Here is a 57,671-nt window from a genome sequence, read left to right as displayed (position 1 = left end):
AGTATGGACAGGTGAGATTCGGAATCGAGCAAAAGATGGTACATATTATTGGGTCAAAACAACAATTGTTCCATTTTTAAATGAAAAAGGAGAGCCATACCAATTTATCGCAATTCGAAATGATATTAGTAGTAGAAAAGAAGCGGAACATAGATTGCGGCTAAGTGAAAGTCGTTATAGGGAACTTGCCTATCATGATGCTTTAACGAGTTTGCCTAACCGTTTACAATTAATAACGACCGTTAACGAATTGATTGCAGATAAAAAAGAATTTGGTATGATTTACTTTGATTTGGACCGTTTTAAATTAGTAAATGATACATTAGGTCATATGATAGGGGATTTACTTTTAAGTGAAGTTGCTTCAAGGTTGCATTATGTACTAGGAGAGAAAGATGTTCTGGCTAGGCTAGGTGGCGACGAATTTGTGCTGTTAACAAAAAATCATAGACAAGATGATATGAGTCAGTTAGCGACATCTGTATTGTCATGTTTTCAGGCACCATTTATGCTGGAAGGCCATGAAGTATACATTTCAGCTAGTCTAGGACTTTGTTCTTATCCACAAGACGGACAAGATGTGGAAACGTTATTGAAAAACTCTGACTTAGCTATGTATAGTGCAAAAGAACAGGGGAGAAACGCTGCGTGTTTCTTTACAGATGAGCTACGCGCGAAAATAAATCGTAGAATGAAAGTTGAGTTTGCTTTGCAAAAGGCAATTCGTGATGAAGAGTTAGATGTAGCATTGCAGCCTATTATTGATTTGAAAACGAAGAGATATTCTGGTATAGAAGCTCTAGTACGTTGTATGACAGAAGACGGACCTATTTCACCAAGCGAATTTATCCCTGTAGCTGAAGAGTCTGGACTTATTATAAAACTAGGAGACTGGGTATTAGAAAAATCATGTCGCTTGTTTAAAACATTGCCGAATTATCAAGAAGGACTAAAGTTATCTGTGAATTTATCTATACAACAATTAATGCAGAAACGTTTTATTTTATCAGTACGTAGCATTTTAAAGAGAACTGGTTTTCCTCCGAACCGTTTAATATTAGAAATAACGGAAAGTATTGCAGTCCGCCATTTTGATTATATTATTGCTACATTACAAGAATTAAGAAATATGGGTGTTTTAATTGCTTTGGATGATTTCGGAACTGGCTATTCTTCCTTATATTATTTAAAACAACTACCACTGGATATTGTAAAAATTGATCGTAATTTTATTCGTGAATTTCATTATGATCACGCACAACCAGAACGAACGATTGTAAAATCCGTTATTGAAATTGCTCATAGTTTAAATTTAGCAGTAGTTGCTGAAGGAGTAGAAACAGTAGAGCAAGAGAGTTTGTTACAATCAATGAGCTGTGATTATGTACAGGGATTTTATTATGCGAAACCTTTATCTGTAGGAGAGCTAAAAGAAAAGTTAATTACAGATTTTTAATAAAAAAGAGAAGCCAGCAGCTTCTCTTTATTTAATCCGTTTTTTGTGAGTCTTTCATTAGTACTGGATAAAGAATAAGACCTAATACGAACAATCCAATTCCTAAGAAGAACGTTTTTAAATCAGCAGTTCCCGTTTTGATAACCCAAATGGAGTATACCAACGCCAATGTAGTAATGATTCCATCTTTTACTCGAGATCCTGGCAGTATATCATACGTTTCTCCTGTAATAACTAATTTTAATTGGTACAAGGTAGAAACAAGGTATGGAATTAAATAGGCTAATGTTGCTACGACGATAGCGAAACTATACGCTTCTGAAACAGTACCAGAAATCGTTGAAAATAAGAAAATTTGCGTCATTACATTTGTAATCAATAATGATTTTGCAGGACTACCTTTTTTATTTGTTTTCCCGAAAAACTTAGGGAAAAGTCCATTTTTTGCTGCCTGGTAAGGTACCTCTGAACTAACAACAATCCAGCCAACTGTAGATCCAAATAAAGATATAAGAGCGAGTAAAGCCATTATATATGCACCTTTATTTCCAATTGCTAAATTTAATGCGTCTACTAATGGTTTTTGAGACTCTTTTAAAGCATCTTGCGGAAGAGCTCCCATTGTAAGTAAAGTAATTGACATGTAAATAAGAAGAGCGATAATTAATCCGAAAATCGTAGCTTTTTTTACATCGCGCTGTGATTTTGCACGATTAGAAAGCATAACTGCTGATTCAATACCGATAAATGCCCAGAGTGTTGCAATAGCAGCTGAATTGATTTGTCCACCTAATGAGATTGATTGTCCAGCTTCATTCATAAAGGTTTGACCGTCTCCGAAATTAGAGGCGTTGAAAATGAATAATGTAATTACAATAAACATTGTAAATCCAATAATTTTTGCAATGGTAGCAAGTAGATTCATGTTTCCAGCGCGATCAATATTTTGAGAAAGAATATATTGAATTCCCCACAGCATAAGGCTACATACGAGGAAAGTTAATCCTTTTCCGAGTTCCAGTGAAAATCCATTTATTGAAAAAAGAATTTGCTTACTTTGTAAAACTGGAAAGAATGTTGATAAATATCCAGCAAAGGAAATAATAACAGATGCTGTTGCAGCCCAGTTAGCAGCCCAATATCCCCATGCCATACTATATCCTGCAACTTTACCAGCTTTTTTTGAAGGAAACATCGCTTGAGCATAGCTTTGTGGTCCAGCTTTTAATTCTGGTTTCCGAATCGCTAAATTTCCAAATACAAGTGCAATCATAAATACGCCAAGGCCTGTAATACTCCATGCGAGTGTAGAACCCATTGGCCCTGATACTTGTGCTAAATTTGCCGGAAGCATAAATACGCCACCGCCAACCATATTCCCGATAACAAATGCTGTTAAAACCCATAATCCCCATTTTTTCGTTTCCATTTTTGTTAACTCCTTTGTAGTAAGTTTTGCTTAAACATCATTTTTTACTAGCTTTTTGACAATAAAAAAAGAGCCATGTAGATAAAAAAATACCTACATGGCTCTTTCGCCAAAGCGTAGGTACAACGGGAATAACCCTTGTACCTACGCGTAATTTTTCCGCTAGGTTTCAAGGGTTACGTATGATGATGATGTTTTTGTGCAAATGTAACTACAGTTGTTGTATAAGTAAGCATAGTTCTTTGCTCCCTTTCTCCTCTGATTTTGAAGTTAGTATACTACATGTTTTTTTGAATGAAAAGAAAAATATAAAAATTTTTATAAAAATACGTTTTAAAGATTAAATATTTACCTATATTTTTCTTGTACTGGAAAATAAGTGAGAGATTGGCAGAAGAGTGAAGCATGTTATAATACATATAGAATTAGAAGGTGACAAGGGGCTATTGTAGATGATGAGTAAGTATGAACAAATTTATACAGAAATCAGTAAATCTATTGATAATAAACAATTAAAAGAGGGATGCAAAATCCCATCAGAAACAGAATTAATGAAGCAGTATGAGGCAAGCCGAGGCACGGTAAGAAAAGCTGTAGATTTACTGCAAGAGCGTGGATATGTGCAAAAAATTCATGGAAAAGGTGTTTTTGTTTTAAAGCGAAAAAATATTGAATTTAATTTTGGCGGTATTGTAAGTTTCCAAGAAGAAAATGAACGTTTAGGACGTCATTGTATTACGGAAGTTGTGGAAATGGACAAAGAAAAAGCCACAAAAGACATTGCGAAATTATTAAATGTAAAAGAAAAAACAGAGATTGACCATATTAAACGTGTACGAAATATTGATGGAGAAAAAGTAATTTTAGATATAAATCATTTTGTATCTGAGTTTATTCCAGGATTAACGAAAGAAATTGCAACTGCATCGATTTATAAATACATCGAGAAAGAGCTTGGGCTACATATTAGTTATTCGCAGAGGGTAATAGAAGTACAGCCATGTACAGAGGATGACAGAAAGTATTTAGATTTAAATGGAACAGACTATGTTGTCGTTGTGAAAAACTTTACACATTTGTATGATGGAAGTCAGTTTGAATATACAGAATCACGCCACCGTTTAGATATTTTTCACTTTTCGGATGTGGCACGCAGGAAGTAAAGAGGTGGAACAAAATATTGTTTCATCTCTTTTTTTTATAAAAAAAACACAAACTCGTATATACGAGTGTTGACTAACTTATATATACGAGTTAATATGTAATTGTAAACGGTATCAAAAAAAGAAAAGAGGGACGGGAATATGGGGAAAGACTATCGTAAAACAGCAGAGGAAGTGTTGCAGTATATTGGTGGGAAAGACAATATTGAACAAGCTGCACATTGTGTGACGAGGCTCCGTATCGCTTTAAAAGATGAAAGTAAAATAGATAATGATAAATTACAGTCTGTTTCATTAGTGAAAGGAGCGTTTCATAACGCTGGTATATTTCAAGTTGTAATTGGTCCAGGGGATGTAGATCGTGTTTACGCTGAATTGATAACGCTTGCAGGTATGAAAGAATCGACTGTAGCGGACGTAAAAGACTCTGGAAATCAGAAGTTAAATCCAGCTCAAAAGTTTGTAAAAATATTTTCGGATGTATTTATGCCGATATTACCAGCGATCGTAACAGCTGGTTTACTAATGGGTATTAACAATCTATTAGGCGCAAAGGACTTATTTTTTGATGGGAAAAATTTATTAGATGTTTATCCGAACTTAGGCGGGCTTTGGGATTTAATTAATATGATGGCCAATACAGCATTCGTATTCTTACCAGCACTTGTCGGTTGGTCAGCAACGAAGCGTTTTGGTGGTAGTCCAATACTAGGGATTGTTATGGGATTAATGCTTGTGCACCCGGCCTTATTAAACGCTTGGGACTATGGAAAAGCAGCGACTGGTTTAGAGGGTCAAAAGATTGAGTACTTCAATATTTTAGGACTATTCCAAATTGAGAAGGTAGGATATCAAGGACAAATTTTACCTGTTTTAGTAGCAGCATTTGTATTAAGTAAAGTGGAAATTTTCTTAAAGAAACATGTACCAAATGCAATTCAATTATTAGTTGTACCAATTACAACAATCGTTGTGACAGGTGTGTTAGCACTAGGAATTATCGGTCCGGTTACACGTCATATTGGAGATTTATTAACAGTAGGATTAGTAGGTGTATATGAAACAGTACCAGTAGTTGGAGCAGTATTATTTGGAGCGTTATATGCACCGCTTGTAATTACAGGTATGCATCATATGTTTATTGCAATTGATTTACAATTGATTGCACAACATGGCGGGACATTTATTTGGCCGATGATCGCTCTTTCTAACATTGCGCAAGGTAGTGCGGCACTTGCGATGTTCTGGATTTCTAAAAATCAAAATGATAAAAGTATGGCATCAACATCAGCCATTTCAGCATACTTCGGTATTACAGAACCAGCGATGTTTGGGGTGAATTTACGAAATAAGTTCCCGTTCTATGCAGCGATTATAGGATCTGCTGTGGCAGCGATATTCATTACATTAAATGGTGTATTAGCGCCTGCTATCGGAATTGGCGGATTGCCAGCATTTATTTCTATCATTCCGAAATCGATTCCAATGTTTATTGTAGGAATGATTATTGCAGTTGTAATCCCGTTTACTTTAACATGGTTATTTGCAAAAAGAGTCAAACAGAAGTAGGAGGAAGTTAAACATGAAGGATTGGCATAAAAGTGTAGTCTATCAAATTTATCCGAAGAGCTTTAATAGTTATTACAATAGAGAAACCGGGGATATAAAAGGTGTTACAGAGAAACTAGATTATTTAAAAGAACTCGGAGTGGATTATATATGGTTAACACCGATATACCAATCACCACAAAATGATAATGGATATGATGTAAGTGATTACTACAGCATTGATCCATCTTACGGAACGATGGAAGAGTTTGAAGAACTTTTAGCAGAAGCGAAAGTACGTAACATTGAGATTATGCTTGATATTGTTGTAAATCATAGTTCGACTGAACATAAGTGGTTTAAAGAAGCGAAGGAAGATAAAAATAGTCCATATCGTAATTACTATATTTGGCGTGATGAAAAAAATAATTGGCAGTCTAAGTTTGGTGGATCTGCTTGGAAATATGATGAGAAGACGGAGCAATATTATTTACATTTATTTGATGAAACACAAGCTGATTTAAATTGGGAAAATGAAAAACTTCGTGAAGAAGTATATGATATGATGCGTTTTTGGCTGGATAAAGGAGTAACAGGATTCCGATTAGATGTCATTAACTTAATTTCAAAAGACCAATGTTTCTTAAACGATGAAGGTAGTACTGCGACAAGTGATGGACGCAAGTATTATACAGATGGTCCGCGTGTTCATGAATATTTACAAGAGATGAACCGAAATGTTTTTGCAGGAAAAGATGTAATTACAGTTGGAGAAATGTCATCTACGACAATTGATAATTGTATTAAATATTCAAACCCTGAGCGTAATGAATTAAGTATGACGTTTAGTTTCCATCATTTAAAAGTAGATTATCCGAATGGTGATAAGTGGACGAAGGCTGATTTTGATTTTATTAAATTAAAAGAGATTATGTCTAGCTGGCAAATTGAAATGCAAAAGGGCGGAGGATGGAATGCGTTATTTTGGTGTAATCATGACCAGCCTCGCATCGTGTCACGCTTTGGTGATGATGGAAAGTACCGAAACGAATCTGCAAAAATGTTAGCGACAGCCATGCACATGCTGCAAGGAACGCCTTATATTTATCAAGGGGAAGAAATCGGTATGACGAATCCTAAATTTGAGTCCATCGAGCAATATCGTGATGTGGAATCGTTAAATATATACGATATAAAGCTAAAAGAAGGGCTATCAAAAGAAGAGATTATCGGGATTTTAAAGCAAAAATCTCGTGACAACTCTCGCACTCCGATGCAGTGGAATGAAGAGATGAACAGTGGTTTTACAACAAGTACACCTTGGATTTCAGCGGCTGAAAACTTTAAAGAAATAAACGTAGAGAAGGCATTAGAAGATAAAGAGTCCGTATTTTATCATTATAAAAAGTTAATAGAACTTAGGAAAACGTATGATGTAATTACAGAAGGAGAATATGCTATTTTGGATAAAAATGATCCTAAGATTTGGGCATATACTCGTACTACAGAAAGTGAAGTGCTGCTTGTTATAAATAACTTCTATGGAGAAGAAATAACGTACTCTGTACCAGCGCACGTTCAATTAGATGGAATGAAACAAGAAATACTACTGTCGAATTATAAAGATGCTAGCAAGGATATTACAAAACTTAGCTTAAGACCATATGAATCAATTGTGTATCGATATACGAAATAAAAAGGTTGTATGCCCATGCGGCATACAACCTTTTATTTTAGGACACCACTGTACAAAATGTTTACCTCTACCTCAGGTTTGAATTTTACTTTTGCATAATCTTTATTCCAATTTTTCTTCTTCCATAAGTCAGGGTGGTAGGCGATAAGGTGTCTGCCGATACCGAAAGCATCACAGTTTGCTTTTTGTAACTTTTTCGTTATCTTTTTAGCTTCTTTCGTAAGTTGTTTAGACAATTCTTTATTTAGTTTTTTTCTTTCATCCATTTTGTAAAGATTATCTCTCGGAGCTTCAAGCGCTATAACTTTTAGTTGGAGCTTAATGTGAGCATAAACATTTCCTTTTTTATCTGTTGTTATTTTTAAGTCTCGTTTTAACTTTCGGTTGCTAATTTCCATTGTTAAATAATCAGATGTTTTCTCTGATTCATCGCTAGTAAGCTTCTGGGTTATACGGGCACTTGTTCCCATTTTTCCGGTTAATAATACGAATAAAACAGATTGTTTCAAAGGTAAATGCCCAGTTAATTTATCATTGTTAAATAAAGCTAGACCGTTTGTAATTACTTCTTTTCCTTTTATTTTTATAGAAGGGAGGGTAAAGTCTTTACCGGGATCTAACATTTTTGTAGCAGCTGTCTCTAAAGTTTCTTTTGGAAATACACTCATATCTTCTAAGCTTTTCACTTTTTTCTTTAGAAAATCTCCAATTAGTAAATTTCCTACTTTCTTTTTTTCTAGTATCTCGGATGTTTCACCATCTACTGCAATAAGTTTTACTAAAGCAGTTGGGTTTGTTGGGTCCCGAAAGCTGACATCTAAAAAAGGTAATATACCTTTTTTTAGGATTTTGGTTCCTAGTAATTGAACACCATATTTAAAATAACGAATATTCCCAGTAACATTTTTTTTTAGGGCATCGCTTGTATCCCTTATGTTATGCCCCGTTGCTGAATGTATTTCATTTTCGAATGAAGATTGCTCTCCGCTTGAACTTTTTACGAGCTCGATTGTTTGCTGGAGTTGATTCTCTTCCGTAATATCAGATCCAATACTATAAGCTAACCTTGCCTCCCTTAATGGTTCTTGATCCCAGCATCCAGAAAGGAGGGAACTACTACATAATACAAAAAGTAATTTAACTCTTTTTTTGAACATACTGTTCTCCTTTCTTATTTCGTATCACAGAATAAAGTAGAAATAAAAGAGGAAGGACAACTATGAAAATATAGGTGAACTTATCAGTGAAAGTTGAGATTACTTTTAATTCTTCAGGTGTATCTATAAATAAGGCTACACTAAAAGCAATAATACCAATGATTGGAACAGCTTTTTTATGATTAGCAAGATTGAATATATGTCCTATTCCGATTGAAGCAGCGCAATAATAACTAGCGATAGAAGCTGCAACAGTTATCATCCAAATTGGTATAAATAGTAAATCAGTTCGGTCTATAATTCCGATATGTAAGGAGCGTAATAAGTAAGCAACTGGTTCTGGAATAAGCTCAATTTGTTTTGGACTAAATACGATAAAGCAAATCCAAACAGTAAAAGTATAAAAAAGTGTTACAAATCCATTAGCGATAGAAATGGCCTTCAGTTTTGCGACAGAACTGCCATTTACTTTTGGAAAAGCGATAAGAATGATTTCAAAACCATACATGGCTGTAATTGTTTCCTTGGATGCTTGAATTATATTCCACCAGCCGGCTTCTGTAATGGGAAAAATATAAGAGAAATCAGCTCGGGAAAGCCCTAGGGCAATTAAAAGGGCCATTGGAATAATGAGGATAGAGGCCATGACATAAAATCGTACGATGACTTTAAATGTATTATAGGCTATATAGCAGCAAGCTATCGTAAATAGCATGAGAATGGCAGACCAAGGAGTAGCTTGTAATATCCATACTTTAATGACATTACAAGCATTCAACATAACCGTCATACCAATAAGCGTAAAATAAAAAACATAAGCAAAACCTAATAGTTTTCCAAACTTATTACCAAATAGCATACAAACGCTTTCATACATATCTGCATCAGGAAATCGCTTTAAGAAAAGCCACATAAGTAAAATAATAAGTTGAATTGCAAGCCCAGCGACGAGAGCGGAAATCCATCCACCTCCTTTTGCTATTGGGTGAAGACGGTTAGGTAGAGAAAGGATACCAACTCCGATTTGGCATTGAATAACGAAAAAGGTAAATTGAACGAGCGAAATTTTACTTTGCGTGTTTGTCACCGTCCTCATCCTCTCTCGTTACATGTTGTCGTTGCATTTTTTTCGGTTTTGGATCATGTGGTCGTTCCCAAAACGACCAAATTGGAAGTCTTACGAAAGAATCTTTCATATCTTTTATCCGCATCGGGGCAACAGGAGAAAGATATGGCGTATGAAATGAATGTAATTGACATAAATGAACGAAAGTTATAATTAGACCGAATGATATTCCGACGTATCCGAATATAGCAGCAAGAATCATTAATGGAAAACGAAGAATTCGAACTGCTGAACTCATATCGTTTGATGGAACGAGAAAAGATGAGATGGCAGTTAAAGCTACAACAATAATCATCGTATAAGAAACAAGTCCAGCTTTTACAATTGCATCACCAATTACTAAACCACCTACAATACCGATTGTTTGTCCAACTCGGCTTGGTAAGCGAATACCAGCTTCCCGTAATAATTCAAAGATTAATTCCATTAAGAGAGCTTCAAAAATAGGAGGAAGTGGTACTTTCTCTAATGAAGCTTTAATTGTATACACAAGTTCGAGCGGCAATACATCAGGATGAAAGGCTACGGTTGCGATATATATAGCTGGTAAGAGAAAAGCAATCAAGAAACTCACTAAGCGAATCATTCGGACGAAAGAACCGACAATCCAGCGGTTATTATAATCGTCTGGTGATTGATAGAAAGCAAATAACGTAACAGGAACGATAAGCGCTGTGGGATCTCCATCAGATAAAATAGCAACTCGTCCTTCCATTAAATTTGCAGCGGTCCTATCTGGACGCTCTGTATTTAATTGCTGCGGAAATGGTGAGAAAGACGTATCCTCTATAAATTCTTGTATATATCCTGGAGGCATAAGTGCATCTGTCTTAATCGTTTCTAACCTTCTTTTTACTTCTGTAACTAAATCGTCATTCGCTATGTTTTGCATATAAGCAATTGCCACTTTCGTATGCATTTCTTCACCAAGTGTGAAATATTTAACGACGATATTTGGACTTTTTATGAGCTTACGAATCGAAGCTAAATTAGTTGCTAGATCCTCTACAAAACCAGTATGTGGACCGCGCACAATCCCTTCATTATCAGGCTCTGCTATATCTCGCTTTAAAGATAAAGCTGTTTCGAAAATAAAAAAACTGTCGACGTGTTCATGAAAATATAAGGATTTACCTTGTAATAAAAGCTGCACACCATAATTTAAATTCGTTTCTTTTTTCATATTTAATGTGGCAAAAGCTTTATCTAAAGCCAAATCCGACCGAGTTAATAAAGGCTCAAGAGCTAATTGGTGAATCAAATTTGGGTCTGCTAAAGATTCGATATATAAGATTGTTCCTTTTCCGTTTTGAAATGGGACATCTAATTTTTTTATATCATCTGAGTGACATAGCTTATTTTCAATGTAATTAATATTTTCCGGAAGTGATGGAAACATATGCTTTTGGCCCGTACTCTCTTGTTGTTCTTTTTTCTCTGTCATAATTTCCACCTCTTTTAGATAAAGTTACTTCTGTTAATTTTTGCTTTTTGTGAGAAATTTATGCTTGGATTATTTTTGACAAAGTAGCTTGAAAGTTACGTTACGTCATCTTTTATACTATAGAAAATAGGGTATAGGGGATGATATAAATGACTTTGAGGGATATGTGGGGATGGAAAGAAATTTTATATTTATTTATGTTTGTATTTGTTATTGTTCCAGTAACTGTTGAATCTCTTTTTTATAAATATATTTTAGAAATAATAGGTAACTCACTATATGCTGGAGTATTAATGGGCTTTATAATGGCAGTGATATTTACTACTGTAGTTTATCTTTTTTGTATCAAAAGATATAAACTCTCGTGGAAAGATATTGGAATTCGGAAGCTTTCATGGAAAGATCTTTTATGGACAGTTGGAGCGGTTATTTTCTTAATTGTAGCTAGTATTGCTGTATTAGTGATAATGGAGAAAATGGGTATTTCCTTTGAAAATAGTAAGACGGAGACGGTCCAAAATGATAAATCAATCTATTCATTCTGTATCGTGGTAATTGGAGCAGCAATTATATCACCAATCTATGAAGAGATTTTATATCGAGGTGTTTTTTATACATTTTTTCGTGATAGATATGGCATGTGGGGCGGTATGTTTATTAGTTCCATAATATTTACCGTTGTCCATATCCCTACATATAACACATTACTGGTGAATTTTTTGAGTGGGGTAGTATTTGCATGGTTATATGAGAAAACAAATTCTATTTTATCAGCTATGATTGCCCACGCATTATTCAATTTCATAGCAGTACTTCTAACATTTGTGTCGAATTAAGAAGATATATAGGAGGGATATATATGGAAATAGCTGTAGAACGTGTTTTTACGAAAGAGATTTTAAAAAGAGCAGCGAATTTGTTTCATGTAACAGTAGAAGAAAAGCCACTTGGAGATTTTGAGAATTATATTTTTAAGGCGAAGGGTGATAATGATGAAGATTATGTATTACGTTTAACACATTCTTCTCATCGTTCTAAACAAGAGGTAGAGGCTGAACTAGATTTTTTACGATATGTTGCGGAGAATGGGGCAAAGGTAGCAGGACCTCTTTATTCAACGTCTCGAAATCTCGTAGAAGAAATCGTAGCAGAGGATGGGACTTTCTTTTTCGCTTCTTTATTTATATATGCAAAAGGTGAGCAAGTAAAAGGAGCAGAATCGCCTTATTGGGGAGATGCTTATTTTGAAGCGTGGGGAAAAGCGATTGGGCAACTGCATCGCCTTACAATGGATTATCCTAAAACAGACTACCGTGATACGTGGGAAGAAGACGAAAGTGGAATTGTTAATGAATTAGAAGATGGTCAAGTGAAAGAGATTGCAGCGGTATTAATGGATGAAATTAAGGCTCTTCCAGTTGAAAGAGAAACGTTCGGTCTTATGCACGGTGATATTCATCAAGGCAATTTTCATTATGATGGTAAAGAGCTAACAATCTTTGATTTTGATGATGCTGCTTATAATTACTTTATACATGATTTAGCGATGGTTTTATACTACTCTGTTCTATTTACACCGTGGACAGCAGAAGAGAAGACAGATTTTGCTCGTAAACAGTTACAAGTGTTACGAAAAGGATATGAGTATGAGCACAGGCTGGCGGATAGTTGGTATGAATCGTTACCACTATTTTTACGTTTACGTGATATAGGTTTATATGGAACGCTTCAAAAGAAGTTTAAAGGGAAAGATATGCCTGATAACTTCTTGAAATTATCAGAAGAGCTATACGAAAGAATTATTAAAAGAGAAGCAATTGTGAATATATAATACATTTAGTTCAAAACAAAGTATATAAAACAAATATATACTTTGTTTTTTTATACAAAAATATGTTTACTTTATTAAAATAATATTGTCCTAGATTCGGTATACACTTATAATTTTATATATATTCTGAATATTCTTTATAAAAAGGAGGGGGAATGTTGGAAGCTTTCGTAAATTGGTTAAATAATATTGTTTGGAGTCCAGCACTTGTTTATTTATGTTTAGGAGTAGGTTTATATTTTTCTATTCGAACGAAGTTTTTACAAGTAAGACATGTAGGAGAAATGGTGAAGCTGACATTTCAAGGGGAAAAATCAGAAGCTGGTGTTTCTTCATTCCAAGCGTTAGCACTTTCGTTATCAGGACGTGTTGGAACAGGGAATATCGCTGGGGTAGCAACAGCGGTTGCATTCGGTGGACCAGGAGCTGTATTTTGGATGTGGGCAGTAGCCTTTTTAGGAGCAGGATCAGCTTATGTAGAATCAACACTCGCGCAAATATATAAGACGAAACATCAAGGGCAGTTTCGTGGTGGACCTGCTTATTACATTGAAAAAGGTTTAGGTGTGAAATGGTATGCTTTAGTATTCGTTGCAGCGACAATTCTTGCAACGGGGCTTTTACTACCAGGTGTACAAGCAAATAGTATTGCTGTAAGTTTAGAAACTGCTTTTGGTATTAATACTACCGTAACAGGGGCTATATTAGTTGTCGTATTAGCTCTTATCATTTTCGGTGGAGTAAAGCGAATTGTTAACGTAGCGCAAGTTGTCGTACCGTTTATGGCAATAGGCTATATTTTAGTAGCTTGCGTCATTGTTGCTATGAATATTGAAAAATTGCCAGAAGCATTTATGTTAATTATAAGAAGTGCATTTGCATTAGAAGCTGCTTTCGGTGGTATTATCGGTTTAGCAATCTCTTGGGGGGTAAAACGTGGTATTTATTCCAATGAAGCAGGACAAGGGACTGGACCACACGCAGCAGCTGCAGCCGAAGTATCACATCCAGCTAAGCAAGGTTTAGTACAAGCATTTTCCGTTTACATTGATACATTATTTGTTTGTTCAGCAACAGCATTTATGATGATTATTACAGGCATGTATAACGTATTTGATGCAAGCGGAAAAAACTTTATCGTTAATAAACTAAACGGCGCTCAGCCAGGACCAGGATATACACAGGCGGCGGTAGAATCTGTTTTCCCTGGATTTGGAAATGGTTTCGTTGCAATCTCGTTATTATTCTTCGCGTTTACAACAATTATGGCGTATTATTACATTGCAGAAACGAATATCGCGTACTTAAATCGTGATAAAGATCGCCCTTGGATGTCCATGGTACTAAAGTTTGTATTTTTAGGAGCTGTATTCTACGGCTGTATAAAAACAGCAGCAACGGCTTGGGCTTTAGGCGACATTGGGGTAGGAATTATGGCATGGGTAAATATCATTGCGATTTTATTGTTACAAAAACCTGCATTAGTCGCATTAAAGGATTATGAAAAACAGAAAAAAGAAGGAAAAGATCCAGTATTCGATCCAGGGCCATTAGGAATTAAAAATGCTGATTTTTGGGAGCATGAATACGGGAAAGATAAGAAAGAAGAAGTATCTTAACTTAATAGAATAGAAATGAAAAAGCAAAGGGAAAATGCCTTTGCTTTTTTTTATGGACAAAATGAGGCTGGAAGTTATTTTTTTGCCTATTTTTGAATATAAAAAGAATGTACATGCATTGTTAGGGGAAGGGGGAGTATGTTGATAGAATTTCGTAATGTAAATAAATATTATGGTAGCTTTCAAGTTTTGAAAAATATTAATATGCAAGTGAAAAAAGGCGAAGTGGTGGTAGTTGTCGGGCCTTCAGGATCAGGAAAAAGTACATTGCTTCGATGTATAAATCAATTAGAGGCAATTACAGATGGAGAATTAATTGTACAAAATACAGAGGTACACAATAAAAAAACGGACATGAATGAATTGCGGCGAAATATTGGGATGGTCTTTCAACATTTTTATTTATATCCACATAAAACGGTTCTTCAAAATATTACATTAGCACCGATTAAAGTAAATAAAGTTTCCAAAGAAGAAGCAGAGAAAACAGCAATGTTTTATTTAGAGAAAGTAGGAATCCCTGAGAAGGCTAACGTATATCCACATCAATTATCCGGAGGACAACAGCAACGGGTGGCAATTGCTAGAGGACTTGCAATGCAGCCGGAAATTATGCTATTCGATGAGCCTACGTCTGCTCTTGATCCAGAGATGATTGGAGAGGTACTTGATGTTATGAAAGCACTGGCTAAAGAAGGGATGACAATGGTCGTTGTCACGCATGAAATGGGATTTGCTAGAGAGGTAGCAGATAGGATCTTATTTATGGATGATGGCCAAATTATTGAAGATACAACACCGGCGAACTTTTTTGCAAACCCTGAACAAGAAAGAGCCCGTTTATTTTTAAGTCGGGTGCTAAATCATTAGAGGAGGAATTTCATGCTTAAAATGAAAAAGTTATTTACTTTAATCGTATTTTCATGTTTATTCGTGCTTGTTGTTGCTGGATGCGGAAGTAAGAAAGATGAGGCAAAGGAAACAAATACGAAGCAAGGCGGGGCTGTTGAGCAAATTAAGAAACGAGGGAAATTAGTAGTTGGGGTGAAGAATGATACGAATTTATTTGGATTAAAAAATCCTTCAACAGGGCAGGTAGAAGGATTCGATGTTGATGTCGCCAAGGCACTGGCGAAAAAGATTCTTGGAGATGAAAAGAAGCTAGAGCTGAAAGAAGTAACGTCTAAAACACGCATTCCAATGCTGAAAAATGGTGATATTGATGCAATTATTGCAACAATGACAATTACGGAAGAACGCAAAAAAGAAGTGGATTTTTCAGATGTATATTTTAAAGCAGGACAATCGTTACTTGTGAAAAAAGGAAGCAATATTAAGAGCGTCGATGATATAAAACAAGGCGTTAAAGTATTAGCTGTAAAAGGATCAACATCTACAAATAACATTCGTCAAAAGTCACCAGAAGCGACTGTATTAGAGTTTGAAAATTATAGTGAGGCATTTACAGCGTTAAAGGCAGGTAAAGGTGATGTGTTAACGACAGATAATGCGATCCTTTACGGAATGGCAAAACAAGATTCTAATTATGAAGTAGTAGGAAAAATTTTCACAGATGAACCGTATGGAATTGCAGTGCAAAAAGGGGCAGATGATTTAACGAAAGAGATTAATACTTTAATTAAAGACATGAAAGCAAGCGGGGAGTATGACAAATTATATGAGAAGTGGATTGGACAAAAACCAGAAAAGTAGATAGTAAAAGTGAGAGGATGAGAGTACTCATCCTCTTCTTGTAAAGAAAGAGGGGAGAATATGTGCCTGATTTTTCTATATTAACGAATAACATTGATATGTATTTAGAAGGGTTTAAATATACAGTTATGTCTAGTGTAATTGCATTGATAGGTAGTTTTATTTTAGGAGTAATTTTGGCAGTAATGCGTATTGCACCTATTCGCATTTTAAATTGGATAGGATCAGCTTTTGTGGAGTTTGTAAGAAATATTCCACTTGTATTAATTGCATTTATATTCTATTTTGCTTTACCTGTAATAGGAATTACTTTAAATGGTTTTGTAGCAGGAACAGTTACGCTTACGGTATATACGGCAGCTTTTATTGCAGAAGTAATTCGCGCTGGTATTTTATCAGTTGCGAAAGGGCAGATGGAAGCTGCTCGCTCTTCAGGGCTAACGTATGTGCAGGCGATGTATTATGTTGTCTTACCCCAAGCAGTGAAAATTGTAATTCCCCCTTTAGGAAACCAGTTTCTCAATTTAGTTAAAAACTCTTCAATACTTGGAATTATTGCTGGTGCTGATTTAATGTATCAAGGAGATTTAATTTCAACGAAGACGTTTGTTACGTTTGATGTTTATATATTTGTCGGGATGTTTTATTTAATATTAACAATTCCGCTCAGTATGCTAGTGCGTTATTTAGAAAAACGCTTAGCAAAGGAGGCGGTGTAAATGGATTTCAAGGGAGCAATTACAGGAGATCATATTCTATTTTTATTAAAAGGATTACTTATAACATTAGAGGTAGCGCTCATAGCAATTGTACTTAGTTTTATTATTGGAAGTGTAATCGGTATATTGCGCTACACGAAAATACCTGTCGTCTCACAAGTATTAGGAGTTATAGTTGAAGTGATTCGAAACTTACCACTACTGTTAATTATATTTTTCACGTATTTTGCACTTCCAGAAGCAGGCTTGAAATTAGAAATTATAACAGCTGCAATTGTTGCTTTAACAATATTTGAGGCAGCAATGATATCTGAAATTGTTAGAAGTGGTCTATTGTCTATTGAAAAAGGGCAGGTTGAAGCTGCAAGATCTTCGGGATTAACGTATGTTCAAGCGCTTTGGCATATTATTTTGCCACAAGCATTAAGGAGAATGGTTCCGCCGCTTGTCAGTCAATTTATTTCATTGCTGAAGGATACGTCGCTAGCGGTTGTTATATCACTCCCTGAGCTTATGCATAATGCTCAAATTATTAGCGGGCAAAATGTGAATTACATGATTCCGACGTTTATAGTAGTAGCTTGTATGTACTTTATCGTAAATTATAGTTTATCAATTTTATCGAGAAGATTAGAACTCCGTTGACTCTTACAATATATGTAAGGGTTTTTTCCTTGTTTCTCCTTATTTTCCTCTAAATAGAATCTAAATCTTGCAATAATTCGATTTTTATATTGTTTTATCAGAAAAGTTTTAATTTTATATAGAAAATGTAATCGCTTTCGTGTATATTTTTATTATCAGAAAATTTTAACAGGATATAGGGGTATGGTAGGGGGAGGATTTAGATGCAGCAACCAACGAATGAGAAATTACATCGTACGATGAAGAGTAGACATTTATTTATGATCGCACTTGGTGGTGTAATCGGAACTGGTTTCTTCTTAGGTTCAGGTTACACCATTAATCAGGCTGGACCAGGGGGAGCCATCCTTTCATATTTAGTAGGCGGATTTATTATGTATTTAACAATGCTTTGTCTTGGAGAGTTAACGGTAGCGATGCCGGTTTCAGGATCTTTCCAAAAGTATGCGACGAAGTTTATTGGACCAGGAACGGGCTTTATGATTGGCTGGTTATACTGGCTCGGCTGGGCAGTAACAGTGGGTCTAGAATTAACGTCAATCGGTTTAATGATGAAAAGATGGTTTCCAAATGTTGATGTTTGGGTATGGTGCCTTGTATTCGGTGTTATTTTATATGCTTCAAACGCAATTTCGGCGAAAAGTTATGCCGAATTAGAATTTTGGTTCTCTAGTATTAAAGTAATTACAATTCTTGCATTTGTTGTGCTTGGTGGTAGTGCATTATTAGGATTTATATCATATGACGGAAAAGAAGCAGCACCTCTTTTCTCTAACTTTGTAAGCGATGGTGGACTTTTCCCGAATGGACTAGCTGCCGTATTACTTACAATGATTACAGTTAACTTCTCGTTCCAAGGAACAGAGTTAATCGGAATTGCAGCGGGAGAAAGTGAAAATCCAGAAAAAACAATTCCACGTGCAATCCGTAATACAGTATGGCGCATTATGTTATTCTTCATTTTAACAATGACGATTTTAGTAGGATTAATTTCTTGGAAAGAAGCAGGCGTAATTGAAAGTCCATTCGTAGTCGTATTTGATAAAATTGGTATTCCATACGCAGCTGATATTATGAACTTCGTTATTATTACTGCGTTATTATCTGTAGCGAACTCTGGATTATATGCAGCGACGCGTATACTATGGTCACTTGCAAATGAGGGAATGGCACCAACTTCCTTCCAGAAAGTAAATAAGCGTGGTATTCCAATTACAGCGCTAGTCGTAACGATTGCGGTAGCTGGATTATCTCTATTCACAAGTTTCCTTGCAGAAGATACAGTATACATGTATTTATTATCGATAGCTGGTTTATCGGCTGTTTCAAGTTGGATCATTATTGCTCTATCGCAACTTCGCTTTAGAAGTCAGTATATAAAAGGCGGAGGAAAGTTAGAGGACTTAAAGTATAGAACACCACTATACCCAATTGTCCCAATTTTAGCCTTAATTACAAATAGCATCGTTGTTATTAGTTTAGCGTTTATTCCTGAACAAAGAATGGCGTTATACTGTGGTATTCCATTTATCATTTTCTGCTATATATATTATTATATTAGTAAGAAACGGCAGAAACCGATGAAAGTGGAGATGGAAAAAACAAATGAAACTAACAATCAAACACGATGATATAGAAGCAGATTTATCGTATGGTCAATTAGTGATTGGAAAAGAAAACGGGTATTCACCGTTACAATTACTCATTTCTTCTATCGCAGGATGTAGTGCAATTGTCTTTCGAACAATTTTAGAAAAGAAACGTATTACATATGATACGTTTACAATCGAAACTGAAATTGGTAGAAGTGAAGCTTTATCGAAGCCAGTTGAAAGTGTTCATTTGCACTATAAAATTAAAGCAGAAAACATTACAGAAGAGCAGCTGGACAAGGCGCTGCAACTTGCAGTGAAAAATTGTACGATTGTTCAATCTGTAAAAGATAGTATAAAGGTTACGGAAACAATTGAACTAATAAAATGAAACATAAAAACGTGAGAGCCGTATTCTCACGTTTTTATGTTTTTAGAAAGAGGGGAAAGTGTAGTGGGCTGTTTAGGTTGTAAATTAGCAAACGAAGAGAAAAAAATATATAAAGTATATAAAGTATATGAAGATGATTATGTAACTTGCTTTTTAGATCATGCGCCTTTCTACCCAGGACATACTTTAATTGTGCCAAAGCAACATGTTGTAGAAGTAGACGAATTAGATGATGTTGTAGCAAAATCCATTATGGATGCTTCTAAGCTGATTGCAAAAGCGATTAAGGCATTATACAAACCAGATGGAGTTACAGTTTGTCAAAATGGTGGAGTATTTAACGAGTTAACACATTACCATATGCATGTCGTACCAAGATATAAAGAGCGCCCGTTTGCTGAGTTTTATATGGTACAATCGGGAGAAAAACAGAATCATAACTTTGAAGAGACAAAGCATTTGTTAAAAGAAGCGATAGAGCAAATAATACATATTGAAAAGGTGTAAAAGAATTTTTCTTAGAGATACAGTCAGGAAAATTCTAATATTAAAAAGCCCAATTTCTCAGTTAAAATAGAGAAATTGGGCTTTTGTTTATTCTATTATTAAATTTTATCTATAAAAAGATTTTGCAGTGTCACAAAGTTACAGTGCTCATTCGTTATATAGAGTGAGAGGAGGAATTATATGAAAGTTACAAACAAAGATTATGAAAAGATGGAAGAGCTATATGAGTTGTATGAACAAAAAATTTATTATGTAGCTTATTCTATTTTAAATAATATTCAACAGGCTGAAGATACGGTTCAAGAGACGTTTATTACTCTTTATAAGAACTTGGAAAAGCTCCATAGCTTGAGCACTGAAGAGCTTAAACGCTATATTTTGAGGATCGCGAAAAACAAGGCGATTGATAGTTACCGGAAAAATAAACGACATGAAACATTTTTAGAAGAATATGAAAGAGAATCAATAGAAGCAGTAGATGAAAATATTGAAGAGTGGGAAAAACGTAAAATGTCTGAGGTTCAAATTGATACATTGCTAAAAGAGTTAAATGAATCTAACAGACAGGTGTTTAAGTATAAAGTCTTCTATAACTTAACGTATCAAGAAATTTCAAGTGTAATGGGGATTACGGAGGCTAATGTCCGCAAGCAGTTTGAACGCGCTCGAAAACGAGTCCAAAATATGATAGGAGGTATACAACATGACGAATTCAAAGAACTCCAAAGAAATATATGAACTTGCTGAAAAAATTGCTTTAGATGATTTTGATAAATCCGAAGAACAACATGAATTTTCACATACATATACGCGCAAAAAGAAACTGTTTATGGAGGAAATGAAGCTGAAGGGCGAGCGACCACAGAAAAAGAGTAAAAGACATCGTATGTTAATCGCTGCTGCCTGCTTATTGATTGGTATGCCGACAACCGTTTTTGGTGCAGTAAAAGTCTATAATATGATTGTTCAAAAACAAAATTATGAAGTAAATGTTTCCTTAACAAATAAGGATTCGAAAAAGAGTGATCAGTGGTATAAGTTGAAGGTTGGTAAATTGCCAGAAAATATGGAAGCAATTGATGACTCTGCTATGAAATATTCATTTAAAGATAACTATGCAAATGGAGGCTTTTCATTCGTTCTTTGGAGAGTAGGGGGAAATTCAGATTTTCCAACTCTGTACTCGAAAAGTTATGAAGAAAAAGAGATAAATGGTAAGAAGGCAGTAATTGTCCATAGAGAAACTGGTAACAAAGATTTAATGATGGACAGGGTAGTTTTTCTATTCTTTGAGGAAGAAGGGATCATGTTACAAAGTTATATTGGAAACGATATAAATGAAGAACAAATGGTGGATGTGTTAGGGAGTATTTCACTTGAGCCTACGTCAAAAGAAAAGGCATCACATATAACAGATTATGATAAAAAGTATTTTAGCGACGAAAGTAAGCCTAAAAAAACTAAGGTGATTCCTTTGAAAAAAGATAGTAAACGACTATTTCATATAGGACAAAAAGTTCCAGTAACGATTATCATGGATAACAGCAAAATTGAATATGTGATAGAAAAGGTTGAAGTTTTTGATTCAATCAAAGATTTTAAACAAGAAAACTTTAATGAACTGGGCTTAGGAATACTAAGTAGGAATCAGGCTTTGGATCAAGCTGGACAATTGATACCATATAGACGGGATGAATATAAAGTTGGAAATGGTAAAGATTCAATTGATCAATTAGTAGAATCAAAATTAATTCATCCTAAATTTGTCTACCTGACAACAACAGTGAAAAATATAGGTAAACAGGCGACAGAAGAAATCTATATGCATCCATCCATACAAGTGCTTAAAAGTAAGGGGAATGTATGGAATTACGCTGAAAGAGATGGAATTACAGAAAAAAATATTATGACGGGCGAAGTTGATTATTTAGAACCTCACGGAGAAGGGAAAAGCTTTTACAATATTGGCAGTATCACACCAGGACAAACGGTGAAGGTTAACTTAGGTTATTTTGTAGATGAGGATAAGCTAGATTCAATCTTCCTTGATGCTTTCCGTTACAGTGGGTTTAGTGGCAATGAGAATATGAATGAGAAAAATCGTTGGTGGTTCGATATTCGTCAACAATCAAAATAATAGAAACAAATCGACGAAAAAGCTGCTTATATTTAGCAGCTTTTTTCGTCTCCATACATATGTAAAATTTCTTTCGCACGTATACGTAAACCATCTATCAATTCTGTCGGTTCTAAAACTTTTGCATTTTTTCCGAGTCTATAAAATAAAGGGGTAATAAAATTGATTTCTCCTTTATCAATTGTTGAATTTATATATCCTGTCCCATCCTCGTTTATTATAACGAATTCCTCAAGATAAGGGACGCTTTTACATTGGCGTACGCCTTCTGTTGTCAGTAAAACATGTAACTGAGTAGGGATGTGTACTACGTTAGAGTTAGAGGCAAACCACTCTTCTAAATTCATGAATGTATCCTCATTTTCTTCCGTTGATAATATGGAAAGAATACGATCGATGCGATATAGTAATACTTTTTTCCTGCCATAGTCATAGGACGGTAAGTACCATAGCCCGTCATGAGCATATACACCGATAGGATGAACATGTTTTGTTTTTAACCCCGATTTAGATTCGTATTGAAAGTGTAAATTTTTATTTTCAATAGCCGCGGTTAACACTTCGTTTAAAAGAGGTGTATCAATTGTGCGCTTCGGATTCCAAAAAGCGATGTAAGAACGTATTTTATCAACTTTCACTTTCGCATCATGTTGTAGGGAGCTATACAGTTTATGTGTAACGGAATTGATTTCTGTGTTAAAAGGTAAGTCGCGATAGTAACTTAAAGATTGAAAAGCAAAAAAGATAGAGACTGCTTCTTCTTCCGTAAATAAAATAGGCGGAATTACTCTATTCGTTAATACTTTATAGCCGCCGTTACGACCTTGTTCTGCGTAAATGGGCAACCCCATATCACTTAAATCTAAAATGTATCTATGAACCGTACGAACGGAAATATTAAATTCATCAGCTATTTCTTGAGCTGTAAATGTTTTTTTCGCAGAAGCAAATATAAGAATATCTAATAAGCGTTTAGCTTTTGACAAATGTATCACCTTTTCTTTTTAACGTGACATAAATTGTCATGTTTTATTGTTAGTATATTGTTTACATCATATGTTATCAAGATGAGATACAAGGAGGAAAAGATATGTCACGTGAAATAGTTTTATTTATAGCGGCGAGTTTAGATGGATATATTGCGAAAGAAAATGATGATTTAGAGTGGTTAATGGAAACGGAAGGAGAGGGAGATAATGGTTATACAGAAATGTACGAAACGATTGATACAATAATTATGGGAAAGAAAACGTACGATTATGTAGTAGAGCATACGGAAACATTCCCGTACTTAGATAAAGCATGTTATGTTTTTTCTCGTTCAGAAAAAGGTTCAGACGGAAACGTGGAATTTGTAAATGAAGATGTAGTGGAGTTTACAAAAAGGTTAAAAGCACAAGAAGGGTCTAAAATATGGATGGTTGGTGGAGGAGAGCTACTGAGAGAATTCTTTAAAAATAATCTAATTGATGAATATATTGTTACGATTACACCGCATATATTAGGCTCAGGTGTCCCATTATTTAAAGAAAAGAATCCAGAAATTAATTTAACTTTAACGGATACGAAACGTTTTGGGCAATTTGTAAATTTATATTATAAAGTAAAATGATAAAGTGAAACTTTAATCAGTGGGGGTTTTGTTCATCTCCCACTGATTATTAGTTGAACCAATCGGGCTTTTACGGGCAGTTGATCCCCCACCTAACTTCTTTGCTTCCGCTGAATTTTGATGTAGGGGGTCTTACTGCCCGTTAATGCGGGATAAAGAAACACGACTACTGATGGTAGTCGTGTTTCTTTACAGATGGTAATGAAATGATAAAACAAGATCCATGATCAACTTCACTCGTGACAGTAATCGTCCCGCCGTGTAGCTCTACAATTTCTTTCACGATAGATAGTCCTAAACCAGTTCCACCTGTAGCTCGTGATCTTGCTTTATCAACTCGATAAAAGCGTTCGAAAATGTGAGGGAGGTCTTCAAGCGGAATACCTTCGCCTTCATCTTCAATTGCAATGGAAATATGTTTATGTTCTTCTGTAACAGAAATGTTTATATGAGAATGCTCTTTTGAATGTCTATAAGCGTTATTTAAAATATTCACAACAACTTGTTCGAATCGTTGTTCATCTAAGTTTACTAGCAGTGTAGGAGGACAAGAGAAAGAAACTTTAATGTACCTTTCTTTATACATGGCGTTTACTTTTTCACATATACGCGTAAGGAAGGTGTGTAAATGCACTTCCTTTACTTGAATAGAAAAGTTATGTTGTTCCATTTGTGCAAGTGAAAATAAATCTTGAACTAAGTTTGTAATGTAATCAGACTCATCTTTTATAATTGATAAATATCGCAAACGTTGTTCAGAAGGGGTGCTTTCTTTTAAAGCAATGTCAGCATAACCTCTTACGTATGTTAACGGTGTTCGTAATTCGTGAGCAACACTTGCTAGAAATTCACTTCGCTCTGTTTTCATATAATGTAGATCATTTGCGAGCGTCTGAATAGATGATGCTAGTTCACCAATTTCATCATTTCGAGTAGTTGTTAATGAAACAGATAAATCACCTTTACTCATTTTTTCAGTGGCATGTTTCATGTGTAACAATGGTTTTGTTAATAATCGAGATAATAGGAAAATTGTGATGACTGTGAGTAGAAACGTGATGGCACCAGCAATAATGAATTGTTTCGTTAATCCATTAACTAACTTTTCAATTGATTCTGTTCCAAGAAACATGTACACATAGCCTTCATGTTTTCCATCTACTACAATGGGGCTAACTGTACATATATAATTAGATGTTTTCCAATGATTTTCTATAATCGCTCCATTATGGTCTGTTCGAGTTTGCATTTTACTAATATGATCGTTTATAGTCGTGTTTATTTCGTTAGATTTAGCTAGTATTTCTTTATTTGCATTTGTAATAACGACAGTTGTTTCAGCTTCAGATTCCATTAATGCTACGTGAGAGATGGTTTGCTCATCGTAATATTTTTCAAGTACATCTCGATGACTATTTCCTCGCTTTAATAAAGCTGTCATTTCTTCATTTACTCTAGTGTTTACAAGACTATAATAGAGCAAAATAAAGAGAACACTTTCAATTAAAAGTGTAACAATTAAAAAATAAAATCCGAATTGAATTGAAATTCGTTTCATCGTTTTGCCCCTTACTGTTCAGTATTAATCCATCGATAACCTACTCCATACACGGTTTTTAAATGATGATCAATAGGGAAATTTGCTTTTCGCAATTTATCACGTAAATTACGAATATGTGAATCGACTGTGCGATCTTCTGTATTTGTGTTTAACCCCCAAATTCGTTCGATGAGCTGATCACGGTTTAATACGTAGTTCACATGGCGTAAAAATAATCCGAGTAAAGAAAATTCAATTGGTGTGAGAAGGAGTTCTTCATTATGGACAGAAACGAAGTGTTTTGTTTCATCCCATACAATACCGTGATATTGGATTTGTTTATGTTCATTTGTACGTCTTAAAACGGCTTCAATTCTTGCGAAAAGTTCTTCTTCATGGAAAGGTTTCGTTACGTAATCATCGGCTCCAATTTTTAATCCTTGAACGACATCTACTGTTTGATCACGAGCTGTAACCATAATAATAGGAATGTTACTAAAAGATCGGATTTTTTTGCACGTTTCCCATCCGTCCATCTTTGGCATCATAATATCGAGTAAAACAAATTTAAAGTTTTGATTTTCTATATGTAAAATAGCTTCTTCTCCTGAAGTCGCACATACGCAGTTATATCCAATTGGTGTAAGATAAAGCGTTAATAATTCAAGCATTCTCGGTTCATCGTCTACGAGCAGTATATCAATCATAGAGAGCCCTCCATATTTATAATCGTTACTTAAAGTGTAATGCAAAATCATGAAGAAATGGTGCAGATTATGATGTGTCTGCATAATTTCTTCAGAATTGCTTGTTATTGTGGAGTTGAAATTACATTTTAGGTAATCATATTGGCTCAAAAATGATTAATACGGAGGCGGTATAGTGAAAAAAATGACCCGAATTTTTGGGATAACAATAATTACAGCAGTTGGTCTTGCTGCATGCGGACAAACGAATACAGACCATAAAAACCATGAATCTACAAAAGAGAAGAAAACAGAGCAAAAGGAAATGAAAATGAATCAGGAGGTAACGGCGCCAAAAGAAATGAACCAAGGTGCATCTAATGATTTATTAACGACAAGTTTAAAAAATGTAACGAGATTAAACACAAACGATCCTTCGCAAATGGCAGTATTAACTTCGCAAACGATATGGCCAGCAACCCATAAGGAGAACCAGCCAGGTGCTGTTATTTTAGTACCAGCAAGCGAGTGGCAATTAGGTATTGCGAGTGCAGATTTTATTCATCATCCGAATAACGGGCCGATTTTATTTATAGAAAAAGAAAAGATACCGGAAATGACGTTAAAAGAAATAAAACGATTAAATCCAATCGGAACGAAAGATGGAACACAAATTATGGTGATGGGAGATGTAGGTACTAGCGCGCTTGAACAATTAAAAGGTTATAAAGTAAAACAAATAAAAGAAACGGACCCAGCTATATTTGCGAAGGATGTTGATAAGGAGTATGCCGATATAACAGGAAGCTACCCAAATAGTGTTATTATCGGTTCGTCTGCAGAAGAAGGACGTTTATATACAACCCCCGCTGTAAATTGGATTTCTCATATGCCGGAACCACTACTCTATACAGAAAAGAATAAAGTGCCAGAAGCGACAATAGAGGCACTAAAAATGAGAAAAGATAAAGCAAATATATATGTATTAGGGCCAGAAAAAATTGTTTCAAAAGAAGTAGAAAAAGAGCTAAGCAAATACGGGAAAGTAACGCGTATTAGTGGAGAGACCCCTACAGAAAACTCGATTGCGTTCGCTAAATTTAAAGATGAAAAAACAAAATTTGGCTGGGGATTCACAAAACCTGGTCACGGTTTATCATTTGTTTCAAGTAAAACACCAGATTTAGCAGTTGCTGGGGCACCTTTTTCACATATGGGTAAACATGCACCTGTTGTATTATTAGAAGAAGGTAAAGCTTCACAAACAGTGTATGACTTCCTTGCAAGCATTCAGCCGAAGTTTAAAGATGATCCAACACTTGGACCATATAATCACGGTTTCTTATTAGGAAATACGAGTGATATTTCATTTGAAACACAAGGAATACTAGATGAGAGGTTAGAAATTGTTCAGGAAAGTGGTCAAGGACACGGTGGACATTAATGAAATGAGAAAAGATGCTACTAAGGTAGTGTCTTTTTCTTTAGGAAACTTTTACATAGCAAAAAATCTTCTACTCGTTATATAATAGCTTTCGTGCAGTCGGCTAGATTTTCTTATGGAGAAAACCAAATTATAAAGGAGTAGAGGAGTGATACTTTGTTTCAAACGATAAAAAATGACTGGTTTTCTAATGTGAAAGGGGACGTGTTATCAGGAATTGTCGTTGCTTTAGCGTTAATCCCTGAAGCGATAGCCTTCTCTGTTATTGCAGGCGTGGATCCGACAGTTGGACTATACGCAGCCTTTTGTATTGCAGTTACCATTTCATTTGTTGGCGGAAGAACTGGAATGATTTCAGCTGCAACAGGTGCAATGGCATTATTAATGGTAACGCTTGTTAAAGATCATGGTTTGCAATATTTATTTGCTACAACAATATTAACAGGTATTGTCCAGATTGTTTTTGGCGTGTTCAAACTGAGCTCATTTATGAAGTTTGTTCCGAAATCTGTTATGAGTGGTTTTTTAAATTCACTTGGAATTTTAGTTTTTACAGCGCAATTGCCACATTTTAAAAATGCAACTTGGCAAATGTATGCACTCGTTGTATTAGGACTTGCAATTATATATTTATTTCCACGTATTACAACGGTTGTACCTTCTACGCTTATTTCAATTATTATTGTGACGAGTATTGCACTTATGAGCGGATTACAGTTGAAAACAGTAGGAGATATGGGAAGCCTGCCGAAAGAATTACCGTTCTTTAGTATTCCTGACGTGCCTTTTACACTTGAGACATTAGGGATTATTTTACCTTATGCAGTTATGCTTGCAATTATCGGTTTACTAGAATCATTATTAACAGCTTCAGTTTTAGATGATATGACGCATACGGAAAGTAATAAGCATAAAGAGGCACGCGGACAAGGGATCGCAAACATTGTTGCTGGTTTCTTCGGAGGAATGGCAGGTTGTGCAATGATCGGTCAATCTGTTATTAATATTAAATCAGGTGGACGAGGTCGCCTATCAACATTTGTAGCGGGCGGATTTTTAATCGTATTACTATTCGTTTTAGGAGATTATGTCGTTCATATTCCGATGGCAGCTTTAGTTGCGGTTATGATTATGGTTTCAATCGGAACGTTTGATTGGAATTCTGTAGCAACGATTCATAAAGTGCCAAAAGGGAACGCATTCGTCATGATCGTAACAGTCGTGGTCGTTCTTATCACTCATAATTTGGGATTAGGTGTAATTATCGGAACAGTAATTAGTGCGGTTTTATTTGCATTCAATATGGCAAAGATTCACGTGAAACATTTATATATTGAAAATAAGAAAATATACGAAATTCACGGTCAACTCTTCTTTGCATCTACAGCAGATTTTATAAATGCTTTTTCATTGGATGAAGGTATAAAAGAAATCGAAATGAACTTTACTCATGCGCACGTATGGGATGATTCGGCAGTGGCATCAATTGATAAAGTTATTATGAAATATGAACAAAGTGGCGTGAAAGTAAGTATAACAGGATTAAATGAACGTAGCTCAAAACTTGTTGCAAATTTAGCTACTTATAATAAAAGAATTGCTAGTTAAAAGCCTCCTTTTTAGGGGGCTTTATTATATAATACGAGTAGGATAACGAAAAGGGGATTCAGCATATGTACAAACAAATTATATTAGCATGTGACGGTTCTGAACATGCACTTCGAGCAGCGGAACATGCAACATATATTGCAAAATGTAGCGAAGAAACAAATGTTGAAGTTGTGTACGTAGTAGATAATAGAACGGCAAAATCAGATATTATACAAGGTCAAACAGATTTAGAAACAATATCAGCTAGTCGAAAAGATAAATTAAAAGAGATTGAAGGTTTATTAAAGAAAGAGAACATTTCTTATACAATTACGATATTACATGGTGATCCTGGAGATACAATTGTTCAATATGTGAATACAGGAGATATAGATCTTGTCATTGCTGGAAGTAGAGGGCTCAATACACTGCAAGAAATGGTGCTGGGAAGTGTAAGTCATAAAATAGCAAAGCGTGTGAAATGTCCAGTGATGATTGTAAAATGAAATAGAATGTAACGAAGATCTTAGTATAACTGAGGTCTTTTTTTATGTATAAATGACTCTTATCTGTGGAAATACTAGATATATAAGTTGAAAAGATGTTAACTTACAAATTTGTAAGTTAGTTGTTAGAGAAATCGATGTTATGAAATTTTTCCCATTGGTAAAATAAAAGTATCAAAGGGGAGATAGGGAGGATGGAAGCAATGAAATCATTTCAAAATTTGTCATATAGCCAAGGTGTCAGTCTTATTTGTTTAGGGGGATTTGCTGCATCTGTTACGTTAGCCGTTTTAATAAAGGTGTTTCATCAAATCTTTTAATCTTATAGTAGGGAAGGAATGGGTTGTTATCATTAGTAGGAACAGCAATGAAAATAAAAAATAGCTCTTAGCATGTATGTAAATGCTAAGAGCTATTTTTATGCTTGTTATATATTATTTAAGCTTGTTTTGATTTTACTGACCCTGTATTTAAAGTAAGAGCAAGGAAGAACATTGCAAGTACGCAAGATGCAAGTAATAAGATGAATCCGCCATCCCATCCGAATGCATCTACGATAAAGCCCATAGCTGCACTAGCGAAAGCTGCTCCGCCTAAGTAACCGAAGAATCCAGTTAAGCCTGCTGCAGTTCCAGCAGCTTTCTTTGGTGCTAAATCTAGAGCGTGTAGACCAATTAACATAACCGGTCCGTAAATTAAAAATCCAATTGCGACAAGTGCGATACTATCAACCATTGGATTACCAGGAGGGTTTAACCAGTAAACAAGAACTGCGATAAATACACCAACCATAAATAGAATACCAGCAGGTGCACGACGTCCTTTAAATAGTTTATCACTCATCCATCCGCAAAGAAGTGTACCTGGAATACCAGCCCATTCATATAGAGCGTAAGCAGTACGTGAGCTACTATGAGTAAAGCTTTTTTCTTCTACTAAATAAGTAGGAGCCCAGTCTACAACGCCGTAACGTACGAAATATACGAAAACGTTCGCAATAGCGATGTACCATAAAAACTTATTGTTTAATACGTATTTAAATAAAATTTCCTTTACTGAAAGTTCGCGTTCGCGATCTTTTACTTTTTCATCTGGTGGATATTCCCCAGTATGTTCTTCAATAGAAGGTAGTCCACAAGATTGAGGTGTATCTTTCATCGTAATTAATACATAAATACCAACTAAAATTGAAAGAATACCTGGGAAGTAAAAAATACTTTTCCAGTCATCTGCGAAGAAGTATAAGCCTAATGTTACAAGGGAAGGCATAAGCGCTCCGCCAACATTATGAGCGACGTTCCAAATAGACATTTTTGTACCACGTTCGCTAATAGAGAACCAGTGAACCATCGTACGACCACAAGGAGGCCATCCCATACCTTGTACCCATCCATTTAAAAACTGAAGTACAAACATAAGTATAATGCTCGTTGTAATGAAAGAAAATGAGCCGAAAATAATATTAATGATACCTGATAAAAATAGCCCAGCTGCTAAAAAGTAGCGAGGATTACAACGATCGGATACGATACCCATAAGAAATTTACTTAATCCGTAAGCAATAGAAACTGCTGAAAGGATAACCCCAAGTTCCCCTTTACTAAAGCCTTGCTCGATTAAGTATGGCATTGCTAGTGAAAAGTTTTTTCGAACAAAGTAGTAGCCTGCATAACCGATGAAGATACCTAAGAATACTTGTAAACGTAATTTACGGTATTCGCTATCAACGCGATCAGCTGGTAAGCGTTCCGCGTGGGGCGCAGGTTTAAATAATTGTGTAAAAAACATAAAATGAAAATCCTCCCCTAATTAATTCGAAGCGTTTTAAGACAGAGAATATAAAAAGGCCATGAAATATAAAAAAGTTTCCTTTTTTATGATTCATAGCCGTGTACTCCGTTTCTCCGTGACTGTCAATATTAACTTCGTCGAAAATTATACAACTTTGTGACAAAAATGTAAACGTTTTTATGAATAAAAGTATTGACGGATTTTGTTCGCGGGATTAATATTTAAATACGTTAAATATTTTATTGTTTAAATAAGAGGTGGATAACATGCCAAATGATATGACGCATATCGATAAAATTCAAGCTCTTGCCTTTTCGATTGGAAAGAAAATGCAGACGGAGTTATTAGAACAAATGCAAGCAACAGGACTTACACCACCGCAGTTTTATATTTTAAAGATTTTAGATCATTATGGGGCTTCAAGAGCGACAACATTAGCAAAAAAGATGTATGTGAAGCCTAGCGCAATTACAGTGATGATTGATCGTCTAATCGATCAAGAACTTGTAGAACGCTATCACGACAAAGATGACCGTCGTGTTGTCATCATCGAGTTAACGAAAAAGGGGAAAGCTAGAGTAGAAGAGGCAATGACAGCTCGCAACGAGCATATTGCAAAATACTTTTCACATTTAGAGTTGCAAGAAAGAGAAGATTTATTACGTCTCTTTGAGAAGTTAGAAACCATTATTTGCGGGACACAAGAGAAAAAAGAGAATAACTAAGAGGAATTGAGGAGATTACATGGAGCAACAAGAAAATCAAAATAGAAAGTTGTTGTTAATCGGTTTAGTAATCGCGATGCTATTTGCTGCATTAGATGGAACAATTGTTGGTACAGCAATGCCACGTATCGTCGGTGACCTAGGCGGATTAAGTTTAATGACATGGTTAACGACAGCTTATATGTTAACATCAACGACAGTTGTACCAATTGCAGGTAAATTAGCGGATTTACTTGGTCGTCGTAACGTATATATAACAGGGCTAGTTATTTTCATGATTGGTTCGGCGTTATGTGGTATGGCGAATGGTATGACAGAATTAATTATTTTCCGTGGTATTCAAGGTCTTGGTGGCGGTATTATGATGCCAATGGCTATGATTATTATTGGAGATATGTTCACGGGAAAAGAACGTGCGAAATGGCAAGGTATTTTTGGTGCGTTATACGGTCTTGCTTCTGTAATTGGACCGCAAGTTGGTGGTTGGATTGTAGATGCAGTGAACTGGAGATGGGTATTCTACATTAACTTACCGGTTGGTATTTTAGCAACAATCTTTATTGCAATGGGATTAAAATCACATAAACAAACAGGACCAATTAAAATTGATATCGCTGGAATCTTTACGATGATTCTAGGTGTTGTAAGTTTATTACTTGCGCTAACGTTTGGCGGAAAAGATTATGCATGGGATTCTTGGCAAATTATCGGTTTATTCGCACTAGCTGTAATTGGTATCGTTAGCTTTGTTATTGTTGAAACGAAAGCTGAAGAGCCGATTTTACCAATGCATTTCTTTAAAAATCGCACATTTACAATACTGAATGCGATTGGATTCTTTATGAGTATTGGAATGTTCGGCGCGATTATGTTCGTACCATTCTTCATGCAAGGTATTGTAGGAGTAAGTGCTGCTGAATCAGGAACAATTATGACTCCAATGATGATTACAATGATTGTAATGAGTATTATCGGTGGGCAACTTGTATTAAAAGTTGGTGTAAAACCACAAATTATCGCAGGTATGCTTATTATGGCCGGTGGTTTTTGGTTATTAACAACGATGGATATGCACACAACGAAGCTTACAGCTACTTCTTATATGATGGTTATCGGTTTAGGAATGGGTCTTGTAATGCCGACATTAACATTAGCGTTACAAGAAAGCTTCCCGAAAAAAGACCTTGGTGTCGTAACGTCATCAAGTCAGTTCTTCCGTCAAATTGGTGGAACATTTGGTATTACAATTTTAGGATCAATTATGAATAACACTTCAGGTACAACGTTAACAAATAAATTAGTACCTGTATTAGATACATTCCCGAAAGAAGCGGGACAAATGGTAACGAAATTTAAAGATATGATTCACACAGATCCACAAGGTTTATATTCGATGCTATTTAGCCCAGAGGCATTAAAACAAATGCCAGAAGCGTTTGCTAACAGCATTGTACCTATTTTGAAAAACTCTTTAGTAGACTCGCTTCATACTGTATTCTTAACAGGATTAGTATTTATCGTAGTAGGTGCCATCTTTACGATTTTCTTACAAAAAATTAAACTATCAGATCGTAAAAAAGATGCTGAAGAGCCTGCTGTTGAAGAAAAAGAAAAAACTGTATCATACTCGTAATGAAGAAGCATCGCCTTATGGCGGTGCTTTTTTGAGTATAACCTTAAAAGCTTTTTAGTGAGAAATGATTGACGTATTTTTAGAAATACGTTATATTATTTTCTGTAAACGGTTACATGAAATGAGGAGAAAAGAGAATGAGTACGATTAAAGACGTTGCGAAATTAGCGGGAGTATCTGTTGCGACCGTTTCCAGAGTTCTAAATAAAAATGGATATGTTCATGAAGATACATTAAAAAAGGTAGAGCGTGCAATAGAGATGTTAGATTATAAGCCTAGTACAGTAGCGCGTTCACTGTATAATAAAAAGTCTCGTTTAATTGGCTTAGTTGTTCCGAATATCGTGAATCCGTTCTTTCCAGAAGTTGCACGTGCCGTAGAAGATGTAGCACATAAACAAGGTTACACAGTTGTTCTTTGTAACTCTGATGAAAGTTTAGAAAAAGAGAAACAATACATTGATGTACTTAGACAAAATAATGTAGATGGATTTATTGTAGCAACGAATCCACAAAATAGTGTTAATTACATGAATTTATCTGTTCCGGTTGTTGCGATTGACCGTATGTTTAATGAGCGTATTCCTACTGTATATGCAGATAACTATGCAGGAAGTCAGGCTGCGACAAAGTTGTTACTAGATAAAGGATGTAAACATATTGCACATATTCGCGGACCACGTGATGTGAGTACTGCAAATGAACGTTTTGAAGGTTTTGTAGACGTTATTACGCAAAATAATCTTTCGTATATGATTGCGGAGAGTACGTTTGAGCCAGCAAATAGTGAGCGTGTAGCGATGGAATTATTAGAAGAATACCCGCATATTGATGGTATTGTTGCTGGGAATGATTTAATTGCGATTGGTATTGTAAAGGCTGCACTTCAAAAGGGGATTGCCATTCCAGATAATTTACAAATTATCGGATTTGATGGCATTTCTTTAACGGAAATGATGTATCCATCTATTACAACAGTTGCACAACCGATATATGAAATGGGGAAAATTGCAACAGAGTTGTTGTTAGAGCAAATGGAAGGGAATACATTAGAAGAGAAACACTATCGTTTGCCAATTGAAATTATAGAACGAAATACAACGAAGTAAGGAGATGAAACAGATGCCAAATATTGCAGTAGTAGGAAGCATTTCAATGGACTTAGTGGCTGTTTCAAAAAAACGGCCGAAAGCAGGAGAAACAGTAATTGGTGAAGCGTTTCATACAATCCCAGGAGGGAAAGGGGCAAACCAAGCAGTTGCTGCAGCTAGGTTAGGAGCAAATGTAGCAATGGTTGGAGCGGTAGGAAATGATGATTATGGAACAGTAGTTAGAAAAAATTTAGAGAACGAACGCATTTTTATCGATTATGTGGTACCGGTTACAGATAGAACGACAGGAATTGCTCATATCGTTTTAGCAGAAGAAGATAACAGTATTGTTGTCGTACAAGGGGCAAATGCTCTTGTAAATAAGTCAGTTGTAGATCGCTCCAAAGACCTTCTTGTAAAAGCGGATATGGTTGTTCTTCAACTAGAAATTCCACTTGAAACAGTAAAATATGTATTGGCTATTTGTGAGGAACATAATATTCCTGTTATGTTGAATCCAGCGCCAGCACAAGTTTTATCAGAAGAAATTTTAGAAAAAGCAACTTATATTACGCCAAATGAACATGAGTGCCGCATCGTATTAGATGATTTTACATCACCAATTGAAGATTTATTGGCGAAGTATCCAAATAAATTATTGATGACAGAAGGTTCTAACGGTGTTCGTTTCCATAATGGAACAGAGATTGTACATGTTCCTAGCATTGCTGTTGATGTAGTGGATACAACTGGAGCTGGTGATACATTTAATGGTGCGTTAGCAGTTGCACTTTCTGAAGGAGAGACACTTCAAAAAGCAATTCGTTTCGCGAATATTGCCGGTGGTCTTTCTGTAACGAAACTTGGGGCACAGGGCGGTATGCCAACGAGAGATCGAGTACGTGAAGTGCAGGTGATTGTTGGATGAAAAAGCATGGTGTATTAAACAGTGAAATCGCGGCAGTCCTTGCTTCACTTGGGCATACAGATACGGTTGTAATTGCTGATTGCGGTTTACCAATTCCTGACGGAGTAAAACGAATTGATTTAGCTGTTGAGATTGGAAAACCGAGTTTTTTAGAGGTGTTACAAGTTGTAGCTGATGATATGGCAATCGAAAAAGTGACGTTAGCAGAAGAAGTCATTATAAATAATGCGGAAGTAAATAAAGAGATCGAACAGAAATTAATAGAGCCAGCATTTGAGTATGTATCTCATGAACAATTTAAAGAGCATACAAAGAAAGCGAAGGCAATTATTCGTACAGGCGAGGCTACGCCTTATGCAAATGTAATTTTACATGCAGGCGTGATTTTTTAATAAAGGGAAGTGATGGGAATGCATATTGAAATGAAAAACATTTCAAAGGCGTTCAATGGCAATCCTGTTTTGAAGAATGCACAGTTTATGATTGAAACAGGAGAAGTCCATGCATTGATGGGGGAAAATGGAGCGGGTAAATCAACGCTCATGAAGATTTTAACAGGTGTATACAAAAAAGATGGTGGGACAATCAAGATTGATGGGCAAGAGCGCACCTTTAAAAATGCGAAAGAAGCTGAAGAGTACGGCATCGCATTTATACATCAAGAACTAAACATATTGCCGAATTTAACAGTAGCTGAAAATATGTTTCTCGGTAAAGAGTTAATGTATGGGAAAACAGGTATTTTACGCACTCGACAAATGAACGCGATTGCGCAGCAGCAACTAGCAGAGCTAGGGCTGCATGTAAGAGGCGCTATGTTAGCAGAGGAATTATCGGTTGGACAACAGCAAATTATCGAAATTGCGAAAGCATTAATGACAAACGCGAGCGTTATTATTATGGATGAACCTACTGCGGCACTGACGGATCGTGAAATCGAAACGCTCTTTACAGTAATCAATAAGTTACGTAAAGAAGGTGTTTCATTCGTGTACATTTCGCATCGTATGGAAGAGATTTTCTCAATATGTGATGCTATTACGATTTTGCGTGATGGAGAATACGTGGGAAAGAGATTAATTCCAGAAACATCATTTGATGAAGTAGTGAGTATGATGGTGGGGCGCAGCATTGGTGAACGTTACCCAGAGCGAAATAGTCAAATTGGTGATGTCATTTTTGAAATGCGTAATGGAACGAAGAAAGGGAAATTTGAAAATGTTTCGTTTCAAGTGAGGAAAGGTGAAATCCTTGGTGTAGCTGGTTTGATGGGGGCTGGTCGCACTGATATTATGAAAGCGATATTTGGTTATGAACCTTTAGACTCTGGACAAATTTTTATAAATGGACAAGAAGTAAAGATTGATAGTCCAATAGATGCAATTAGACAAAGAATTGCTTTCATTACAGAAGATAGAAAGTCTGAAGGATTAGTGTTAGATTTTTCAATTCGAGAAAATTTAGCTTTACCGAATTTAGAAAATCTTTCAAAGGGAAGTGTTCTAAGCAATGAGCTAGAACAACAGTTTACAGAGGATATGATGAAGCTTCTTAATGTGAAAGCATCTAGCGGGGAGCAGGCAGTGAAATCTCTTTCTGGTGGAAATCAGCAAAAGATTGTAATCGCAAAATGGCTAGGCATTCATCCGCAATTACTCATTTTAGATGAGCCAACAAGAGGTGTTGATGTTGGAGCGAAAAAAGAAATTTACTCTATTATGAATAAGCTTACAGAGCAAGGCGATGCCGTTATTATGGTATCATCTGAGCTTCCGGAAGTTTTAGGGATGAGTGATCGAGTTCTTGTTATTCATGAAGGAAAAGTCGGCGGAATTTTAGGGAAAGATGAGGCATCACAAGAGTCTATTATGGCACTAGCTACAGGGGGAGAGTAAGGATGGCTAAGAAGGGGAATGTATTACAACAACTCGGTTCTTTAATCGGTTTAGTATTAATTATCGTCGTAATTACAGCTTTAAATCCAGCGTTCATTGAAATTCCAAATTTATTTAATATACTGCGTCAAGTATCGATTAATGCGCTTATTGCATTTGGAATGACCTTCGTAATTTTAACAGGGGGTATTGACTTATCGGTAGGTTCTATTTTAGCATTATCAAGTGCACTTGTTGCTGGAATGATGGCAAGTGGCATGGATCCGTTCCTTGCAATGGCAGTTGGACTATTAGCAGGTCTTGTAATGGGAATTGTAAACGGTATCATCATTGCGAAAGGAAAAGTAGCTCCATTTATTGCAACTTTAGCAACAATGACTATTTTTCGTGGGTTGACGCTTGTTTATATGGACGGACGTCCGATCACTGGTCTTGGTGATCATTTAATGTTCCAAATGTTTGGCCGCGGTTATTTTCTTGGTATTCCGGTACCAGCTGTTACAATGATGATCGCTTTCGCAGTACTGTACTTCATTTTGAAGAAAACGACATTTGGTCGCCGTACATTTGCAATTGGTGGAAATGAAGAAGCAGCAGCACTATCAGGTATTAATGTTACGAGAATTAAAGTAATGATTTACGGTCTTTCCGGAATTTTGGCAGCGCTTGCAGGTATTGTCTTAACATCACGATTAGATTCTGCACAGCCGACTGCAGGTACTTCTTATGAATTAGATGCAATTGCAGCAGTTGTATTAGGTGGAACAAGTCTTTCTGGGGGAAGAGGATGGATTGTTGGTACATTCATCGGTGTACTTATTATCGGTGTACTAAATAACGGTTTAAATTTATTAGGTGTATCTTCTTTCTTCCAACAAGTTGTAAAAGGACTTGTAATCTTATTAGCTGTATTAATTGATCGTAGAAAAGAAGCGTAATGGAGGGACAGTTCATGAAGAAATGGTTACTTATACTCGTTGCATGTATTATGGTCATTACTGCTGGTTGTTCAATGGAACCGCCAGAATGGGCAAAGGATTCTAGCGATAAAGGTCGAAATAAAACTATTAAAGTTGGATTCTCTGTTTCAACTTTAAATAATCCCTTCTTTGTAACTTTGAAAAAGGGGGCAGAAAAGAAAGCGAAAGATAGTGGCATCGAATTGATTGCTGTTGATGCGCAAAATGATGCAGCAAAGCAAACGAACGATGTTGAAGATTTAATTCAAAAGGGTGTCGATGTAGTTGTTATTAATCCGACCGATTCAGATGCTGTTGCTTCAGCAGTAAGTGCAGCAAACGCAGCAAATGTTCCTGTTATTACAGTAGACCGCGTTGCGAATTCAGGTAAGGTTGTTTCTCACATTGCATCTAATAATATCGAAGGTGGTCAAATGGCTAGTGATTACATTCGTGAATTAGTCGGCGAAGGAGCAAACGTTGCTGAGTTAGAAGGAATCCCTGGATCGTCTGCTGCTCGTGAACGTGGGAAAGGATTCCATAACGTAGCCGATAAGTCTTTAAAAGTAGTTGCCAAACAAGCGGCTGATTTTGATAGAGCGAAAGGATTATCTGTTATGGAAAACATTTTGCAAGCAAATAGCGATATTAAAGCCGTGTTTGCTCATAACGACGAGATGGCATTAGGTGCACTTGAAGCATTGAAGTCTGCTGGAAAAACAGATGTAGTAGTTGTTGGATTTGATGCAACAGAAGATGCTGTGAAAGCGGTTAACGATGGGCGTATGGCTGCAACAGTCGCTCAAAAACCAGAATTAATCGGAGAGAAGGCGATGCAAACAGCAAAAGAGATAACACAAGGTAAAAAAGTGGACAAATCTATTCCGATTGAATTAGAGCTTATTAAGAAAAATAAATAAATATAAAATGAAAATTAGGAAGGAAGAACAACAAATGAAATTCTTTATTGATACAGCAAACATTAACGAAATTAAAGAGGCAAATGAATTAGGCGTATTAGCTGGAGTAACGACAAATCCATCACTTGTAGCAAAAGAAGGCGTAGATTTCCACGAGCGCATTCGTGAAATTTGCAACGTTGTAGAAGGACCTGTAAGTGCAGAAGTAATTAGCTTAGAAGCTGATAAAATGATTGAAGAAGGAAAAGAATTAGCGAAGATTGCTCCAAACGTTGTTGTAAAAGTTCCAATGACAACAGAAGGTTTAAAAGCAGTAAAAGCGTTCTCTGATTTAGGAATTCGTACAAACGTTACATTAGTATTCTCAGCAGTTCAAGCATTACTTGCTGCTCGTGCTGGTGCAACGTACGTTTCACCATTCTTAGGTCGTTTAGATGATATCGGTCATAACGGTATGGATTTAATTCGTCAAATCGCAGAAATCTTTGCAATTCATGGTATCGAAACAGAAATCATCGCAGCATCTGTACGTCACAGCGTTCACGTAACTGACGCAGCATTAAACGGTGCACATATTGCAACAATCCCAGCAAACGTAATTGCTTCATTAGTGAAGCACCCATTAACAGATCAAGGAATTGAGAAATTCTTAGCTGATTGGGAAAAAACACAAGAGAAATAATAGAAAAGTAAGAATCCTAGTTTAATTGACTAGGATTCTTTTTTATTTAAAAGAATTTTCATGCAATTTTGCATATTGTCTTTTAAATTTGTTATATAAGATATTTAATATATATCACATAACTCTTTATTTTTAATATTTCGACATAAAGTGAAACTTTAATCAGTGGGGGCTTTGTTCATCCCCCCACTGATTATTAATTGAACCAAGGGATAAAAAGATAGAGGGTCTGACCAGAAAACTGGAGGGCATGATTCTATAACAAAAAGCTTAATGTTTATAGAATTATGTCTTTTTATATAGGGAGGGTAGTAAACAGAGATTTGGACAAAATGCACCGATTTATCTGAATTTTAAGTTTTATAAAGGGGAGAAATGGAATGAGAAGAAAAGCACCATTTAAAGTGTTGTCATCATTAGCAATTGCGGCAATTATCGGATGTACATCTGTAATGAGTGCTCCGTTAGCATATGCAGAAACGGTAGCAAAAGAGAAAGATAGTGTATCTACAACACCAATTGATTACAATTTAATTCAAGAAGATCGTTTAGCGGAAGCTCTGAAAGAAAGAGGAACAATTAATCCAGCATCTTCTAAAGAAGAGACGAAAAAAGCTGTTGAGCAATATATTGAAAAGAAACAAGGAGATCAGGCGAATAAAGAAATTCTTCCAGATGCTCACTCACAAGAAACATCTGATTTCACAAAAAAAGTAAAAGAGAAAAAGATGGAAGAAAAGGAAAATGTAAAAAAGGCTGAAAAAAATGTTAGCCTTGAGCAAAAGCCAGAACCAAATAAAAAGCAATTGAATGGGCAAGTTCCAACTTCAAAAGCAAAGCAAGCTCCATATAAGGGATCTGTTCGATCGGATAAAGTATTAGTGTTACTCGTTGAATTTAGTGATTATAAACATAATAATATTGATCAAACACCAGGTTATATGTATTCGAAAGACTTTAGTAGAGAACATTATCAAAAGATGTTGTTCGGTAATGAGCCGTATACTTTATTTGATGGTTCAAAAGTAAAAACGTTTAAACAATACTATGAAGAGCAGTCTGGTGGTAGTTATACGACAGATGGATATGTAACGGAGTGGCTAACTGTTCCAGGAAAAGCATCTGATTATGGAGCTGATGGTAGCAGTGGTCACGATAATAAAGGTCCAAAGGGTGCACGTGATTTAGTGAAAGAAGCTTTGTATGCAGCTGCTGAGAAAGGACTAGATTTATCTCAGTTTGATCAATTTGATAGATATGATACAAACGGGGACGGGAATCAAAATGAACCTGACGGTGTAATTGATCATTTAATGGTAATCCATGCTGGTGTTGGTCAAGAAGCTGGTGGCGGTAAATTAGGTGATGATGCGATCTGGTCACATCGTTCAAAATTAGCAGTAGATCCAGTAGCGATTGAAGGTACGAAATCAAAGGTAGATTACTTTGGTGGTAAAGTAGCAGCACATGATTACACAATTGAACCAGAAGATGGAGCTGTAGGTGTGTTTGCACATGAATTTGGACATGATCTTGGATTACCAGATGAATATGACACGAAATATACTGGAAATGGTTCACCAGTCGAAGCTTGGTCATTAATGAGTGGAGGTAGTTGGACAGGGAAAATCGCAGGAACAGAGCCGACTAGTTTTTCACCACAAAATAAAGACTTCTTACAAAAGAATATGGGTGGCAACTGGGCAAAAATATTAGAAGTAGATTACGATAAAATTAAGAGTGGTGTGGGAGTTCCTACCTATATTGATCAAAGTGTTACGAAATCAAATCGTCCAGGCGTTGTACGTGTTAACTTACCAGGTAAAAGTGTTGAAACGATTAAACCGGAGTTTGGAAAGCATGCATATTATAGTACAAGAGGCGATGATATGCATACAACGTTAGAGACACCATTCTTTGATTTAACAAAGGGAACAAATGCAAAATTCGATTATAAAGCAAATTATGAGTTAGAAGCAGAGTGCGATTTCGTCGAAGTACATGCAGTAACAGAAGATGGAACGAAAACATTAATTGATAGACTTGGGGAAAAAGTAGTCCAAGGAGATAAAGATACAACAGATGGGAAATGGATTGATAAATCATATGATTTAAGTCAATTTAAAGGCAAAAAAGTGAAACTACAATTCGACTATATTACAGATCCGGCTGTAACATATAAAGGTTTTGCGATGGACAATGTAAATGTAACTGTTGATGGACAAGTTGTATTTTCTGATGATGCAGAAGGACAGTCTAAAATGAATTTAAATGGTTTTGTTGTTTCTGATGGGACAGAGAAGAAAGCTCATTATTACTACTTAGAGTGGAGAAATTATGCGGGATCAGATAATGGTTTAAAAGCAGGAAAAGGTCCAGTGTATAATACAGGTCTTGTCGTTTGGTATGCAGATGATAGTTTCAAAGATAACTGGGTTGGGGTGCATCCAGGTGAAGGATTCCTTGGTGTTGTAGATTCTCATCCAGAAGCGCTAGTTGGTAATTTAAACGGAAAACCAGCATACGGTAATACAGGCATGCAAATTGCAGATGCAGCATTTTCATTTGATAAAACACCAGCATGGAGTGTAAATTCATTAACACGTGGTCAGTTTAACTATTCTGGATTACAAGGTGTTACAACTTTTGATGATTCAAAAGTATATAGTAACAAGCAAATTGCAGACGCAGGAAGAAAAGTTCCAAACCTTGGACTTAAATTCCAAGTTGTTGGACAGGCAGAAGATAAATCGGCAGGCGCTGTTTGGATTAAACGTTAATAACATAAAAGCACATTCTTCATATGAAGAGTGTGCTTTTTAATTTGTACAGTAAGTTATTATTTTAGTTTATCCCGCATTAACGGTCAGTAAGATCCCCACCTCAAAATTCAGTGGAAGTAAAGAAGTTAGTTGGGAGATCAACTGCCCGTAAAAGCCCGATTGGTTCAACTAATAATCAGTGGGGAGGAACAAAACCCCCACTGATTAAAGTTTCACTTTATGTAATACAAGTGTTTATTCATGTGTACTGTATCAAATTATGTGGGGAAAGGAAATATTTCCGAGGAAATTGTCGAAGTATCGTCAGTATTTATAAACTTTCTGTTTAAAAGAAGAGATGTATTATTGCCTTTACGGCTCAATTTATTTACATTGTTATTTGGTTATACACAAAAGTAATATATTGGGCAAAAAGAGTTCTATTCGATAGGGCTCTTTGGCTTTGTATTTGATATACAAATATTAACCTCAATTGTTTGGAATTGTATCTTCTTGTTTAGCGTCATTTGGACTTTAACTACAGTTTTTGTTTTTCGTTTATATGAAGAGGGAGATGAGCCGTTACCTTTTATATTTAAATTAATTGGCATTATTCCAACGCTTCCATTATATTACGGGTTATATCAATATGCATTAAAAAAAAGACAACGATGGATTATCCCATCATTGTCTTTTTTACTTTGCTTCTTACATAAATCATCCCAGCAAATGTTAATAAAAATGCTGTCCCGATAATGAAGCTGACGCTAGGTGATGCTCCGATTGCGCCGACTGTAAAGGAGCCAGCAACAACTCCTAATGAGAAGAAGGCATAAAATAATCCGAATGCCTTTCCGCGATTATCGTCTGTAGTATTTTCAACGAGTAAAGCGTTAATAGACGGAAAGAGGATTGCGAATCCAATTCCATAAATCATCATTACGATAAAGAGCATACCTTTTGTAGCAAATAATCCGAGTAAAGATAATGCGAATGCCATAACTGCAATTCCGATTAGCATTAGTTTCGAACGATTAAATCGATCATAAATACGATTTGTTGGAAGCAAGAAGAAGAGGATAGCAGTTATACCAAATACACTTAACATCATGCCTGTTGTAGATGCTTTAAGCGCTAATGCCTCAACTTTTACTGGTAACATATAAGTGACAATTCCTTGTGAAAACATTAATGTGAAAGCACCAATATATGCTTGTAATAACGGTTCTGATTTTAAAAGTTCAACCATATCTTCTTTGTTCATCATTTGCGTTCTTGATGTATCTTTTCTTGATACGTTATTTGGTAAGAAGAATAGAGATACGATCGTACCAAGAGCCATTAAAATAGAAATAGTAATGAAGACCCACTCTACGCCAGCTGTTGCTTTCATAATACCGCTGAAAGCAGGTCCTACGATTGCGGCTGTTCCAACAGCAGCACCAGATAGAGCCATTGCTTTTCCTTGTCTTTTTGCATTTGTTTGTTTTGATAAAAATGTAAAGGCAGCAGGAATTAAAAAGCCATCACTAAATCCATGCATAAAGCGCACAACTAATAGTTGTTCACCACTTTGAACAACGGTGTATAACAAGACTATGAAACTCGTAATTCCCATGCTTATATAAAGGATTTTTTTTGCACCAAATTTATCGACAGCGGCTCCAGCAATAATATTACCGATCATATTAGCGAATGAGTACATACCGACAACTAGCCCGATAATAAGAGGAGTTCCTCCAAGGCTTTGAGCGAAAGTACTCATAATAGGTAATTGTGAAAATGTATCTAAAAATGCCACGATAACGATAAAGTAAATAAAATATTTCAAGCGATATTCACCTCTCCTATGCTATTATGGCACAATGCTAATTTCACCTGCAATGAAATTGAATTAACAGATGTGGAAAAAAGTACAAAGTGACAAAATATTGAACGTTATTTGTAAAAAATTAGTGGGGATGTGATTGTTTTTTTGAAATATATGGATAGAAGTATTATAATAGAATTGTAAACTTCACCAGGTTAAGTATATACATAGAGAGGGATGTATAAAATGAAAGCACTACTTTGGCATAATCAACGTGATGTACGAGTAGAAGAAGTACCAGAACCAACAGTAAAACCAGGAACAGTGAAAATCAAAGTTAAATGGTGTGGTATTTGTGGGACAGACTTGCATGAATATTTAGCAGGGCCTATTTTTATTCCAACAGAAGAACATCCATTAACACATGTGAAAGCACCTGTTATTTTAGGTCATGAGTTTAGTGGTGAGGTAATAGAGATTGGTGAAGGAGTTACATCTCATAAAGTGGGAGACCGCGTTGTTGTAGAGCCAATTTATTCTTGTGGTAAATGTGAAGCTTGTAAACATGGACATTACAATGTTTGTGAACAACTTGTTTTCCACGGTCTTGGCGGAGAAGGCGGCGGTTTCTCTGAATATACAGTAGTACCAGAAGATATGGTTCATCACATTCCAGATGAAATGACGTATGAACAAGGTGCGCTTGTAGAACCAGCAGCAGTAGCAGTTCATGCAGTACGTCAAAGTAAATTAAAAGAAGGGGAAGCTGTAGCGGTATTTGGTTGCGGTCCAATTGGACTTCTTGTTATCCAAGCAGCTAAAGCAGCAGGAGCAACTCCTGTTATTGCAGTTGAACTTTCTAAAGAACGTCAAGAGTTAGCGAAATTAGCAGGTGCGGATTATGTATTAAATCCAGCAACTCAAGATGTGTTAGCTGAAATTCGTAACTTAACAAATGGTTTAGGTGTAAATGTTAGCTTTGAAGTAACAGGTGTTGAAGTTGTACTACGTCAAGCGATTGAAAGTACAAGCTTTGAAGGACAAACTGTAATTGTTAGTGTATGGGAAAAAGACGCAACAATTACTCCAAATAACTTAGTATTAAAAGAAAAAGAAGTTATTGGTATTTTAGGATACCGTCACATCTTCCCAGCTGTTATTAAATTGATTAGCTCCGGTCAAATTCAAGCAGAGAAATTAATTACGAAAAAAATTACAGTGGATCAAGTTGTTGAAGAAGGATTTGAAGCACTTGTAAAAGATAAAACACAAGTGAAAATTCTTGTTTCACCTAAATAAGATAGAATCGAATAGAGTAGCCCTTTTCTAGAAATAGAAGAGGGCTACTTTTTTTCTATACTGAAAGGTGATAGACTTTCCTTTGACTCAATGTATTTTTGTTTGGAAGGGAGAATCTAATGCTTTCATTTTTGTTAACTTTAAAGCGAATGTTAAGAGCCTGTTTACGAGCGTGGAAAGATAAAGAATTTCAAGTATTATTTGTATTAACAATTTTGACTTTAATATCGGGTACGATTTTTTATAGTACAGTTGAAGGATTACGTCCTATTGACGCTTTATATTTTAGTGTGGTCACGTTGACGACTGTCGGTGATGGGAATTTTAGTCCGCAAACTGATTTCGGAAAGATATTTACAATCTTATACATATTTATTGGGATTGGACTAGTGTTTGGATTTATTCATAAGTTAGCAGTTAATGTACAATTGCCAAGTATATTATCGAATAGAAAAAAAGAGTAAAGCATTCAGATGCTTTACTTTTTTTTTACATTAGTTTAGACAAGCCTTAATAATAGTTTATTAAAATGAAAGTGTATTCATTCATTATATTCACTGTGTATAAAGTTATAATGATATGAACATTTACATATTTTAATTTATTGATAGAAATTTCATGAAAGGTGGGATATTCTAGTCATAGGTTAACCGGACGACATCATAGGATCCTAACAAAATGTTTACAATAATTCAATTATAAAATGGAGGATTTTATATGAAAAAGAAAGTACTTGCTTTAGCGGCAGCTATTACATTAGTTGCTCCATTACAAAGTGTTGCATTTGCTCATGAAAATGATGGGGGACAGAGATTTGGAGTTATTCCGCGCTGGTCTGCTGAAGATAAACATAAAGAAGGCGTGAATTCTCATTTATGGATTGTAAACCGTGCAATTGATATTATGTCTCGTAATACAACACTTGTAAAACAAGATCGAGTTGCACTATTAAATGAATGGCGTACTGAGTTAGAGAACGGTATTTATGCTGCTGACTATGAAAATCCTTATTATGATAATAGCACATTTGCTTCACATTTCTATGACCCTGACAATGGGAAAACTTATATTCCGTATGCAAAGCAAGCAAAGGAAACAGGAGCTAAATATTTTAAATTAGCTGGTGAGTCTTATAAAAATAAAGATATGAAACAAGCGTTCTTCTATTTAGGATTATCTCTTCATTATTTAGGGGATGTAAACCAACCGATGCATGCGGCAAACTTTACGAATCTATCGTATCCACAAGGATTCCATTCTAAATATGAAAACTTTGTAGATACGATAAAAGATAATTATAAAGTAACGGATGGAAATGGATATTGGAACTGGAAAGGTACGAATCCAGAAGATTGGATTCATGGAGCGGCAGTAGTTGCGAAACAAGATTACGCTGGCATTGTAAATGATAATACGAAAGATTGGTTCGTGAGAGCTGCTGTATCACAAGAATATGCAGATAAATGGCGCGCTGAAGTTACACCAATGACAGGTAAGCGTTTAATGGATGCACAACGTGTTACTGCTGGATATATTCAGCTTTGGTTTGATACGTACGGAAATCGTTAAGTATTTAAAAAAGGTCAAATCTCAGAATAGAGTATTTGGCCTTTTTATCACTATACAATACATGGAGGTATGAAACGTGAAAGGTAAATTGCTAAAAGGTGTACTTAGCTTAGGTGTTGGTTTAGGAGCTTTATATAGCGGAACGTCAGCTCAAGCAGAAGTGTCTACAAATCAAAATGATACATTAAAAGTGATGACGCATAATGTATATATGCTATCAACAAACTTATATCCGAACTGGGGACAAACTGAGCGTGCTGATTTAATCGGGGCGGCAGATTATATAAAGAATCAAGATGTAGTTATATTAAATGAAGTGTTTGATAATAGCGCTTCAGATCGTTTATTAGGGAATTTGAAGAAAGAATATCCAAATCAAACAGCAGTATTAGGTCGTAGTAGTGGAAGTGAATGGGATAAAACGTTAGGAAACTATTCATCTTCAACTCCTGAAGATGGTGGCGTTGCGATTGTGAGCAAATGGCCAATCGCTGAAAAGATTCAATATGTATTTGCAAAAGGATGCGGGCCAGATAATTTATCGAATAAAGGATTTGTATACACGAAAATTAAGAAAAATGATCGTTTCGTTCACGTGATTGGGACGCATTTGCAGGCTGAAGATAGTATGTGCGGAAAAACTTCACCAGCATCTGTACGTACGAACCAATTAAAAGAAATTCAAGATTTTATTAAAAATAAAAATATACCAAATAATGAGTATGTGTTAATTGGTGGTGATATGAACGTAAATAAGATAAATGCAGAGAACAATAATGATTCAGAGTATGCATCTATGTTTAAAATATTGAACGCTTCTGTACCATCTTATACTGGACATACAGCGACTTGGGATGCAACGACAAACAGTATTGCAAAATATAATTTCCCTGATAGTCCTGCCGAATATTTAGATTATATTATTGCAAGCAAAGACCATGCGAACCCATCGTATATAGAGAATAAGGTGTTACAGCAGAAATCTCCACAATGGACTGTTACATCATGGTTCCAAAAATATATGTATAATGATTACTCTGATCATTATCCAGTAGAGGCGACTATTTCTATGAAGTAGTTTCAAAAAGTTTCTTCGTAAAGAAGAAACTTTTTTTATTTGCAAACAGGAAAATCATACTTTCTTTCCAATATGTATAAGACATATTGAAAAGAGGAGAGAAAAATGTGGATCGAGGAATTTTTAAAGAAGTTCCATTACCGTGTGCATTTTTGGATGAAGTGGCTTTAGATAGAAATATTCAATCGATTATAGAGTTAAGTGGAAATAAGAAGATTCGTATAGCGAGTAAATCGTTACGTTCTGTTCCGATTATGCAAAAGATTTTAGCTGCAAATGATCGATTTCAAGGTATTATGTGCTTTTCACCTAGAGAGGTTTTATTTTTAATAGAACAAGGATTTAATGATTTATTGCTCGGATATCCTGCTTATGATGAAAGAGCTTTGTGTGAAATTAGTTTGCTAACAAAGAAAGGTTTCATTATAACTTGTATGGTGGATTGTGAAGAGCATATTGTGTATTTAGAAAAAATTGCTGAGAAATCTAAAGGATGTTTTCGTGTTTGTTTGGATATTGATATGAGTAGTCGTTTCTTTCAATTTCATTTTGGTGTACAAAGATCCCCAGTAAAAAATGTGCAGGATGCGTTGAAAGTAGTAGAAAAGGTGAGAAGGTCATCATATTTAATGTTAGATGGTGTGATGGGTTATGAAGCTCAAATTGCTGGGGTGGGAGACCATATACCGAATCAATGGCTGAAAAGTAAAGTGATTTCGTATTTAAAGCAGAAATCAGTGCTAGAAGTGAAAGAAAGAAGAGAACATATTGTAAAAGCAATACAAAAACTTGGTATTGAGCTAAGGTTTGTAAATGGAGGCGGAACAGGAAGCATAAAAACAACTGAGAAAGATAATTCAGTTTCAGAGATTACAATAGGTTCTGCTTTTTATTCTCCGAAGCTGTTTGATTATTATAAAGAGGTGAAATTTCATCCAGCGGTCGGATTTGCTTTACCAGTTGTGCGTAAACCAGTCCCGTTTATTTACACTTGCCTAGGTGGTGGATATATTGCTTCAGGAGCAGTTGGAAAAGATAAAGAGCCTGAAGTTTGGAGACCGAAGGGTGCAAAACTATTAGCTTTAGAAGGTGCTGGCGAGGTACAAACGCCAATTTTTTATAGCGGCGAGGAACGAGTGGATATAGGAGAGTCCATTTTGTTTCGTCATAGTAAGGCTGGTGAATTATGTGAGCGCTTTCCTTTTTTGTATCGTGTTAAAAAAGGAGAGATTGTTGGGGAGTATTCAACATATCGGGGGGATGGCCAATGCTTTCTATAAAGGGGAAAAAGTGGAGAAATTGGACAGGGAATGTAGAAGGAACGCCGCATTATACGATGTATCCAGAAAGTATACAAGATGTAGTAGAAGTTGTGGGGCTTGCGCGAAAAAAGGGAAAGAAAATTCGTGTTGTCGGTTCAGGACACTCGTTTACCCCCCTTGTGCAAACGGAAGAAGTTTTAGTTTCTTTAGATGAATTGAAGGGTATTGTGAATATTGATGCAGAGAAGATGGTTGCTGAAGTATGGGCAGGAACAAAGTTATATGATTTAGGGAAGTTACTTGAGGAAAAAGGCTATGCGCAAGAAAATTTAGGGGATATTGATTCACAATCTATTGCAGGAGCGATTAGTACGGGGACTCATGGAACGGGTATTACCTTTGGGAGTTTATCAACACAAGTTATAGAGATTACGGCAGTTTTATCTAATGGTGAGAGTATAGTTTGTTCGGAAACTGAGAACGTAGAATATTGGAGAGCGTTTCAGTTGTCACTTGGAATGTTAGGTATCATTGTAAAGATAAAATTAAAGGTTATTCCAGCGTATTCACTCGTTTATGAAAGTGAAAAACAGTCATTATCCACTGTAATGAACAAACTAGAAGAATATAAGAAGCATCGTCATTTTGAATTTTTCGTTTTTCCTTATTCTGATGAAGTACAAGTAAAACTTACGAACGAAACAACGAATACAGGCAGTGATTTGAAATGGCATAAATTAAAGGTGGAGTTACTTGAAAATAGGATGTTCTCTTTACTATCTAAAGGGTGTAAATGGTTTCCTTCTATAAGTAAAGGCGTGAGTCGATTATCAGCTAAAGCTGTACCAAACACAAAAATAATTGGCCCGAGCTATGAAGTATTTGCTACATCACGTACGGTACCATTTTATGAAATGGAGTATAGCATTCCTTCAAAGTATATGAGGACGGTTGTAGAAGAAATCTCAAATCTTATTGAAAAGAAAAAGTATAAGGTGCACTTCCCGATCGAATGCCGCTATGTGAAAGGTGATGATATATGGCTTAGTCCAGCCTATGGAAGAGATTCAGCGTATATCGCTGTTCATATGTATAAAGGTATGAAATATGCTGCTTACTTTGGCGAAGTGGAAAAAATTTTTCTGAAGTATGAAGGGCGTCCGCATTGGGGGAAAATGCATACATTATCGTATGAGCAATTACAAGATATATATCCAGAGTTTCATTCGTTTTTACAGGCGAGGAAGTCTCTAGATGAACTTGGAATGTTTTTTAATCCTTATGCAGAAAAGTTATTTATCCCGCTATTTGCCGGGCAGTAAGACCCCCACTGATTAAATTTTCACATTATGTATATAAAAAAGCTGACAAATAATTATTTGTCAGCTTTTTTTAGTGTAATTGCATTTCTTGTATGACTAATATGTTCATAAAATAGTAGTTTATCACGGCTAAATACATGCAGTAAAACATGAATAATGAATAGGCCGTTAATGATAAATAGGAATAACAATGTAACGAGTAATACTAAAGGTTCTGTATGATTTAACATAGAGCTACTAGAAAGAATATAATTGATTCCGCCTAACGCAAAATAAAATATACCGTAGCGAATAAATAGTTCTTTTAATGTAATACGATCTGATTTTCCTTTCAGGTGAATGCGAAGCAATGCTTTCCCAATTGTTTTTCCATTCGTAAAGTATGGAATAATAATAAAGTAAATAAGGATTGAACACGTAATGAAAATGAGTTCATACATATTCGTGTAAGATTGCATATTAGAAACGAAGAAAGAATTTCCTTTGTTTTTAACGACAGGTACAACGATAGATAAGAAAATCCAATCAATTTGCATCGCGATAAGGCGACGAATGAATCCGACTGGTTTCGTTTCCAAATCAATATGACTATCTAACTCATTTGTCTTCGGAAGGAAGTACGTAAATATTGGTGCAATGATAAAACCAATTACGCCACCTAATGTATTTAAAAATAAATCATCGATATCAAATAATCGGTATGCACAATTGTATATACCGTATAATCCAGTCACTTGTGTTAGCTCGAAAAATAGTGAAAGGAAAAAGGAAATGCAAATTGTTTGTAAGAAACTACGTCGGAAATAATAACGTAAGTAAATACCGAATGGAACAGTTAATAGAACATTAAATGCAACTTGTAAAAACGCAGACTCTTTTAATAAGTAGAAATAAGTAGCTGGTTTCGTTAAAACTGCCGATGTATGACTACTAATCTCTTGTATGAAATAAAATGGTGAGAGTTGCATGTGTTGTGTATTAGCCGGTTGTAGGCTACAAGTATCAAACGTTTGTGGTAACGGCAAAATAACAAGAAAATAGGCATTTAATAAGTAAAGTAATAATGAGTATAAAATAAATGAGCGCCATTTATTTAAATAACCGTATTTTCGATAATTAAATATTAAAAAAGGGATTAAAAGAAACATTGCTAAAAAGGGGAATAAAATAAATGCTGTTTTTACTGGAAATAAATATGCAGTCAAAGTAAAACTCCTTTCAATGAAAATTCGTTTATCATTATAGCGCTAATAATATTTAAATACAAAGTTAAAATCTTTCGAAATAGAAATAATTACTAATTTTATAGGGATTAAGTTATAATAAATTTAATATAAGGATATTATGATTATAAAGTTGAGAGAGGGTACAAGAGATGCGATATGAACTTTTTTCTGTAAGTGGGGATCATATTACGACTTTTGAAAGTGCATGGCGTTTTCAGGAGGGAGAACAGATTTTTGTTCATGATGATCAAACAAAAAGAAACTTTATTATTATTCGTCTGACGCATGATGTATTTCAACAAAATAAACATGTTATTCGTTTGTATTGTCAAGAGAAGAAAGTGTATGCATAAGAGAAGCCCTCTTACAGTATGAAAAGTAAGAGGGTCCTTATCTTGTTATTTGTGAACAGCCCGATTGATGAGGGCTGATTAAAGTTTCACTTTATCATTTTGCCCCTCGTAAGGAATAAAAAGAGAAGGGTTAATGCACATAGGTAGCATTTGATTTGGAAGAAAGTATATAGCCTTGTATTTTGTGCTTCAAAGTTACATGGCCTTCTCTTTGAGAAAGCCATGTATGGTAATCTTGTTGTGTTTTCCATAACAGACGAATCATATATTCTGCCTTATCATTTGTACGATGAACATGTGAAAACTCTATGTTAATACAACCGTTCGTTCCAGGGGAAGGATAATATTGTTTAAGCCCATAAAGTAGCTCATTTTCATATTCGTACTTAATGTGAATGAGTTTAGTAACTATAAACATATAAACACCTCTTTTACGATAATAGTAGGAAGTAGGAAAGATAGAATTACTGTAATAGTAAACTTAAATGATATTATACTATTCAGAAAATTATAAGTAAATAATAGATTTTAACTTAATAGAGGTATAAAAAAGCGAGTCATTCTATTACACTAGATGACTCGCTTTCAATTTGTAAGTTTTACTTTATAAGAAAATAAGAGTAAGTACACCTACGATAATACAATAGAAAGAGAAATATTTTAAATTTCCTTTTGCCATAATGTTCATAAACCATTTTAGTGAAATATACGTCATGATAAATGTTGCGATGAATGCAACGACATATGGTACGAATAATGTGTCTAGATTTGGATCATTTGCAATGTCTGTAATGCTTAACAATAAGCCACCTAAGCTAACAGGAATGTATAGTAAGAATGAGAAGCGAAGTGCTGTTTCTTGCTTCATACCAAGTAACATTGCTGCTACGATTGTGGCACCAGATCGGCTTATTCCGGGAATCAGTGCGCAAGCTTGTGCTAATCCGACGATGATTGCATCTTTCATAGAAAGGTCGCCATCATTTTTACGACCGCGTAAATTTCTAATAATCCAAAGGCCGACAGCAGTAATAAGAAGGGAAATCCCAACCATCTTCACACCTTTTAAGTACTGATCGATGTAATCTTTAAATAAAACACCAATAACACCTGCTGGAATGGTTGCAATAACAAGATAAATAATAAAGAAGAAATCTGATTTTGCGTCTTCTGCTCTTGTAAATATATAAGAGAGACCATTCTTCGTTAGACGAATTAAATCATTTCTATAAATAAGTAATACAGCTAATAATGAAGCTGAATTAACAAGTAGTTCGAAGCTAAACCCTTCTATTTTTAGTCCTAGCAAATGTTGTGCTAAAACGAGATGACCACTTGAAGAAATCGGAATTGGTTCTGTTAGTCCTTGGAACAGACCGAGAATTAAATATTTTAAAACGTAGTAAAATTGTTCCATAATAACCTCCTTGTTTATTAGTTGAAAGAAACAACTTTTCCATTATAACAAAGATATGGATGAATATTGAAAAGAAATAAATATTCAAAATAAAATAAAAATCCCTTATAGCAGTATAAGGGATTTTTATTTTTAATTAAGAAGTTACTGTTTCTTGAAGACTTTTAGACAATTGAACATCGACTTTTTCAGCATCATGAATATGATTCATAATAGTAGTATTTAATTTTTGGAACATTTGTTGTGTGTTAGCGAATTCCCGTAGTATGTCATCATTACAAGACTTTTGGTTTTCGATAGCCTTAATAACATTTGTAGCACCATTTTGTAACGTTTGAATCATAACTAAAATATTTTCAATTCTAGCATTTGTATCGGCGCTCATTTCTACACCTTCATCAACTAAATGTAAATTATCTTTTGTGTTATCATATGCTTTTTCAATTTCTTCTTGAATTTTTTTCGTTAAGTTGCCGATGTTTTTTGTACTTTCTGCTGTACTTTCCGCTAGTTTTCTTACTTCATTGGCAACGACAGCGAATCCTTTACCATGCTCTCCAGCACGCGCGGCTTCAATACTCGCATTTAAAGCAAGTAAATTTGTTTGTGCTGCAATGTTTTGAATGACTTCTACAATTTGCTCGATTTCCTTTGAGCGTTCGCTTAGATGATTCATACTATTAGACGTGCGTTGAGATTGTTCACCTAATTTATTAATTACAATAAGTAAGCGGTGAACGGATTCTTTTCCTTCATTAGAGCAGTCAATAATTTCTGCAATAGACTGAATTAAGCTTTGTTCCTTTTGTAACATTTCATTATTTAACTCATTGGAATGTGTCGTACGTGTTGAAACATTTTCGAAACATGAACTTAATTGTTGAACTAAGCTTTGAAGTGTATTGTGTTGGTTATTTACAAGTTGATGCTCTTGGACAACGCTTTGTACACGATCGTGGATAGTAGAAATAGTCTCTTGTTTTTCAATATCTTTTTGTTTTAATTCTAATTCTAATTCTTGTATACGCTCTTCTAATTGAGAAATTGTATGTTGGAGTGATTTTTTTTGAGTAAACATGTATTTATTTCAACCGCCTTCGAAAGTTATATTTTCTCTATATTTGGATTTTAGCACCTTTTGTATTTTTTAAATATAGGAATTGTTAAATATTTAAGAATCTATTACATTTTATTCATAATTCTCTTTTTTTCGTCACGAAAAATAAACTGTATTTAATCGTTTTGTAAACAAACTGTAAAATAAATCATGTATAACTGTATAAGAAGGGAGTCGGATTATGAACTATTTTAAGCGAATCAGCTGTCTAGTATTAGCAGGAATTATCGGTCTTTCTAGTACAGTCGCTGTTAAAGCAGAGTCAAACGACGAGAAACTTAACAACATGCAACAGCAATTGCAACAAAACGATGCAGAAATGCAAAAGAAAGAGCAAGAAAAGCAAGCTGTTAGTAAAGAAATTAAAGGTATCGAAAACGAACTACATAATTTAAATAATACAATTGCAAAAAATAAAGAGGATCAAGCTGCTATTCAACGTAAAATTGATGAAACACATAAGCAGATTGAACAAAAAAAGGAAGAAATTATCGTTTTAGAGGATAAAGTCCTTGCTCGTAAAGATATTATGAGAAAACGTATGGTTTCTGTTCAGAACAGTTCAAATACAAGTTTAGTAGTAGAAGTTGTAGTAGAGTCAAAAAACTTTGCAGACTTCTTACAACGTATGAACGCAGTTTCTACTATTCTAGAAGCTGATAAAGAAATTTTACGTCTACAAGAACAAGATCTTCGTCAAATTGAAGAGGACAAGAAAACAATTGACGAAAAAGAAGCATCTTTAGTAGTAGACAAACAAAAATTAGCAAAAGCGCAAGCTGAACTGCAAGATAACTTGAAAAAACGTCAAGATAACTTACAAACAGTTCAAGCTAAATATAATGAAGTTGCAAGCCAACTTAATTTAGCAGCGGAAGAGAAAGCTAAAATTGAATCAAATATGAAGGCAGTACAAGAAACGATTGCTCGTGAACAAGAAGCAGCAAGAATCGCAGCGGAAGAGCGTGCAAAAGCAGAAGCGGCTGCAAAAGCAGAGCAAGAAGCTTTAGCGAAAGCACAAGCAGAAATTGCTGAAAAGCAAAAGCAGGAAAAAGCTAATAAACCAGCTGAACCAGTTGCTAATAATAATTCGAAGGTAGAACCTACAAAACCTGCACAACCTGAACCATCTTCTAAGCCAACTGCTGGTGGGAAAGAAATTTATGTAGAAGCTACAGCTTATACAGCTGATCCAGGAGAAAATGGTTATGCGCCAGGTCAACAAGTATTTTCTGCATGGGGACCAGGTGGTAAAGGTTATAATCTAACTGCAAACCCAGGAATGAAATTAATTGCTGTAGATCCAAAAGTTATTCCATTAGGCAAAACTGTAAATGTTGAAGGGTATGGAGTCGCAATTGCAGCAGATACTGGTGGAGCGATTAAAGGTAACAGAATTGATGTGTTAATGCCTGATAAAGGGTCTTCTAGTCAATGGGGAAGAAAAATTGTTAAAGTTACAATTTTAAACTAAAACGTAATCCAACTTTACAATACGTAGAGTTGGATTTTTTTATAATAATAATGTTAAGTTGAGTTTACATTTTGTTAAGGATAGCATACAATAATGGTGAGAGGTGGTAAATTTGACCATTTTAAACAGAGTAAAAGAATTAAGAGCTCGTTTTAACTTTACGCAAAGTGTATTAGCAGAAAAGGTTGGAGTAACGAGACAAACAATTGCTGCAATTGAAAAAGGGGATTACGTTCCTTCTTTGTTATTAGCACTTACGATTTGTGATGTGTTCCAGTTAAAGATGGAAGACGTGTTTGTTTTAAATAAGGAGGGGGAAGAGGATGAATAGAATTGTTTTTTCTTATATCATAAACGTGCTTTATACTGCTTTAGCATGCTGGACATTTGTTGAATTTTATAGTGTCATTACAGAGTTAGCCGATATAATTAAAAACGAGAAATTCCCATTTGAAGTATGGTTTAATGGAGTACCATTCATTTTATTATTTATTGGAGCAATTATAGTTACAATTTTTTATAGAATTCAAAAGAAAAAATATAAGAATTTATCTTTTTGGATGTATCCATTATTATTTCCGCTAGAAGATGAACGTGAAAAAGCGATTACGGATAAAGCTTGTCGAACAACATTTGTATCGTTATGGTTTGTGTTACCTTGTGCAGTTGGATTTTTAACTTTTTCGCCTATTATTAATGAATATCTTCCTGGATACCCATTATATATTCTATTTTCTATTTTCTTTATTCAAATGACAGTATTTCACGTATCACTATACAGAAATAAATTAGCTTGAAAAGAAACCT

54 protein-coding genes and 1 pseudogene (1 of these 55 running past the window's edge) are annotated in these 57,671 nt (G+C 35.3%); 42 read left to right on the top strand and 13 right to left on the bottom strand.

Going from position 1 to position 57,671, the window contains the following annotated elements:
* Window positions 1-1,456, top strand: partial view of a putative bifunctional diguanylate cyclase/phosphodiesterase gene (locus tag DN401_RS22600; RefSeq protein WP_000893345.1) — the 3' portion only. Its footprint begins 248 nt before the window's first position; only the last 1,456 of its 1,704 coding nucleotides appear in the window; its start codon lies off the left edge, out of view; the stop codon is at window positions 1,454-1,456.
* Window positions 1,457-1,487: 31 nt separating this feature from the next.
* Here DN401_RS22600 and DN401_RS22595 read toward each other — a convergent pair whose 3' ends face one another.
* The gene (locus DN401_RS22595; RefSeq protein WP_000448441.1) at window positions 1,488-2,885 is read right to left on the bottom strand and encodes an amino acid permease; all 1,398 of its coding nucleotides are present in this window, start codon (window positions 2,883-2,885) and stop codon (window positions 1,488-1,490) included.
* A 452-nt stretch (window positions 2,886-3,337) separates the two neighbouring features.
* Between DN401_RS22595 and treR the strand changes: the two genes are divergently transcribed.
* The 3 genes from treR (at window position 3,338) to treC (ending at window position 7,292) form a co-directional block, all read left to right on the top strand.
* On the top strand, window positions 3,338-4,048 hold the full coding sequence (gene treR, locus DN401_RS22590; RefSeq protein WP_000987240.1) for a trehalose operon repressor: 711 nt from the start codon (window positions 3,338-3,340) through the stop codon (window positions 4,046-4,048).
* Window positions 4,049-4,189: 141 nt separating this feature from the next.
* Window positions 4,190-5,617 carry a PTS system trehalose-specific EIIBC component gene (gene treP, locus DN401_RS22585; protein WP_000513942.1) on the top strand — a complete coding sequence of 476 codons (1,428 nt, stop codon included), beginning with the start codon at window positions 4,190-4,192 and terminating at the stop codon, window positions 5,615-5,617.
* 13 nt (window positions 5,618-5,630) lie between these two features.
* Window positions 5,631-7,292: an alpha,alpha-phosphotrehalase gene (treC, locus tag DN401_RS22580; RefSeq protein ID WP_000656141.1), complete on the top strand. Its 1,662-nt coding sequence runs from the start codon at window positions 5,631-5,633 to the stop codon at window positions 7,290-7,292.
* 32 nt (window positions 7,293-7,324) lie between these two features.
* Here treC and gerKC read toward each other — a convergent pair whose 3' ends face one another.
* From gerKC to gerKA, 3 genes are read right to left on the bottom strand one after another with little or no spacing between them, the layout of a single operon-like run.
* The gene (gerKC, locus tag DN401_RS22575; RefSeq protein ID WP_149287938.1) at window positions 7,325-8,449 is read right to left on the bottom strand and encodes a spore germination protein GerKC; all 1,125 of its coding nucleotides are present in this window, start codon (window positions 8,447-8,449) and stop codon (window positions 7,325-7,327) included.
* Entirely contained in the window at window positions 8,430-9,536 is a 1,107-nt protein-coding gene (locus tag DN401_RS22570; protein WP_000185798.1) for a GerAB/ArcD/ProY family transporter, read from the bottom strand. Before DN401_RS22570 ends, gerKC begins: the two co-directional genes overlap by 20 nt.
* Complete coding sequence (gene gerKA / locus DN401_RS22565; RefSeq protein WP_000136669.1) at window positions 9,517-11,019, bottom strand: spore germination protein GerKA; 1,503 nt, start codon at window positions 11,017-11,019, stop codon at window positions 9,517-9,519. Before gerKA ends, DN401_RS22570 begins: the two co-directional genes overlap by 20 nt.
* Window positions 11,020-11,168: 149 nt before the next feature.
* Between gerKA and DN401_RS22560 the strand changes: the two genes are divergently transcribed.
* The 12 genes from DN401_RS22560 (at window position 11,169) to DN401_RS22500 (ending at window position 22,173) form a co-directional block, all read left to right on the top strand.
* Window positions 11,169-11,855: a CPBP family intramembrane glutamic endopeptidase gene (locus DN401_RS22560; RefSeq protein ID WP_000175182.1), complete on the top strand. Its 687-nt coding sequence runs from the start codon at window positions 11,169-11,171 to the stop codon at window positions 11,853-11,855.
* Window positions 11,856-11,878: 23 nt separating this feature from the next.
* Window positions 11,879-12,850, top strand: a complete 972-nt coding sequence (locus tag DN401_RS22555) for a phosphotransferase enzyme family protein (protein ID WP_000401644.1) — start codon at window positions 11,879-11,881, stop codon at window positions 12,848-12,850.
* Between the two features lie 158 nt (window positions 12,851-13,008).
* Complete coding sequence (locus tag DN401_RS22550) at window positions 13,009-14,469, top strand: alanine/glycine:cation symporter family protein (protein ID WP_000387163.1); 1,461 nt, start codon at window positions 13,009-13,011, stop codon at window positions 14,467-14,469.
* A gap of 138 nt (window positions 14,470-14,607) precedes the next feature.
* Window positions 14,608-15,339, top strand: a complete 732-nt coding sequence (locus tag DN401_RS22540; protein ID WP_050551988.1) for an amino acid ABC transporter ATP-binding protein — start codon at window positions 14,608-14,610, stop codon at window positions 15,337-15,339.
* A gap of 12 nt (window positions 15,340-15,351) precedes the next feature.
* Window positions 15,352-16,182 carry a glutamine ABC transporter substrate-binding protein GlnH gene (gene glnH, locus DN401_RS22535; RefSeq protein ID WP_000916491.1) on the top strand — a complete coding sequence of 277 codons (831 nt, stop codon included), beginning with the start codon at window positions 15,352-15,354 and terminating at the stop codon, window positions 16,180-16,182.
* Window positions 16,183-16,244: 62 nt separating this feature from the next.
* Entirely contained in the window at window positions 16,245-16,901 is a 657-nt protein-coding gene (locus DN401_RS22530) for an amino acid ABC transporter permease (protein ID WP_001112667.1), read from the top strand.
* Complete coding sequence (locus DN401_RS22525; protein ID WP_000345960.1) at window positions 16,902-17,546, top strand: amino acid ABC transporter permease; 645 nt, start codon at window positions 16,902-16,904, stop codon at window positions 17,544-17,546. It begins immediately after the preceding gene.
* Window positions 17,547-17,749: 203 nt separating this feature from the next.
* Window positions 17,750-19,177 carry an amino acid permease gene (locus DN401_RS22520; RefSeq protein WP_001187097.1) on the top strand — a complete coding sequence of 476 codons (1,428 nt, stop codon included), beginning with the start codon at window positions 17,750-17,752 and terminating at the stop codon, window positions 19,175-19,177.
* Window positions 19,152-19,529 (top strand): OsmC family protein, encoded by a 378-nt coding sequence (locus DN401_RS22515; RefSeq protein ID WP_000778843.1) that lies wholly within the window; start codon window positions 19,152-19,154, stop codon window positions 19,527-19,529. Before DN401_RS22520 ends, DN401_RS22515 begins: the two co-directional genes overlap by 26 nt.
* Before the next feature lie 63 nt (window positions 19,530-19,592).
* On the top strand, window positions 19,593-20,036 hold the full coding sequence (locus DN401_RS22510) for an HIT family protein (RefSeq protein WP_000501833.1): 444 nt from the start codon (window positions 19,593-19,595) through the stop codon (window positions 20,034-20,036).
* Between the two features lie 180 nt (window positions 20,037-20,216).
* Window positions 20,217-20,774, top strand: a complete 558-nt coding sequence (locus tag DN401_RS22505; RefSeq protein ID WP_000869258.1) for an RNA polymerase sigma factor — start codon at window positions 20,217-20,219, stop codon at window positions 20,772-20,774.
* Window positions 20,740-22,173, top strand: a complete 1,434-nt coding sequence (locus DN401_RS22500; protein ID WP_000185128.1) for an ECF-type sigma factor negative effector — start codon at window positions 20,740-20,742, stop codon at window positions 22,171-22,173. Before DN401_RS22505 ends, DN401_RS22500 begins: the two co-directional genes overlap by 35 nt.
* A gap of 32 nt (window positions 22,174-22,205) precedes the next feature.
* Here DN401_RS22500 and DN401_RS22495 read toward each other — a convergent pair whose 3' ends face one another.
* On the bottom strand, window positions 22,206-23,159 hold the full coding sequence (locus DN401_RS22495) for a helix-turn-helix transcriptional regulator (protein ID WP_000030256.1): 954 nt from the start codon (window positions 23,157-23,159) through the stop codon (window positions 22,206-22,208).
* 104 nt (window positions 23,160-23,263) lie between these two features.
* Here DN401_RS22495 and DN401_RS22490 point away from each other — a divergent pair, with 104 nt between their 5' ends.
* Window positions 23,264-23,785 carry a dihydrofolate reductase family protein gene (locus tag DN401_RS22490; RefSeq protein WP_000085779.1) on the top strand — a complete coding sequence of 174 codons (522 nt, stop codon included), beginning with the start codon at window positions 23,264-23,266 and terminating at the stop codon, window positions 23,783-23,785.
* Window positions 23,786-23,951: 166 nt separating this feature from the next.
* Here DN401_RS22490 and DN401_RS22485 read toward each other — a convergent pair whose 3' ends face one another.
* Complete coding sequence (locus DN401_RS22485; RefSeq protein ID WP_000822528.1) at window positions 23,952-25,343, bottom strand: sensor histidine kinase; 1,392 nt, start codon at window positions 25,341-25,343, stop codon at window positions 23,952-23,954.
* 11 nt (window positions 25,344-25,354) lie between these two features.
* Window positions 25,355-26,032: a response regulator transcription factor gene (locus DN401_RS22480; RefSeq protein WP_000565469.1), complete on the bottom strand. Its 678-nt coding sequence runs from the start codon at window positions 26,030-26,032 to the stop codon at window positions 25,355-25,357.
* A gap of 175 nt (window positions 26,033-26,207) precedes the next feature.
* On the opposite strand from DN401_RS22480, the gene DN401_RS22475 reads away from it, so the two are divergent.
* From DN401_RS22475 to DN401_RS22460, 4 genes are all read left to right on the top strand, one after another.
* On the top strand, window positions 26,208-27,455 hold the full coding sequence (locus DN401_RS22475) for a hypothetical protein (protein WP_000738878.1): 1,248 nt from the start codon (window positions 26,208-26,210) through the stop codon (window positions 27,453-27,455).
* Window positions 27,456-27,611: 156 nt separating this feature from the next.
* Complete coding sequence (locus tag DN401_RS22470) at window positions 27,612-29,063, top strand: SulP family inorganic anion transporter (RefSeq protein ID WP_098213000.1); 1,452 nt, start codon at window positions 27,612-27,614, stop codon at window positions 29,061-29,063.
* Between the two features lie 65 nt (window positions 29,064-29,128).
* Window positions 29,129-29,551, top strand: a complete 423-nt coding sequence (locus tag DN401_RS22465; protein WP_000277999.1) for a universal stress protein — start codon at window positions 29,129-29,131, stop codon at window positions 29,549-29,551.
* Between the two features lie 203 nt (window positions 29,552-29,754).
* Window positions 29,755-29,871: a DUF4027 family protein gene (locus DN401_RS22460; RefSeq protein WP_000834733.1), complete on the top strand. Its 117-nt coding sequence runs from the start codon at window positions 29,755-29,757 to the stop codon at window positions 29,869-29,871.
* Between the two features lie 118 nt (window positions 29,872-29,989).
* On the opposite strand, the gene glpT is transcribed toward DN401_RS22460, so the two are convergent.
* Complete coding sequence (gene glpT, locus DN401_RS22455; RefSeq protein ID WP_000466385.1) at window positions 29,990-31,339, bottom strand: glycerol-3-phosphate transporter; 1,350 nt, start codon at window positions 31,337-31,339, stop codon at window positions 29,990-29,992.
* A gap of 269 nt (window positions 31,340-31,608) precedes the next feature.
* Between glpT and DN401_RS22450 the strand changes: the two genes are divergently transcribed.
* The 11 genes and pseudogenes from DN401_RS22450 to DN401_RS22400 form a co-directional block, all read left to right on the top strand.
* Window positions 31,609-32,067, top strand: a complete 459-nt coding sequence (locus DN401_RS22450; RefSeq protein ID WP_001132365.1) for a MarR family winged helix-turn-helix transcriptional regulator — start codon at window positions 31,609-31,611, stop codon at window positions 32,065-32,067.
* A 19-nt stretch (window positions 32,068-32,086) separates the two neighbouring features.
* The gene (locus tag DN401_RS22445) at window positions 32,087-33,700 is read left to right on the top strand and encodes an MDR family MFS transporter (RefSeq protein ID WP_000437647.1); all 1,614 of its coding nucleotides are present in this window, start codon (window positions 32,087-32,089) and stop codon (window positions 33,698-33,700) included.
* A 137-nt stretch (window positions 33,701-33,837) separates the two neighbouring features.
* Window positions 33,838-34,809 carry a ribose operon transcriptional repressor RbsR gene (rbsR, locus tag DN401_RS22440; protein WP_000104052.1) on the top strand — a complete coding sequence of 324 codons (972 nt, stop codon included), beginning with the start codon at window positions 33,838-33,840 and terminating at the stop codon, window positions 34,807-34,809.
* Window positions 34,810-34,822: 13 nt separating this feature from the next.
* Window positions 34,823-35,719 (top strand): ribokinase, encoded by an 897-nt coding sequence (rbsK, locus tag DN401_RS22435; protein WP_001132865.1) that lies wholly within the window; start codon window positions 34,823-34,825, stop codon window positions 35,717-35,719.
* On the top strand, window positions 35,716-36,111 hold the full coding sequence (rbsD, locus tag DN401_RS22430; RefSeq protein WP_000716151.1) for a D-ribose pyranase: 396 nt from the start codon (window positions 35,716-35,718) through the stop codon (window positions 36,109-36,111). Before rbsK ends, rbsD begins: the two co-directional genes overlap by 4 nt.
* An 18-nt stretch (window positions 36,112-36,129) precedes the next feature.
* Window positions 36,130-37,614, top strand: coding sequence for a ribose ABC transporter ATP-binding protein RbsA (gene rbsA / locus DN401_RS22425; RefSeq protein WP_000546778.1), 1,485 nt, complete (start codon window positions 36,130-36,132; stop codon window positions 37,612-37,614).
* A gap of 2 nt (window positions 37,615-37,616) precedes the next feature.
* Window positions 37,617-38,552 carry an ABC transporter permease subunit gene (locus DN401_RS22420; RefSeq protein WP_001074641.1) on the top strand — a complete coding sequence of 312 codons (936 nt, stop codon included), beginning with the start codon at window positions 37,617-37,619 and terminating at the stop codon, window positions 38,550-38,552.
* Window positions 38,553-38,566: 14 nt separating this feature from the next.
* On the top strand, window positions 38,567-39,493 hold the full coding sequence (rbsB, locus tag DN401_RS22415) for a ribose ABC transporter substrate-binding protein RbsB (RefSeq protein ID WP_000758976.1): 927 nt from the start codon (window positions 38,567-38,569) through the stop codon (window positions 39,491-39,493).
* A 34-nt stretch (window positions 39,494-39,527) separates the two neighbouring features.
* Complete coding sequence (fsa, locus tag DN401_RS22410; RefSeq protein WP_000667670.1) at window positions 39,528-40,175, top strand: fructose-6-phosphate aldolase; 648 nt, start codon at window positions 39,528-39,530, stop codon at window positions 40,173-40,175.
* A gap of 380 nt (window positions 40,176-40,555) precedes the next feature.
* Entirely contained in the window at window positions 40,556-42,955 is a 2,400-nt protein-coding gene (gene inhA2, locus DN401_RS22405; RefSeq protein WP_001252988.1) for a M6 family metalloprotease immune inhibitor InhA2, read from the top strand.
* Window positions 42,956-43,384: 429 nt separating this feature from the next.
* A pseudogene (locus DN401_RS22400) lies at window positions 43,385-43,693 on the top strand (hypothetical protein); the annotation flags it as partial.
* Here the strand turns inward: DN401_RS22400 and DN401_RS22395 are convergent.
* Entirely contained in the window at window positions 43,614-44,768 is a 1,155-nt protein-coding gene (locus DN401_RS22395; RefSeq protein ID WP_000873272.1) for an MFS transporter, read from the bottom strand. The pseudogene DN401_RS22400 and the gene DN401_RS22395 overlap by 80 nt on opposite strands.
* 225 nt (window positions 44,769-44,993) lie before the next feature.
* Between DN401_RS22395 and bdhA the strand changes: the two genes are divergently transcribed.
* From bdhA to DN401_RS22365, 6 genes are all read left to right on the top strand, one after another.
* Entirely contained in the window at window positions 44,994-46,046 is a 1,053-nt protein-coding gene (gene bdhA, locus DN401_RS22390; protein ID WP_000645827.1) for a (R,R)-butanediol dehydrogenase, read from the top strand.
* A 119-nt stretch (window positions 46,047-46,165) separates the two neighbouring features.
* Window positions 46,166-46,510 carry a potassium channel family protein gene (locus DN401_RS22385; RefSeq protein WP_000948210.1) on the top strand — a complete coding sequence of 115 codons (345 nt, stop codon included), beginning with the start codon at window positions 46,166-46,168 and terminating at the stop codon, window positions 46,508-46,510.
* Window positions 46,511-46,763: 253 nt separating this feature from the next.
* Window positions 46,764-47,615 (top strand): phospholipase CerA, encoded by an 852-nt coding sequence (cerA, locus tag DN401_RS22380; protein ID WP_000730997.1) that lies wholly within the window; start codon window positions 46,764-46,766, stop codon window positions 47,613-47,615.
* Window positions 47,616-47,691: 76 nt separating this feature from the next.
* Entirely contained in the window at window positions 47,692-48,693 is a 1,002-nt protein-coding gene (gene sph / locus DN401_RS22375; RefSeq protein ID WP_149287937.1) for a sphingomyelinase C, read from the top strand.
* A gap of 107 nt (window positions 48,694-48,800) precedes the next feature.
* A complete protein-coding gene (locus DN401_RS22370; protein WP_000373754.1) occupies window positions 48,801-49,973 on the top strand; it encodes an amino acid deaminase/aldolase in 1,173 nt (390 codons plus the stop codon).
* Window positions 49,961-51,277 carry a D-arabinono-1,4-lactone oxidase gene (locus DN401_RS22365; protein ID WP_000948912.1) on the top strand — a complete coding sequence of 439 codons (1,317 nt, stop codon included), beginning with the start codon at window positions 49,961-49,963 and terminating at the stop codon, window positions 51,275-51,277. Before DN401_RS22370 ends, DN401_RS22365 begins: the two co-directional genes overlap by 13 nt.
* Before the next feature lie 53 nt (window positions 51,278-51,330).
* On the opposite strand, the gene DN401_RS22360 is transcribed toward DN401_RS22365, so the two are convergent.
* Entirely contained in the window at window positions 51,331-52,482 is a 1,152-nt protein-coding gene (locus DN401_RS22360) for a VanZ family protein (RefSeq protein ID WP_000128017.1), read from the bottom strand.
* 170 nt (window positions 52,483-52,652) lie between these two features.
* Between DN401_RS22360 and DN401_RS22355 the strand changes: the two genes are divergently transcribed.
* A complete protein-coding gene (locus DN401_RS22355; RefSeq protein WP_001268332.1) occupies window positions 52,653-52,856 on the top strand; it encodes a hypothetical protein in 204 nt (67 codons plus the stop codon).
* A 130-nt stretch (window positions 52,857-52,986) separates the two neighbouring features.
* On the opposite strand, the gene DN401_RS22350 is transcribed toward DN401_RS22355, so the two are convergent.
* From DN401_RS22350 to DN401_RS22340, 3 genes are all read right to left on the bottom strand, one after another.
* The gene (locus tag DN401_RS22350) at window positions 52,987-53,274 is read right to left on the bottom strand and encodes a hypothetical protein (protein WP_000471238.1); all 288 of its coding nucleotides are present in this window, start codon (window positions 53,272-53,274) and stop codon (window positions 52,987-52,989) included.
* A 186-nt stretch (window positions 53,275-53,460) separates the two neighbouring features.
* Complete coding sequence (locus DN401_RS22345) at window positions 53,461-54,273, bottom strand: undecaprenyl-diphosphate phosphatase (RefSeq protein ID WP_000434794.1); 813 nt, start codon at window positions 54,271-54,273, stop codon at window positions 53,461-53,463.
* 136 nt (window positions 54,274-54,409) lie between these two features.
* Window positions 54,410-55,087, bottom strand: a complete 678-nt coding sequence (locus tag DN401_RS22340) for a methyl-accepting chemotaxis protein (RefSeq protein WP_000939456.1) — start codon at window positions 55,085-55,087, stop codon at window positions 54,410-54,412.
* Window positions 55,088-55,571: 484 nt separating this feature from the next.
* Between DN401_RS22340 and DN401_RS22335 the strand changes: the two genes are divergently transcribed.
* The 3 genes from DN401_RS22335 to DN401_RS22325 all read left to right on the top strand — a co-directional run bounded on the left by DN401_RS22335 (window position 55,572) and on the right by DN401_RS22325 (window position 57,661).
* Window positions 55,572-56,864 carry a 3D domain-containing protein gene (locus DN401_RS22335; protein WP_001105776.1) on the top strand — a complete coding sequence of 431 codons (1,293 nt, stop codon included), beginning with the start codon at window positions 55,572-55,574 and terminating at the stop codon, window positions 56,862-56,864.
* 112 nt (window positions 56,865-56,976) lie between these two features.
* The gene (locus DN401_RS22330; protein ID WP_000154019.1) at window positions 56,977-57,195 is read left to right on the top strand and encodes a helix-turn-helix transcriptional regulator; all 219 of its coding nucleotides are present in this window, start codon (window positions 56,977-56,979) and stop codon (window positions 57,193-57,195) included.
* Window positions 57,188-57,661 carry a DUF2178 domain-containing protein gene (locus DN401_RS22325; RefSeq protein ID WP_001080043.1) on the top strand — a complete coding sequence of 158 codons (474 nt, stop codon included), beginning with the start codon at window positions 57,188-57,190 and terminating at the stop codon, window positions 57,659-57,661. Before DN401_RS22330 ends, DN401_RS22325 begins: the two co-directional genes overlap by 8 nt.
* Window positions 57,662-57,671 lie beyond the last annotated feature (10 nt).

Source organism: Bacillus sp. BF2-3, from assembly GCF_008368795.1.
In the GTDB taxonomy this organism is placed as follows: Bacteria; Bacillota; Bacilli; order Bacillales; family Bacillaceae_G; genus Bacillus_A; species Bacillus_A cereus.
Note: the sequence above shows the minus strand (reverse complement) of the source record. Positions and strands in the feature narration are given on the sequence as shown.

What these genes read in the sequence shown, in the direction of transcription:
- DN401_RS22595 (WP_000448441.1), bottom strand. Translation starts at nt 2,885, where the DNA reads ATGGAAACGAAAAAATGGGGATTATGGGTTTTAACAGCATTTGTTATC.
- treR (WP_000987240.1), top strand. Translation starts at nt 3,338, where the DNA reads ATGATGAGTAAGTATGAACAAATTTATACAGAAATCAGTAAATCTATT.
- treP (WP_000513942.1), top strand. Translation starts at nt 4,190, where the DNA reads ATGGGGAAAGACTATCGTAAAACAGCAGAGGAAGTGTTGCAGTATATT.
- treC (WP_000656141.1), top strand. Translation starts at nt 5,631, where the DNA reads ATGAAGGATTGGCATAAAAGTGTAGTCTATCAAATTTATCCGAAGAGC.
- gerKC (WP_149287938.1), bottom strand. Translation starts at nt 8,449, where the DNA reads ATGTTCAAAAAAAGAGTTAAATTACTTTTTGTATTATGTAGTAGTTCC.
- gerKA (WP_000136669.1), bottom strand. Translation starts at nt 11,019, where the DNA reads ATGACAGAGAAAAAAGAACAACAAGAGAGTACGGGCCAAAAGCATATG.
- DN401_RS22560 (WP_000175182.1), top strand. Translation starts at nt 11,169, where the DNA reads ATGACTTTGAGGGATATGTGGGGATGGAAAGAAATTTTATATTTATTT.
- DN401_RS22555 (WP_000401644.1), top strand. Translation starts at nt 11,879, where the DNA reads ATGGAAATAGCTGTAGAACGTGTTTTTACGAAAGAGATTTTAAAAAGA.
- DN401_RS22540 (WP_050551988.1), top strand. Translation starts at nt 14,608, where the DNA reads ATGTTGATAGAATTTCGTAATGTAAATAAATATTATGGTAGCTTTCAA.
- glnH (WP_000916491.1), top strand. Translation starts at nt 15,352, where the DNA reads ATGCTTAAAATGAAAAAGTTATTTACTTTAATCGTATTTTCATGTTTA.
- DN401_RS22525 (WP_000345960.1), top strand. Translation starts at nt 16,902, where the DNA reads ATGGATTTCAAGGGAGCAATTACAGGAGATCATATTCTATTTTTATTA.
- DN401_RS22520 (WP_001187097.1), top strand. Translation starts at nt 17,750, where the DNA reads ATGCAGCAACCAACGAATGAGAAATTACATCGTACGATGAAGAGTAGA.
- DN401_RS22515 (WP_000778843.1), top strand. Translation starts at nt 19,152, where the DNA reads ATGAAACTAACAATCAAACACGATGATATAGAAGCAGATTTATCGTAT.
- DN401_RS22505 (WP_000869258.1), top strand. Translation starts at nt 20,217, where the DNA reads ATGAAAGTTACAAACAAAGATTATGAAAAGATGGAAGAGCTATATGAG.
- DN401_RS22500 (WP_000185128.1), top strand. Translation starts at nt 20,740, where the DNA reads ATGACGAATTCAAAGAACTCCAAAGAAATATATGAACTTGCTGAAAAA.
- DN401_RS22490 (WP_000085779.1), top strand. Translation starts at nt 23,264, where the DNA reads ATGTCACGTGAAATAGTTTTATTTATAGCGGCGAGTTTAGATGGATAT.
- DN401_RS22485 (WP_000822528.1), bottom strand. Translation starts at nt 25,343, where the DNA reads ATGAAACGAATTTCAATTCAATTCGGATTTTATTTTTTAATTGTTACA.
- DN401_RS22480 (WP_000565469.1), bottom strand. Translation starts at nt 26,032, where the DNA reads ATGATTGATATACTGCTCGTAGACGATGAACCGAGAATGCTTGAATTA.
- DN401_RS22465 (WP_000277999.1), top strand. Translation starts at nt 29,129, where the DNA reads ATGTACAAACAAATTATATTAGCATGTGACGGTTCTGAACATGCACTT.
- DN401_RS22460 (WP_000834733.1), top strand. Translation starts at nt 29,755, where the DNA reads ATGAAATCATTTCAAAATTTGTCATATAGCCAAGGTGTCAGTCTTATT.
- glpT (WP_000466385.1), bottom strand. Translation starts at nt 31,339, where the DNA reads ATGTTTTTTACACAATTATTTAAACCTGCGCCCCACGCGGAACGCTTA.
- DN401_RS22450 (WP_001132365.1), top strand. Translation starts at nt 31,609, where the DNA reads ATGCCAAATGATATGACGCATATCGATAAAATTCAAGCTCTTGCCTTT.
- DN401_RS22445 (WP_000437647.1), top strand. Translation starts at nt 32,087, where the DNA reads ATGGAGCAACAAGAAAATCAAAATAGAAAGTTGTTGTTAATCGGTTTA.
- rbsR (WP_000104052.1), top strand. Translation starts at nt 33,838, where the DNA reads ATGAGTACGATTAAAGACGTTGCGAAATTAGCGGGAGTATCTGTTGCG.
- rbsK (WP_001132865.1), top strand. Translation starts at nt 34,823, where the DNA reads ATGCCAAATATTGCAGTAGTAGGAAGCATTTCAATGGACTTAGTGGCT.
- rbsD (WP_000716151.1), top strand. Translation starts at nt 35,716, where the DNA reads ATGAAAAAGCATGGTGTATTAAACAGTGAAATCGCGGCAGTCCTTGCT.
- rbsA (WP_000546778.1), top strand. Translation starts at nt 36,130, where the DNA reads ATGCATATTGAAATGAAAAACATTTCAAAGGCGTTCAATGGCAATCCT.
- DN401_RS22420 (WP_001074641.1), top strand. Translation starts at nt 37,617, where the DNA reads ATGGCTAAGAAGGGGAATGTATTACAACAACTCGGTTCTTTAATCGGT.
- rbsB (WP_000758976.1), top strand. Translation starts at nt 38,567, where the DNA reads ATGAAGAAATGGTTACTTATACTCGTTGCATGTATTATGGTCATTACT.
- fsa (WP_000667670.1), top strand. Translation starts at nt 39,528, where the DNA reads ATGAAATTCTTTATTGATACAGCAAACATTAACGAAATTAAAGAGGCA.
- inhA2 (WP_001252988.1), top strand. Translation starts at nt 40,556, where the DNA reads ATGAGAAGAAAAGCACCATTTAAAGTGTTGTCATCATTAGCAATTGCG.
- bdhA (WP_000645827.1), top strand. Translation starts at nt 44,994, where the DNA reads ATGAAAGCACTACTTTGGCATAATCAACGTGATGTACGAGTAGAAGAA.
- DN401_RS22385 (WP_000948210.1), top strand. Translation starts at nt 46,166, where the DNA reads ATGCTTTCATTTTTGTTAACTTTAAAGCGAATGTTAAGAGCCTGTTTA.
- cerA (WP_000730997.1), top strand. Translation starts at nt 46,764, where the DNA reads ATGAAAAAGAAAGTACTTGCTTTAGCGGCAGCTATTACATTAGTTGCT.
- DN401_RS22365 (WP_000948912.1), top strand. Translation starts at nt 49,961, where the DNA reads ATGCTTTCTATAAAGGGGAAAAAGTGGAGAAATTGGACAGGGAATGTA.
- DN401_RS22355 (WP_001268332.1), top strand. Translation starts at nt 52,653, where the DNA reads ATGCGATATGAACTTTTTTCTGTAAGTGGGGATCATATTACGACTTTT.
- DN401_RS22350 (WP_000471238.1), bottom strand. Translation starts at nt 53,274, where the DNA reads ATGTTTATAGTTACTAAACTCATTCACATTAAGTACGAATATGAAAAT.
- DN401_RS22345 (WP_000434794.1), bottom strand. Translation starts at nt 54,273, where the DNA reads ATGGAACAATTTTACTACGTTTTAAAATATTTAATTCTCGGTCTGTTC.
- DN401_RS22340 (WP_000939456.1), bottom strand. Translation starts at nt 55,087, where the DNA reads ATGTTACAAAAGGAACAAAGCTTAATTCAGTCTATTGCAGAAATTATT.
- DN401_RS22335 (WP_001105776.1), top strand. Translation starts at nt 55,572, where the DNA reads ATGAACTATTTTAAGCGAATCAGCTGTCTAGTATTAGCAGGAATTATC.
- DN401_RS22325 (WP_001080043.1), top strand. Translation starts at nt 57,188, where the DNA reads ATGAATAGAATTGTTTTTTCTTATATCATAAACGTGCTTTATACTGCT.